Annotated in this window: 43 protein-coding genes and 2 pseudogenes; 25 read left to right on the forward strand and 20 right to left on the reverse strand. The window is 57.8% G+C overall.

The window, feature by feature from the left end; translation table 11 throughout:
* The 6 genes from VG146_05800 to VG146_05825 all read left to right on the forward strand — a co-directional run.
* Positions 1-411, forward strand: a 411-nt coding sequence (locus VG146_05800; protein ID HEV2391862.1) for a UvrB/UvrC motif-containing protein, incomplete at its 5' end; no start/stop codon positions are given.
* 79 nt (positions 412-490) lie between these two features.
* Positions 491-655: a hypothetical protein gene (locus VG146_05805; protein HEV2391863.1), complete on the forward strand. Its 165-nt coding sequence runs from the start codon at positions 491-493 to the stop codon at positions 653-655.
* Between the two features lie 276 nt (positions 656-931).
* Positions 932-2,155: an MFS transporter gene (locus VG146_05810; protein ID HEV2391864.1), complete on the forward strand. Its 1,224-nt coding sequence runs from the start codon at positions 932-934 to the stop codon at positions 2,153-2,155.
* A 218-nt stretch (positions 2,156-2,373) separates the two neighbouring features.
* The gene (locus VG146_05815; protein ID HEV2391865.1) at positions 2,374-2,574 is read left to right on the forward strand and encodes a hypothetical protein; all 201 of its coding nucleotides are present in this window, start codon (positions 2,374-2,376) and stop codon (positions 2,572-2,574) included.
* A 57-nt stretch (positions 2,575-2,631) separates the two neighbouring features.
* The gene (locus tag VG146_05820; GenBank protein HEV2391866.1) at positions 2,632-2,814 is read left to right on the forward strand and encodes a hypothetical protein; all 183 of its coding nucleotides are present in this window, start codon (positions 2,632-2,634) and stop codon (positions 2,812-2,814) included.
* Between the two features lie 488 nt (positions 2,815-3,302).
* Entirely contained in the window at positions 3,303-5,900 is a 2,598-nt protein-coding gene (locus VG146_05825) for an Ig domain-containing protein (protein ID HEV2391867.1), read from the forward strand.
* 58 nt (positions 5,901-5,958) lie between these two features.
* Here the strand turns inward: VG146_05825 and VG146_05830 are convergent, their stop codons facing one another.
* Complete coding sequence (locus tag VG146_05830) at positions 5,959-7,164, reverse strand: 3-phosphoglycerate dehydrogenase (protein HEV2391868.1); 1,206 nt, start codon at positions 7,162-7,164, stop codon at positions 5,959-5,961.
* A gap of 4 nt (positions 7,165-7,168) precedes the next feature.
* Positions 7,169-8,269: a sugar kinase gene (locus tag VG146_05835; protein HEV2391869.1), complete on the reverse strand. Its 1,101-nt coding sequence runs from the start codon at positions 8,267-8,269 to the stop codon at positions 7,169-7,171.
* A 130-nt stretch (positions 8,270-8,399) separates the two neighbouring features.
* On the opposite strand from VG146_05835, the gene VG146_05840 reads away from it, so the two are divergent.
* Entirely contained in the window at positions 8,400-8,780 is a 381-nt protein-coding gene (locus VG146_05840) for a hypothetical protein (protein HEV2391870.1), read from the forward strand.
* A 107-nt stretch (positions 8,781-8,887) separates the two neighbouring features.
* Complete coding sequence (locus tag VG146_05845) at positions 8,888-9,814, forward strand: hypothetical protein (protein ID HEV2391871.1); 927 nt, start codon at positions 8,888-8,890, stop codon at positions 9,812-9,814.
* A 338-nt stretch (positions 9,815-10,152) separates the two neighbouring features.
* Here VG146_05845 and VG146_05850 read toward each other — a convergent pair whose 3' ends face one another.
* The 6 genes from VG146_05850 to VG146_05875 form a co-directional block, all read right to left on the reverse strand.
* Entirely contained in the window at positions 10,153-11,043 is an 891-nt protein-coding gene (locus VG146_05850; GenBank protein ID HEV2391872.1) for a tetratricopeptide repeat protein, read from the reverse strand.
* Positions 11,044-11,053: 10 nt separating this feature from the next.
* Complete coding sequence (locus tag VG146_05855) at positions 11,054-11,830, reverse strand: ABC transporter permease subunit (GenBank protein HEV2391873.1); 777 nt, start codon at positions 11,828-11,830, stop codon at positions 11,054-11,056.
* 7 nt (positions 11,831-11,837) lie between these two features.
* On the reverse strand, positions 11,838-12,656 hold the full coding sequence (locus tag VG146_05860; GenBank protein ID HEV2391874.1) for an ABC transporter ATP-binding protein: 819 nt from the start codon (positions 12,654-12,656) through the stop codon (positions 11,838-11,840).
* 419 nt (positions 12,657-13,075) lie between these two features.
* The gene (locus VG146_05865) at positions 13,076-13,639 is read right to left on the reverse strand and encodes a pseudouridine synthase (GenBank protein HEV2391875.1); all 564 of its coding nucleotides are present in this window, start codon (positions 13,637-13,639) and stop codon (positions 13,076-13,078) included.
* A gap of 44 nt (positions 13,640-13,683) precedes the next feature.
* Positions 13,684-15,339, reverse strand: coding sequence for a hypothetical protein (locus VG146_05870; GenBank protein HEV2391876.1), 1,656 nt, complete (start codon positions 15,337-15,339; stop codon positions 13,684-13,686).
* Positions 15,340-15,598: 259 nt separating this feature from the next.
* Positions 15,599-16,051, reverse strand: a complete 453-nt coding sequence (locus tag VG146_05875; protein HEV2391877.1) for a hypothetical protein — start codon at positions 16,049-16,051, stop codon at positions 15,599-15,601.
* Between the two features lie 117 nt (positions 16,052-16,168).
* Between VG146_05875 and VG146_05880 the strand changes: the two genes are divergently transcribed.
* From VG146_05880 to secG, 3 genes are read left to right on the forward strand one after another with little or no spacing between them, the layout of a single operon-like run.
* Positions 16,169-17,425, forward strand: coding sequence for a phosphoglycerate kinase (locus VG146_05880; protein ID HEV2391878.1), 1,257 nt, complete (start codon positions 16,169-16,171; stop codon positions 17,423-17,425).
* A gap of 8 nt (positions 17,426-17,433) precedes the next feature.
* Positions 17,434-18,198 carry a triose-phosphate isomerase gene (gene tpiA, locus VG146_05885; GenBank protein HEV2391879.1) on the forward strand — a complete coding sequence of 255 codons (765 nt, stop codon included), beginning with the start codon at positions 17,434-17,436 and terminating at the stop codon, positions 18,196-18,198.
* A 10-nt stretch (positions 18,199-18,208) separates the two neighbouring features.
* Positions 18,209-18,661 carry a preprotein translocase subunit SecG gene (gene secG / locus VG146_05890; protein HEV2391880.1) on the forward strand — a complete coding sequence of 151 codons (453 nt, stop codon included), beginning with the start codon at positions 18,209-18,211 and terminating at the stop codon, positions 18,659-18,661.
* A 111-nt stretch (positions 18,662-18,772) separates the two neighbouring features.
* Here secG and VG146_05895 read toward each other — a convergent pair whose 3' ends face one another.
* The 3 genes from VG146_05895 to VG146_05905 all read right to left on the reverse strand — a co-directional run bounded on the left by VG146_05895 (position 18,773) and on the right by VG146_05905 (position 23,653).
* A complete protein-coding gene (locus VG146_05895) occupies positions 18,773-19,690 on the reverse strand; it encodes a prepilin-type N-terminal cleavage/methylation domain-containing protein (protein ID HEV2391881.1) in 918 nt (305 codons plus the stop codon).
* Between the two features lie 536 nt (positions 19,691-20,226).
* Positions 20,227-22,002: a hypothetical protein gene (locus tag VG146_05900; protein ID HEV2391882.1), complete on the reverse strand. Its 1,776-nt coding sequence runs from the start codon at positions 22,000-22,002 to the stop codon at positions 20,227-20,229.
* Positions 22,003-22,519: 517 nt separating this feature from the next.
* The gene (locus VG146_05905; GenBank protein ID HEV2391883.1) at positions 22,520-23,653 is read right to left on the reverse strand and encodes an NPCBM/NEW2 domain-containing protein; all 1,134 of its coding nucleotides are present in this window, start codon (positions 23,651-23,653) and stop codon (positions 22,520-22,522) included.
* A gap of 956 nt (positions 23,654-24,609) precedes the next feature.
* Between VG146_05905 and VG146_05910 the strand changes: the two are divergent.
* A pseudogene (locus VG146_05910) lies at positions 24,610-26,421 on the forward strand (glycoside hydrolase family 44 protein).
* A 48-nt stretch (positions 26,422-26,469) separates the two neighbouring features.
* Here the strand turns inward: VG146_05910 and VG146_05915 are convergent.
* Positions 26,470-26,835, reverse strand: a pseudogene (locus tag VG146_05915) (ISAzo13 family transposase).
* A gap of 109 nt (positions 26,836-26,944) precedes the next feature.
* Here VG146_05915 and VG146_05920 point away from each other — a divergent pair.
* Positions 26,945-27,667 (forward strand): DUF72 domain-containing protein, encoded by a 723-nt coding sequence (locus VG146_05920; GenBank protein HEV2391884.1) that lies wholly within the window; start codon positions 26,945-26,947, stop codon positions 27,665-27,667.
* On the opposite strand, the gene ligA is transcribed toward VG146_05920, so the two are convergent.
* Positions 27,668-29,758: an NAD-dependent DNA ligase LigA gene (ligA, locus tag VG146_05925; GenBank protein HEV2391885.1), complete on the reverse strand. Its 2,091-nt coding sequence runs from the start codon at positions 29,756-29,758 to the stop codon at positions 27,668-27,670.
* A 502-nt stretch (positions 29,759-30,260) separates the two neighbouring features.
* On the opposite strand from ligA, the gene VG146_05930 reads away from it, so the two are divergent.
* On the forward strand, positions 30,261-31,349 hold the full coding sequence (locus VG146_05930; protein ID HEV2391886.1) for an NAD-dependent epimerase/dehydratase family protein: 1,089 nt from the start codon (positions 30,261-30,263) through the stop codon (positions 31,347-31,349).
* A 32-nt stretch (positions 31,350-31,381) separates the two neighbouring features.
* Here VG146_05930 and VG146_05935 read toward each other — a convergent pair whose 3' ends face one another.
* Positions 31,382-31,954 carry a hypothetical protein gene (locus VG146_05935; GenBank protein ID HEV2391887.1) on the reverse strand — a complete coding sequence of 191 codons (573 nt, stop codon included), beginning with the start codon at positions 31,952-31,954 and terminating at the stop codon, positions 31,382-31,384.
* Positions 31,955-32,112: 158 nt separating this feature from the next.
* On the opposite strand from VG146_05935, the gene VG146_05940 reads away from it, so the two are divergent.
* Positions 32,113-33,030, forward strand: coding sequence for an MBL fold metallo-hydrolase (locus VG146_05940; GenBank protein ID HEV2391888.1), 918 nt, complete (start codon positions 32,113-32,115; stop codon positions 33,028-33,030).
* Between the two features lie 39 nt (positions 33,031-33,069).
* Positions 33,070-34,731 carry a TIGR03790 family protein gene (locus VG146_05945; GenBank protein HEV2391889.1) on the forward strand — a complete coding sequence of 554 codons (1,662 nt, stop codon included), beginning with the start codon at positions 33,070-33,072 and terminating at the stop codon, positions 34,729-34,731.
* Between the two features lie 60 nt (positions 34,732-34,791).
* Here VG146_05945 and VG146_05950 read toward each other — a convergent pair whose 3' ends face one another.
* The 3 genes from VG146_05950 to VG146_05960 are packed head-to-tail and all read right to left on the reverse strand — an operon-like array spanning position 34,792 to position 39,732.
* Positions 34,792-37,566: a response regulator gene (locus VG146_05950; GenBank protein HEV2391890.1), complete on the reverse strand. Its 2,775-nt coding sequence runs from the start codon at positions 37,564-37,566 to the stop codon at positions 34,792-34,794.
* A 7-nt stretch (positions 37,567-37,573) separates the two neighbouring features.
* Positions 37,574-38,026, reverse strand: a complete 453-nt coding sequence (locus tag VG146_05955) for a response regulator (GenBank protein ID HEV2391891.1) — start codon at positions 38,024-38,026, stop codon at positions 37,574-37,576.
* Positions 38,023-39,732, reverse strand: coding sequence for an ATP-binding protein (locus VG146_05960; protein ID HEV2391892.1), 1,710 nt, complete (start codon positions 39,730-39,732; stop codon positions 38,023-38,025). Before VG146_05960 ends, VG146_05955 begins: the two co-directional genes overlap by 4 nt.
* 306 nt (positions 39,733-40,038) lie before the next feature.
* Here VG146_05960 and lpxI point away from each other — a divergent pair, with 306 nt between their 5' ends.
* From lpxI to VG146_06000, 8 genes are all read left to right on the forward strand, one after another.
* Positions 40,039-40,860 (forward strand): UDP-2,3-diacylglucosamine diphosphatase LpxI, encoded by an 822-nt coding sequence (gene lpxI, locus VG146_05965; protein HEV2391893.1) that lies wholly within the window; start codon positions 40,039-40,041, stop codon positions 40,858-40,860.
* Between the two features lie 34 nt (positions 40,861-40,894).
* Positions 40,895-41,395: a hypothetical protein gene (locus tag VG146_05970; GenBank protein HEV2391894.1), complete on the forward strand. Its 501-nt coding sequence runs from the start codon at positions 40,895-40,897 to the stop codon at positions 41,393-41,395.
* 187 nt (positions 41,396-41,582) lie between these two features.
* Complete coding sequence (locus VG146_05975; protein ID HEV2391895.1) at positions 41,583-43,043, forward strand: trypsin-like peptidase domain-containing protein; 1,461 nt, start codon at positions 41,583-41,585, stop codon at positions 43,041-43,043.
* A gap of 48 nt (positions 43,044-43,091) precedes the next feature.
* Positions 43,092-44,162: a phosphate acyltransferase gene (locus tag VG146_05980; GenBank protein HEV2391896.1), complete on the forward strand. Its 1,071-nt coding sequence runs from the start codon at positions 43,092-43,094 to the stop codon at positions 44,160-44,162.
* A gap of 16 nt (positions 44,163-44,178) precedes the next feature.
* On the forward strand, positions 44,179-45,384 hold the full coding sequence (locus VG146_05985; GenBank protein HEV2391897.1) for an aminotransferase class I/II-fold pyridoxal phosphate-dependent enzyme: 1,206 nt from the start codon (positions 44,179-44,181) through the stop codon (positions 45,382-45,384).
* Positions 45,381-46,685 (forward strand): amino-acid N-acetyltransferase, encoded by a 1,305-nt coding sequence (argA, locus tag VG146_05990; GenBank protein ID HEV2391898.1) that lies wholly within the window; start codon positions 45,381-45,383, stop codon positions 46,683-46,685. The genes VG146_05985 and argA overlap by 4 nt, the downstream gene beginning before the upstream one ends.
* A 636-nt stretch (positions 46,686-47,321) precedes the next feature.
* A complete protein-coding gene (gene glgB, locus VG146_05995; protein ID HEV2391899.1) occupies positions 47,322-49,520 on the forward strand; it encodes a 1,4-alpha-glucan branching protein GlgB in 2,199 nt (732 codons plus the stop codon).
* Positions 49,521-49,532: 12 nt separating this feature from the next.
* Positions 49,533-50,912, forward strand: a complete 1,380-nt coding sequence (locus tag VG146_06000; protein ID HEV2391900.1) for a Gfo/Idh/MocA family oxidoreductase — start codon at positions 49,533-49,535, stop codon at positions 50,910-50,912.
* Here VG146_06000 and VG146_06005 read toward each other — a convergent pair.
* Genes VG146_06005 through VG146_06015 form a run of 3 tightly spaced genes read right to left on the reverse strand, consistent with a single transcriptional unit; the run spans position 50,874 to position 52,289 of the window.
* Positions 50,874-51,362 (reverse strand): hypothetical protein, encoded by a 489-nt coding sequence (locus VG146_06005; GenBank protein ID HEV2391901.1) that lies wholly within the window; start codon positions 51,360-51,362, stop codon positions 50,874-50,876. The genes VG146_06000 and VG146_06005 overlap by 39 nt on opposite strands.
* A 5-nt stretch (positions 51,363-51,367) precedes the next feature.
* The gene (locus VG146_06010) at positions 51,368-51,673 is read right to left on the reverse strand and encodes a hypothetical protein (protein HEV2391902.1); all 306 of its coding nucleotides are present in this window, start codon (positions 51,671-51,673) and stop codon (positions 51,368-51,370) included.
* A gap of 40 nt (positions 51,674-51,713) precedes the next feature.
* Positions 51,714-52,289 carry a sigma-70 family RNA polymerase sigma factor gene (locus VG146_06015; protein HEV2391903.1) on the reverse strand — a complete coding sequence of 192 codons (576 nt, stop codon included), beginning with the start codon at positions 52,287-52,289 and terminating at the stop codon, positions 51,714-51,716.
* A gap of 91 nt (positions 52,290-52,380) precedes the next feature.
* On the opposite strand from VG146_06015, the gene VG146_06020 reads away from it, so the two are divergent.
* Positions 52,381-56,082, forward strand: a complete 3,702-nt coding sequence (locus VG146_06020) for a VCBS repeat-containing protein (GenBank protein ID HEV2391904.1) — start codon at positions 52,381-52,383, stop codon at positions 56,080-56,082.
* Positions 56,083-56,773 lie beyond the last annotated feature (691 nt).

Genomic DNA, 56,773 nt, shown 5'->3' on the forward strand with positions numbered 1-56,773 from the left:
ATTCGCGATGCCGAACGCAATTTGGCGGTGCTGGATTTCGTCGAGAAACACGCCGAACGGAAGGAATTTTCCTGGGGCCTGAGGCAGTTTCAGCCGCAACTGCTCATGATTCTGACCCGTGCGCGCGGAGCCCAGGCGGTGCAAGCCGATGATTACACGCTGGCCCTGCGCTTGATCGAAGAAGGGCTGGACCTAATCCGCGGCTTTTACCGCGAGCACGCCGGGGTCGAAGCGGCTGAAGAGAGCGGCGAGTTATTTTCTCTGGAGACCTGGCTTGAAGAGGTCCGCGCCAAACGCCCGTTGTCGCGCCGGGAACGGCTCGAACATGCCTTGCACGATGCGGTTAAATCGGAAGATTACGAGCGGGCCGCCAAAGTGCGCGATCAATTGCGCAATCTCCCGCCCGAGTAGCTTGGCGTTTTTTGGCCCAAAGGGCTCCGGCAAGCACTCCCAGGGCGAATGCGAACCCGGCTGAGGAATAAGGGTATTGGTGCATGACCTTATCGGCCGCCAAGGCACTGGAAATGGCATGCTGCTGGATTCGGCGGCAGCCATCCTTGAGCTGTTGGAGGCGCGCCGTGATGTCCAGCTTGTGCTTCTCTTGGAGACCGCTCCCAGCGGCTTGGGCGACTTCCTCAGCCCCCTGGACCACTAGCATTAAATTATCCACCAACTTCTCGAGTGAAGTCTCTTGTGAAATTAAATCTTTATAATACAACTCCATAACATTACGGGGGCGCGCCACTGCCCTTGTCGCCTCTTGGTTTCCTTATTGATTCTTAAGGCTAAACCCGCCGAAAAGCAACCTCTGGCCGCAACATCAGCGCGCGAATCAAGCTTGGGGCCAACGCAACTTTCTGCGTATGGGGTCTTGCACCCCGTGACCACGTAATCGAATTTGTGCCGGTCGTTAAGAGCAAGCGATAACTCAATGCGCCCCGCACTCATCAAATCCGCCCAAACGAGTCCGCCAAGCCGCTGGCTTAACCGCACCGTCATCGGCATTGGGCTCGCGTCGCTGTTCAGCGATTGGTCGCACGAGATGGCTACTACGGTGATGCCGGCTTTTCTGGCGACCATGGGCGTGGCGGCGATTTGGCTGGGGCTGATTGAAGGCGTTTCCGATGGGCTTTCCAGTTTCGCCAAAATGGGGTCGGGCTATTACACGGATGGTTTGCGGCGACGCAAACCGATTGCTGTTATCGGCTACGTCATGACTGCTCTAGGCACGGCCGCGTTCGGGCTGGCTACGGCTGCCTGGCATGTTCTGCTCGCCCGCGCGTTTGCGTGGCTTGGCCGAGGCGTTCGCACGCCAGTCCGGAAGGCCTTGCTGGCCTCAGCCATCACCCCGGAAACCTATGGCCGAGCCTTTGGTTTTGAGCGGATGATGGATACGCTCGGGGCAATTGTCGGGCCATTAAGCGCATTTGTTTTGCTGCAAGCCCTCAATCACAGGTACCCGCCTCTTTTCGCTTTGACCCTAATCCCAAGCCTGGTAGCCGCCGGCCTTATCACATTCCTTGTAAAAGAGAAGGACCGAAAGCCGGTTCCTCATATCTCGTTCGGCGCGCGGCTGCGCTCCTTGCCGCCCGCTTATCGGAAATTCGTGTTCGCGGTCGGCCTTTTTGGACTGGGCGCTTTCGCCCATACGCTCTTAATCCTGCTCGCGACCCAGAAGCTGACTCCCTCACTTGGTCCGGCTAAGGCCGCCAGCGCCGCTGTTGGTCTCTACGTTTTGCATAATGTCTTCTACGCGTCGTTCGCCTTTATAGGCGGCTGGCTTGGAGATCGCTTTTCCAAAAGATGGTTGCTTGCCGGCGGCTATCTCCTGGCAGCGGCGATGTCTCTTTGCATCATCATATTGCCGCTAACAATTTGGACGTTCGCCCTCATTTTCGTGCTGGGCGGAACCAACGCCGCCCTTGAAGAAACCCTGGAAGATTCCCTTTGCGCCGAACTGGTGGGCGAAGAACAGCATGGGATGGCGTTCGGGGTCCTGGCCACCGTGAACGGAATTGGCGACTTTTTTTCCAGCCTCGCCGTGGGCGTGTTGTGGACAACGGTCGGCATTTCTGTCGCCTTCGGCTACAGCCTGGTACTATCCCTGCTTGGCGCAATTTTAGTCTCGACCATCCGTTCGAGAAGCAGAGTGTGACCCGCATAATCCGAAACCCACTTTTTTGCGTTCGTGGCCTGGCCGGCGCAATGGGGAAACTCCGGCCTGATGACCTTTATCGTGAACCACAGGGTCGCCGAAAATCCTGAAGGGATTTCGCCCTCCAGCCCCGGGTTGCGACCCCGCCCTTTCAACACGAGCTTATTCATTTGAGTGGGCTGATCGTCGCAACTCAAAACAACGCTGCTCGTATTGCGATGAGTGTCGATAAGGCCGCTCGCGCCTTAATCAAGAAAGGACAGGTCAATGAAGGTTTGTTGAACCTGGTCGAACTGGCCTTTCGCGCATGCGACCCGTGCTTCGGGTGCGCGACCCACGCTTTGCCCGGCCATTTGCCCATTTCGATCAGTATTTACGACTCCCAGCGCGCGCTGGTTCGGCAACTGACACAATCCTGAGCAAATCGGCTTGTGCCCCGCCTCTCGAGCTGCGTGTTCCCTAAATCCAAGTCTGTTTTGAAAACCCTCCCCGCCTCTTTGCTCTCCTTCCCTGAGTCATCCAGGAAAGGCAGTCTGGCCGAAATCCCACAGCCCGGGAAACGAACCCTGCTCCTGGGGTTTGGTAACGACCTGCTCGCCGATGACGCCATTGGCCTGCGCATCGCCGCCACCTTACCTCTTTCTCCCCGCACTTTTTAGGCATCGGAGAAAGTTTTAGCCTTGGGACGCATCCTCGGTTTGTCCGTCCCCAGCGAAGTCAAAATATTCGCGGTAGAAGTGCTGGACCCATTCACGGTGTCACTCAAAATGACTCCGGCAATGGAAGCGGCGGTGCCTGCCATTGTTAAGCGAGTGCTGGCAGCCCTTCCAACAGAATCGTAGGCTGTCCGTCTTTGGCCCGCTGATTGCTCTTCTAGTGATTCACGCAAATGCGAAACTGTGCTCAGCCCTTAAATTGCCAGGCCCCCAAAGTTCGCCGACTCGATGGGGCACTTGCCGCTTCACAGGCGATTTGGCCAGGGGCTCGATTCTGCCTGGAATCCTTGGGCAGAAGTCAACCGTCTCAAGGTGATTTATAAGATTGCTGCTTCCTTGTTGACAATAGACATCCAAAAACCATTTAATCTGAATTGGCAGGCGCATAAATTGACATGAAATTGTCTTACACCCGTTCAATTTGTATCCTCGTGGCAACATGGCTTTGCTTCCAGCCGCTTTGCTCGATGGCAGCCGTTTCCGTTGGCATCACGCCGTCGATCATCAGCAATACCTACAGCGCGCCAATCACGCTGCAAATCAAAGGCTTAACGGCAGGTGACACCGTGGTCGTTCAGAAATTCATCGATGCCAATACCAATGGCGTGTTGGATAGCAGGGACCCTTTGTGGCAGCAATTTAGTCTCACCGATGGACAGGCCACCGTCATTGGCGGCGTCACGAATTTCAATGTGCCTGGCGATACGGACAACGTGTCCGGACAAATCACTGCCCAGTTGTACCTGCAAAATGACTTTTCCCAAACCCTCGTTGGGAAGTACCTTTTTGTCGTTTCCAGTCCGGCTGGTCATTTCACCCCGCTGACTAATTCTTTCAGCATTACCAATTTTGGATTTGCCCAAAAGTTTACTGGCAAGGTCATGAACAACGGGACGAACGTTCCGTATGCCTCTGTATTGCTTTTTCAACCGTCAAGCGGTGGTGGCGGTGGCGGTGGCGGAATGAACCCCCAGGGCGGTGCGGTGGCTGACCTTTCAGGGGATTATACGATTAAGGCGCCGCCAGGAACTTATGCCTTGGTCCCCTTGAGTTTCAATTTCGTTTCGAGCGTTGGCAGCGCGCCCAATTTTACCCTGAGCAGTGGCCAAACCCTCGTCACAAATCTCAGCAATAGCTTTATTACAGCGACGCAAAGCATCTCGGGCAAACTGGTGGATGCGAATAATTCGAGCCTGGGCATACCCGGCGTGTTGATGGCGCTGGAATCATCCAACAGTTTTCTGGCGGTCAGTTCCACGGATACCAATGGGAATTTCAACGTGCCGGTCGTAGCGGATCAGTGGAAGGTTCAGCCATCGGAACAGTCGCTGGACACCCATGGCTATTTGGCCTCGCAAAACAAGTTAAACGTCAGCACAGCATCCGGCAGCGTCTCGGGCCTCAGCATCGCTTTGCCCAAGGCCACCGCCCTGTTTTATGGGACAGTGAAGGACAATTCGGGCAATCCTCTGACACACGTTCAACTCTATTCCTCAGACCAGGTTACCGGCAACTACCAAGATAATGGGGTTTACACTGATCCGAACGGCAATTATGTGGCGCTGGCGCTGGCGGGGACCTGGCGGATAGGCGTTTCCAGCGATAGCAATCCTGCATTTGCCAATTACATTTTCTCCCAGGGCACCCAAACAAACGTAAGCGCGGGACAGGCCATTCAAAACAATTTCACCGCTATCGTGGCCACAAACCAGATTACAGGGAACGTCCAATTTAACGGCAACCCTGTTTCATCTGTTCAGGAGTTTGCGTACGCAACCATCAATGGAACATTCTATCAGGCCCAGGCAGATACGGACAGCAGCGGCAACTATGCGCTGAACGTCCCGAACGGGGCCTGGAGCGTGAATGTGAACTGCCAGGGGGGAAACAACAGCCTGGATAGCATTCTGGGGAGCGGCAATTACCAGTGCCCGAGCACCCAAAGCGTCAATATCACTAACAACAACGGCGTTGCCAATTTCATCGTTCAACCCTGCAACGGCGTTCAAATCAGCACCACGTCATTGCAAAACGGACAGGTGAATACCTATTATAGCGTTTTCCTGAACGGCTCCAGTTGCAGCGGCAACTTGACTTGGTCCGTGAACGACCCGCAGAATTTCCCGCCCGGCCTGACTCTGGGCTCGAACGGCCAGATTTTTGGCACTCCCAGTACGGCAGGGACCTACAATTTTTCGGTGAATGCCAATGATAATAATGGCCATTCCGCCAACCAGGGTCTTTCGTTGATGATCATTGGCACTCCCTTGCAAGTGACCTCCTCATTCCTGCTCAACGCAACCAACGGCATCTCTTATAACCAGACCCTTCAAGCCTCCGGCGGAACGCCTCCTTACAATTGGTCCATCCCAAGCTTTTCCGCCCCGCTACCGCCGAATTTAACCCTGGGAAGCAATGGCGTCCTTTCCGGCACGCCAACCACAAACGGCACATTTTATTTCGACGTGATCGTCACGGACACCGTCAACAATTCAGTCGAAAAAGACGGCCTGGTGCTGAACGTGGTCAATCCGCCGCCGGCGGCATTGGTGATCACAAATAATTCACTGCCCAATGGGAATGTTGGCGCGCTCTATAACGCGCAACTGGCCGTGACTGGCGGGCAACCACCTTACTACTGGTCCCTGGCGATTGGATCGGCCAATCCGCCGCCCGGCCTTGTAATTAATCCCAACGGCTTTATCTCCGGCACGCCGACAAGCAGTGGCCTCTTCTCCTTCAAAGTTCAGGCGACTGATGTCAATTCGTCCTCGACCAACAAAGTCTTTGCCGTTTTGATCAATCCAAGGCCCATTCTGCTGTTCTCGGGCTGGCAGGCAAACCACTTGCAGATGCAGCTTATCGGCGGCTCAAACCAGAACTACACAATCCAGGCAACAACTAACGTGAGCGTTCCGAATTGGGTTTTGCTTGTCGTGACCAACAGCCCCACAGCCAGTTCCTTCATCGTGACCGATCCCAATCCCACGAACTCACAACGCTTTTATCGCGCGCTGATTGGACCGTAGCGGTTCATCTGGAATGGGGAGCGCGCTCCGAGCTTCCCACGCTTCACGCTTCACGGCTCTACGGCCCAAGCTTGAGCACATCCAGCCCGATAATGTCCGGGTTGCCTTTTCCTATCGAAACCAGCAGCTCAGTGGCTGGCTCGTGACTGAGCTGGATGCGGCAACTGGCCGCCGCCGCTCCTTCGAAAATCACGTTCTGCACCTCCTCGATATTGATTCCCGCCCGGCGAACTTGGTCCATCACGAATGCCAGCACGCCAACCCGGTCGTAATGGCGCACCACGAGCTGGCACTTGGCTGGAGTCCGGCTGGCAAGGTTGACGCAATTCAGCACCACACCGCTCCGGACAAACGTCTCGATAATGCGGATGGCTTCCTCAGCGATTGCATCCTGCGCTTGTTCGGTTGAGGCGCCGATGTGATGCGTGCCGTAAAGGTTTGGCAAATCCAGGAGCGGCTCGGCAAACGGTCCGCTGCCCTCGCCCGGCTCGGGATCAAACACATCCAGACCCGCGCGCAACTGGCCGGCCTCGAGCGCTGCCCGCAACGCCTCCTGGTCAACCACTTCGCCTCGTGCGGTATTGATCAATATCGCCCCCGGTTTCATCAGCGCCAGGCGCGCGGCGTTCACCAGCTTGCGAGTCTCCGGTTTGAGCGCGACGTGCAGCGAGACGATGTCCGCCCGGCGGAACACCTCATCCACGTCCGCGCCGCGTTCCACTCCTAATTCCTCAGCCGTCTTATCCGAAAGCGAACGCGACCAGGCGATGACCGGCAATCCAAAGGCATGCGCGCGCTTGATCACCTCGCGCCCAATCTGGCCCACTCCTACCACCCCAAGCGTTTTGCCCAAAAGCCCGTCGGCGCGCGAGAATTCCTTTTTATTCCATTGATGGGCGCGCAGGGCGGCCACGTTTTCTGGAATCCGCCGGTCAATTGCCAGCAGTAGCCCGAAGACCAACTCCGCCACCGCCACGGAATTTTTTCCCGGGCAATTACTGACGAACACGCCCCGAGCGCTGGCGGCTTTCACATCGATGGTATTGACCCCGGCGCCGGCCCGGAGCACCAGGGCCAATTGGTCCGAGGCCTTGAGCGCCTCGGCTGTCACTTGTTTGCCGCGCACGACCAGGATTTTGTAAGAGGCTACAAGGCGGGGCAGGTCCGCTGATTTAACAGAAGGTTCGTAGGTTACCTCGCAACCCAAGCCCTTGAGTCTTTCGACGTGTTTCTGCGAGAATTTATCCGCAATGAGGGTTTTCATGGGTTCAACGTTGTACGCGCGGGGCGGCGCCAGCTACCAGCGCTTCCACTTCTCTGAGTGAGGCCGTCGAGCTATCCCCCGGGGTGGTCATGGCCAGCGCGCCATGGGCCGCCCCGTACTCGATTGCCTTCTGCGGGTCATTAAACTGCATCAGGCCATAAATGAGGCCGCTGGCAAAGCTGTCCCCGCCACCTACCCGGTCCAGAATCTCGATGCCCTTGCGATGGGGCGCCTGGTAGAAGCGGCCATCGGCCCAGCAAATAGCGCCCCAATGATTGCGCGTGGCGGAAATCACAGAGCGCAGCGATGTCGCGAGGACCTTAAAGTTGGGATAGGTCTGAACGGCCTGGCGAATCATCCTCTTGAAGGCATTCAGGTCCAGCCGGGTCAGCCTTTCATTCATCCCTTCGACAGCAAAACCGAGGCAGACGCTAAAATCCTCTTCATTGCCCAGCATGACATCTACATGTTTGGCTATCTCCCGATTGACCTCCTGAGCGCGTTGTTGTCCACCGATGCTTTTCCACAGCGATGGCCGGTAGTTGAGGTCGTAAGAGACAATCGTGCCATGTTTCCGCGCCGCCTGGACGGCTTCAAGAGCCAGCAGGGCGGTGGTGTCGCTAAGCCCTGCGAAGATTCCGCCGGTGTGGAACCAGCGCGCGCCGGGCTGGTGGAAGATGTGGTTCCAATCGAAATCGCCCGGCTTAAGCTGGCTGGCAGCGGTGTGGCCGCGGTCGGGGATGCCCACGGCTCCGCGCACGCCAAAGCCGCGCTCGGTAAAATTCAACCCGTTGCGCGCCGTGCGTCCAACACCGTCATAAGGGGTCCATTGGATAAAATCGGGAGCTACCCCTCCCTGCAGGATGAAGTCCTCGAGCAATCGCCCTACATCATTATCGGCAAAGGCCGTGCATAAAGCGGTTCGCAGCCCGAAACAGCGGCGCAGCCCGCGGGCTACATTGTATTCACCGCCGCCTTCCCAAACCTGGAAGTGGCGGGCGGTGCGCACGCGGCCTTCGCCCGGGTCGAGCCGGAGCATGACTTCTCCCAAGGCAACCAAATCGAATCGGCAGGAATCCGCAGGTTTGATGTTGAAAACGGCCATAGAACCTCGCCGGAATGTTGCGGAAGAAGTCTCAAATTCCAAGTGCCAAGTTTAAACCGCTAATCTGCGCTGATAATCGCTAATGAGAAAGGCCGCTTTGACATCGCGGCGAGCCGCGCTAATTTGCCCCGTGCCTTTACGCCTGCCTCGAATCGCCATGGTTTTGGCTTTGGCCAGTTCCATCGGGCTGCACTGGGCTTTTTTTCAATCGGTAGCGTGGATGGGCATGGTCATTACCTACTCGCAAGAGACCACGGTAAAGGAAGCGTTGGCAAAAACCTTCGACGGCAGGCACCCCTGCCCGCTCTGCAAAGAGATAGCCAAAAGCAAGAAGTCTGAAAAAAAATCGGAGTTCTCGTGCCAGGTCAAAAAGCTGGACTTTCTCACTCAGACGGCGCGGTTCATCTTCAGCCCTCCAACAGCCTTTTGGCGCATGACCGGCGATGACCTGCGTCTAACGCCGGTCTGCCGCACCCCTCCCACGCCCCCGCCGCGCGCGGCATTCGTTTAATCCTGCATTTCGGTGGCCGGCCGCTTATCGCGGCGGCGGCCAATTCTCTTCTTTTGTAACCTGAGACCCGCTGTGTGGCGGAGTTCTCGCATTTGTTGAATTTAATTATGAAGAACATAACGAAATTTGCCGGCGCAACGTTGGTTGCCGCCCTGTTGCCCCAAGCCGGCTGGGCTTGCGCCTGCGGTTGCGGCGTTTTTGATGTCGGAACCAGTTGGATGCTCCCGAGCGGCCAAGGCGGGATGGCTTTCCTGAATTACGATTTTCAGGACCAAAATCGCAATTGGGAGGGCACTGCAACGGCCCCTGACGAAAATAACAGCGACAAGGAAATACGGACAGACTTCTTCTCGTTCGGGCTGCAGTACATGGTCAATTACAACTGGGGCATCGAGGCAGAGCTGCCTTATGATTATCGCACCTTCAAGACAGCAGACCCAGCCGGCAACCTCATCACTCGAAGCTGGAGCCAGGTGGGCGATATTCGCCTCCGGGGGATTTACACGGGGTTTTCCCCCGACCTCTCGGCCGGACTGACTTTCGGTTTGAAGCTGCCGAGCGGCAGTTACACCCATGACCCGGAAGTGGTTGACCGCGACACTCAGCTTGGAACCGGGAGCACCGACATCCTGTTGGGCGGCTTTTATCGCCATAATCTGACCCGGAATGGCAAATTGGATTGGTTTGCCCAGGCGGACCTGGATGCCCCGATTTTGATCCAGGCCGGGTATCGTCCGGGGGTGGAATTGGATGCTGCCACTGGGGTTTACTATAATGGCTGGTCCATCGGCTCGGTGCGAATTGCGCCCGTTGCCCAAGCCATCGTTTCGGACCGCACGCGCGACACCGGGATCAACGCGGCAAGCCCGGCCGCTTCAGGCTACCAGCGTGTCTTGCTTTCTCCGGGAATCGAAGTCGATTTCCACCCGGTGAGACTCTACGCGGACGTGGAATTCCCCATTTACCAGAATTTCACCGGCGATCAGTTGGCGGCGCCGGTGCTATTCAAGTTCAGTTTCAACATTATGTTTTAGGCACGCCATATAAATGACTCTATGAGGCAGGCCGTTGGCCTGCAAACGCAGCCTCGGCTCTTTTCCCAGGGCGCTGGCCCTGGGCTGGTATAAACGAGGCCTTTGGCCTCGGGACTCAACTATGGAGGCTTGGACCGAGTCTTGGCCACTATCACCGCCGTCGCCGCGTCTGCCACTTTGCATAAGGTCAATTGAGAACTGGGCCTGACAGATGTGGGTAAGGATAAGCGCTTCAGCGGAGTGCCGCTTTGCGCGCTTTGCTGCCGCGCTCCATGAGAGGCGGTCCGCCGAGCAGTCCCGTCGCGGAGGGGCGTTTCTCCGGCAAGCGGCGAGCTAACCTATTGCGGCCTGTTTGCAGCCACGGGTTGTTTTAGGGAGTCGATCCACTTCTGGATCGAGTCCGGGGTGGGTGAGAGAGGCTTGAGCCGTTCGAGCAAGGCGATGGCTTTTTGGGGATGATTGGATTGCTCCTCGAGTTTCGCCAGGTACCCGAGAATCTGCTCAGCAATGAACTTGTTGTCCTCCGAGTCTTTATCGGGTGATGCCTCCAGGTTCCTCAGGCCCGCTTCCAAGATATTGCGGGCGCGCTCGGGGTCGTGTTTGAATTCGAAGTAAAGCCGGCCTAAATCGAAGAGCAGTTGGGGGTCGCCCGGATTCTCACGCAGGCCATCCCGCAGAAATGCCTCGGCCTCGTTCAATTTGCCTATTCGCCGCAACCAATACGAGGTGACGGTATAAGTCTCGACCCGTTTGGGGTCCAGTTCGGCAGAGAGCTTCATCCATGGCAGAATCTCCTGGACCTCTCCTTCCTTCTCCTCGCCGTTGGCCCCGCCTTCAGTTAAGTGGGTGTGAGACGAAGGAAAGAACTGCCGGCCGAACCGGTCTATCCAATTGCGAGGGGCTCCCAGGAACGTTGTTTCGTCGCCGGTGTTCTTGCCTTCCATCGCGCCGGAGTCCTCGGCGATGTGGGGCGTTTGATAGGATTGAACGTTGTCATAAACTGTTGGGTAAAAACCGCTGTGGAAATAAGCGTCGGCTTTGACGAAAAAATGATTGGCAAACATGCGCCGGGCGTCGCCCAATGCCACCGCCATCAGGTTAGCCGCCCCGGCCCGGTTGCCGCGCCATGTCCGGAACCACAAACTCAGATTCGTTGCCAGACAGAAGCCCCCCACAAGCAGAAGCAGCAGGCAAAGCCAGCCGGCTCGTTCCTGGTTGGAATTCTTCATGCGGAGGACCTCAGTTGAGCGCTTTGCGCCGGAATAACAGGCACGACGCCAGCAAAAAGAATACGCCGTAAATGGCGGCGTACCCGATGGCCTCCACGCACACAAGCCAATGAACCGAAGGCCAGTTGTGGATGACCAAATCGCGCAAATCAAAAAACTCCAAGTGCGGGATGGTGAAGAACAGCGCCTGCAGCAGGCTCCGGCCAGGTTCGGAAAGCTGCATGGCCACTGTGTCCAGGTGCCGCCCCAGCAGGAGAATAAAGACAATCGCGAAAAGCGAGATGGTCATATTGGATGAAGGAGCGGTGAAGATAAGCGAGCCGAGCAAAGTCATGGCAATGACGACTCCCAGCATAATCCAATGCAGCGTTATGGCTTGGAAGTAATTCGCCAAGGGCCATTCGTGTTCCTTGGACATGGCGACCACGCCGAAAAAGAGGTAAAACGCCAGCAACGCAAAGCCGCAGGCGAGCCAGCAGCCAAGAAATTTGCCCAGCAACACCTGCGTGCGCGTCACGGGTTTGGCCAGCAGGGGAAAGATGGTGCGGCTTTCGCGTTCCATGGGAATCTGCCGGGCGGTGGTCGTAATGGCGATGACCAGCGAGCAAATCCAGATGAGGAGCAGGCAGATTTCCTTTAGATAGCGCACAATATGGCTGTCGTGAAAGAAATTGACCGACCCCATCACCAGGGTGATAAGGGCGGTGAGAAAGAACAGGACATAAAAGTCCTTGCGGCGCACGATTTCTTTGATGACAACTCCGGCGATGGCCAAGACGGTGTTCATAAATAGATTATTGTTGAAAGCCAACGACACGCAGGAACACCTGCTCGAGGTTGCACTGATGTTGCGCCACCAGGTCCCGGACACGGCCTTCCGCCTTGAGTTCGCCCTGGTGCAGGATAGCGACGCGGTCGCAAACGGTCTCGACCTCACCCAGCTCGTGTGAGGAAAAGAAAACCGTTTTGCCTTCGCTTTTGAGCCGTTGAATGATCTCGCGCACCTTCATGCGGCCAATGGGGTCCAGCCCACTGGTCGGCTCGTCCAGAATGAGCAGGTCCGGATTGTTGATGAGTGCCTGGGCCAACCCGGCGCGCTGCTGCATGCCCTTCGAGTAGGTCTTGATCTGCCGTTTGCGGGCATGGTCCAATTCTACCAATTTCAGCACTGCATCAATCCGGCGCTCCGTCTCGGCTTTGGGTATCTTAAAGATGCGCGCATAAAAGCGGAGCAGCTCCTCGGCGCTCAAGAATTTGTAATAATAAGTCAGCTCCGGAAGATAGCCGATGCGCTGGCGGGCGATCGGTTCCCGAACAGTCGTGCCAAATAAATAGGCATCCCCGCTCGTTGCCGGGGTAAAGCCCAATAGCACATTCATCGTCGTGGTCTTCCCCGCCCCGTTTGGGCCAAGGAATCCGAATACCTCGCCGGGCTCGACCGACAGGTTCAGGCCATTGACGGCGCGCTTTATTGGGGAACCGGAGCCTCGATTGCGGTATTCGACGCAAAGGTTCTCAATTCTCAGAATCGGCTCGGGCATCGCTGCCCATGCGGATTCAAGCTTCGGTAACGTGGCACTTTTAAGCGGTTCTATGGTTAAACTGGCGCTCATAAATTAGAAATGAAACGGTCCTGCCGCAGCTTCCGCTCACCCCAAGACCACCACCAGCTCTGGCGTGGGAGCGCCCGCAATCCATGCCCTGGAGACAGCAATATCAGGACCTTAGTCCCGCCGCCCCTGTGGCAGTGCTCGGTGCTCGGAAGCTTCAATTGTGCCTCAAAAACAGCATGAGATATGCCAGCAATTGCAAAAAGTTGTTGAAATCACCTTGCCCCGGAACGCCTTCCAGGGCCAATGACGAGGTCAGCCCCAAACCTTTGTAGGAGACGACGTAGAGAGTCTCCGATCAAGATTGTCAGTCTGGCCGCCTTTGGTTCAGCCGGAAGCTGCTGATCAGAGACTCCTTACGTCGTCTCCTACACTCAGGATGCGGCTCGTTGCTTCGACGCCGTCATCAGCCCTTGGAGCCTTCATCCCATACAGAGGGCACGTTCGGCCAGGTCCAGTTCGCGCCAGCTTCCTGGGGCAAGGTCACCAAGCCAGAACCTCCCGATGCGCACCCGGATCAGACGCAGCGTTGGATGGCCGATGGCGGCAGTCATCCGGCGCACTTGGCGGTTTTTGCCTTCGACAAGCTCCAATCCAATCCAGCAGGTGGGCACTGTCTTACGAAACCTTATCGGCGGCTCGCGCGACGACACAAGCGGCTGCGGCTCCAGTATCCACGCCCTGCATGCCAGGGTCTTGCGCCCTTGCAGACGCAGTCCACCCTCGAGCCGCTTTAATGACTCAGCCAAAGGGGCTCTTTCGACCTGCGCCCAATATTCGCGTTGATGACCTCGGCGCGGCTGAAGAAGCTCTGTGTTCAATCCTGCTTCGTCGCTCAGCAAAAGCAGCCCCTCTGAATCCGCATCCAGCCTTCCTAATGGATAGACCCGCCTGGGAAATCCAAACTCAGCCAAGGTGCGGTTGGGTGAACCGTCCGAGGTGAACTGCGACAGGACACTGTAGGGTTTGTGGAAGGCGAGGAGCATTGGGAGCTGGCGGAACTGGCCCCTCATGGATGCGGGCATGCCGCTCAGAGCTGGTGCAGGCGGAAAAATTGGGCACCGTTGGTCAAAGCCACCTGGACGGAGATCTGTCCATTATTCGTGGTGAAATTGCCCGTGACCGGCATCCAATTATTCGAGGAGCTGAGGTTCGTATTGGATTGGAGTGTGAAGTTGGCGGCTGTAGCGGGCCACGAGATCAGGCCCTGGGCGCCGAATTGGGCTAAGGACACCACCGGATTGTAAGATGAAGATGTCAGCAATTGAGTAATTTGAGTGGACCAGATGCCGAATGTGCCCGATGAATCCTGGCCTGACGGATACATATTAATCATCCAGAAACGGCTCTGGTCGATCGGGTCCACAGAGACGGTGCTGTAATCGCCCCAGCGGCTGTCGGTGACCGGGCCCCCCAGGAGCTGAGAGAACACTTCGTTGTAATCGTGGTAGCTGACCAGGCCGGATTGCAGCAGAAGCGGGCTGCCAAACGTGGTGACCCCATTGACTGTTTGGCCAGCCACTGCGTAACAACTGACATAAACGTTCCCGCTCGAACCGTTGTAAGCGATGATCACCGTGCCATTGGCGTTGGCTGCGATGGATGGAAAAAACAAATCCAATGCCGGGTCCGAAATCGTTCCAGCTTCGAGCACGGCGGCAGTGGCGGCGTTGATGCGATACCAGCGGATGGCGATGCGCCCATTGAGCTCGGTATTGTGGACCGCGTAAAGGACGCCGTTGACGGCATAAACGTGCGCGCTGAGCCGCGCGTCATTGGCTTGCAGCGTGGTCGTTCCATCGGGCTGCATCGGATTAAAGAGCGGCGCGCCCATGTCGGAGTTGTATGGCACCTCATACGGAGGGATGCTGATGCTGACCGGCGCGCTCAGTGTGGCGCTATGGCTGGCGGCGTTCAGCACCGCAAAGCTGACCATGTTGGAATGTGGATCGCTGTCCGTTCCGATGTCGCCCATCGCCAGCACGCTGCCACTGCTGCTGCCATCGAAACAAGCCGCCGGCTGCAGGACCTGCCCGCGAACCGAGTAGTCCATCACACCGAACCAGGTGCGATTAGCCACCGTGGGTGTGGCGCCAACCAGGTCCGCTTTGGGAATGGAAACCAGCCCCGGCCCAACCGCGTTGGACGCGCCATAGAAGTAATCGCCTGCGAGGTAAACCGCATTGCTGTCCAGCCCAAGCGTGGGAAAGTCCGCAAAATAGCCATGGTCCGGGTCAGCGCGAAAACTGAAGGCCTGCCAGGCGCCCCGCGGGTCGGGGGTACTGGAGACCGCGAACAGGAAATCGTTGGCATAAAGCGTCGGATCGCTTGCCGTGGCATTGGCATCCACCTGCGATGCAAACCACCGTTGCGTGGCCGGATCAAAAATCACCCGCGGGTCGCTCACGGCCGGGTACCCCGACACGTTGAGCCCGGCATCAGCCCAGAACTTCACGTCAGTGATTCGCCCCAGGCTCTGGCCATTGGTTTTGCTGTAAACCGTGAATGAACCGTTGATGAACTCCACAAAATGCTGCGGCCCGATTGCCCCGTTGCAATCCGGTGGTGTGATCGGATTATTTCCATCCTCAGTCGTGCCGGTGAAGTTCTGGCCGATTTGGAGTGCTACTTGAGCCTGGCATGGCCAGCCTGCAACCAGCAGCCAACTCGCGGTCAGCCATGCCAAAGGATAGAATCGTAAAGGAGAGGGACTAGTTGTCACTGTATTTAGCGTTGCGATTGATGGCCGGAAGCAGAACGTCCTTTGGCTCCGGCGAGAATGGAATGTGCGCGCCTGTGCCGCCAGGTGCTGGGAGGACTTGATGCCGGCGCGCGAGCTTATAGGGCGTCACATCTAAACCCTAATCGAAAGGACACGTGATGACAAGGCTGGGGAAATTGCGGACATCGCCGATACGGCTGTAAACGTTTCGCCAAACCAGCCCTTAACCCCAGCTCACCACAACCGTAAAGGCGGGGGTATGCCGGTACCGCAGCCAGTCGCCTTTGGGCCTGTATTCATTTAGCCCAGGAAGACCCTTTTGCGCCAGCCGGTGGATGTGGTCGAGTTGTGCCGGAGAGAGTCCTTTCATATAGTCCTCCCACCAGTTGAACCAGCGCCAAAAAAATGGCGAGAACTGTCCATAATCCATCACCGGCAGGAGCACATCAAAGCGTTCGGTGGCGCAAACCATCTCGATCAGTTGGCCCAAAACGGCATCCGAGCGGCTTAAAAAGGTCTTACGGCTGATCCGCCCTCCATCCAAAGCGCACGCCAGACAGCGCATCTCCTGCACCATCCCGCAGCAGGCCATAAACAGCGAGACTTCCGGCTTCTCGCGCAGGAACTCGCGTCTGCTCTCGGCCTGAACCTTCGTTTTGACCTGAACTTTAGGCATCTATAAGGCGATGAACCTGAGACCGCATAGATCGTGCCAGAGCATGTCCAACCGTCATCCTTGACTCTGCCTGCTCCTGGGCTATTCTCGCCCTCCTTATTCAGGGGCTGTGATTTTATGCCAAAACTAACTGTCAAAGATTTGAAGGTGCGCGGCAAACGCGTCTTGGTGCGCGTCGATTATAATGTCCCCCTCGAAGAAAAAGCCGGCCAGATGCTCATCACCGACGCCACCCGCATCGTGGAAACACTCCCCACGCTCCGGCTGCTGATCGAGCGAGGCGCAAAGCTCATCCTGGCCGCCCACCTTGGCCGGCCTAAAGGCAAGCGGGAACCCTCGATGTCCCTACGGCCTGTAGCGGCTCGCCTGGCCGACATGCTGGGCCGGCCCGTTGCCTTTGTCGATGATTGCATTGGTGAGAAGGTCGAAAAGACCGTGGGCGTCATGCAACCCGGAGACGTTGTCCTGCTCGAAAACGTGCGTTATTACAATGAGGAAGAGGCGAATGACAAACCATTCGCTGAAAAGCTGGCCAAGCTCGCCGAGCTCTATGTGAACGACGCCTTCGGGGCCGCCCACCGCGCGCATGCCTCGACAGAAGGAGTGGCCCGCGTGATTGCCCAACGCGGCGGCCAATGCGCTGCCGGCCTGTTAATGGAACGCGAATTGAAATTCCTCGGTGATGAACTCGATAAACCGGCCCGGCCATTCGTCGTCATCCTCGGCGGGGCAAAGGTTTCCGATAAAATTCAGGTCATCGATCGGTTGCTCGAAAAGGCCGACACCCTGCTGATCGGCGGGGCCATGGCCTATACCTTCAGGCTGGCACAAGGTTATCAAACGGGCAAATCGCTCGTCGAAGCCGATAAAGCCCAAATCGCCAAAGCCGCCCTCGCCAAAGCCCAGCAACGAGGCGTCAAATTCCTGCTGCCACTCGATGATGTGGTGGCTGACCCGGTCAAAACGGACAAGCTCGATAAGAAGGGCAAACCGGTTATCGAATACCAGAGCGTCCGCGTGAACGGGGAGCTGGATTGCCCGGCGAATGCTGCAGGCTTGGATATCGGGCCCAAAACAATCCTGGCCTACACAGCCGAGATTGCCCACGCCAAAACCATTTTGTGGAACGGGCCGATGGGGTTGTTCGAGGACAGCCGGTTTGCCGAAGGCACCAACGCCGTCGCCCGCGCCGTGGCCGAGGTCACGCAAAAGCACGGCGCCAAAAGCATTATCGGCGGCGGCGACAGCGTCAAAGCCCTCAACAAAGCCAAACTGGGGGACAAAGTCACTTTCATGAGCACGGGCGGAGGGGCCAGTCTCGAATTTCTTGAAGGCCGCGCCCTTCCGGGTGTTGCGGCCCTTTCCGAAAAGTGAGTTGAACTATGAATAAAGAACGAAAGCTGATCATTGCGGGCAATTGGAAGATGAACAAGACCGTGGCCGAAGGGCTGGACCTGGTGCGCGGCCTGAAGATTGAGCTGGCAAACGTGAAGGAAGTCGATATCGTGGTCTGCCCGCCCTTTACGGCCCTGTGTGAAGTGTCCAAAGCCATTCTCGATTCCAACATCCGGCTGGGCGCCCAGAACATGAGCGAACATAACGTCGGGGCTTTCACTGGCGAGATCGCCGCCGTCATGCTCAAAGAATTCTCCGTCCGATACGTCATTCTCGGTCACTCCGAACGGCGGCAGTACCAGAAAGAAAGCGACGCGCTCATAGCGAAAAAGGCGCAGGCGGTCCACACCGCGGCGCTTAAACCGATCATTTGCGTCGGGGAAACCCTCCAGGAACGGGAAGAGGGCAAAACCGAAGCGGTTCTCGATAGGCAGGTCCGGGGCAGCCTGGCCGGGTTGACCCGCGAGCAGATGGCCGAAAGCATTCTGGCCTATGAACCGGTCTGGGCCATCGGCACGGGCAAAACCGCCACCACGGCCCAAGCCCAGGAAGCCCACGCGTTTATTCGTAGTTTATTGGTCAAAATCTTCCACGAAACAGTTGCCCGGCGCGCCCGAATCCAATATGGTGGCAGTGTCAAACCGTCCAATGCGCGTGAATTGATGAGCCAGCCGGACGTGGATGGCGCCCTGGTAGGCGGAGCTTCCTTGGAAGCGCGCAGCTTTGCGGATATAATCAAAAGCTCGATTTAATGATTCCGATATGGGTTTTATTATAGGTCTTTTAACGTTGGTGATGGTGCTGGATTGCGTGATCCTGGTGCTGTTGGTCCTCATCCAGCTCCCGAAAAAGGAGGCTGGCGCCGGTTTGGCCTTTGGCGGCGCGGCCAGTGACGCCCTCTTTGGCGCAGGCTCGGGCAATGTCCTGACCAAAATTACCAAATACGCGGCGGCTGTCTTTTTCGCCCTGGCAATCGCGCTGGCGCTTATACAGGCCCGGCGCACCACCAGCACTTTCGAGCAGCGGCTCGAGCAACCCGTCGGAGCGGGCGCCCTGCCCCCGGCTTCTCAGCAGGCCCCAAGCGGCGCCACCACGCCAACGCCACCCGGCAAACCGCCTGTCCAGCTCACCGCCACCAATCTCAACTTGCTGACCCCAACCACCGAAAGCTCCAATGCCGCGCCTGCCGCGACAAATGCCCCTGCCGCTAAATAGGAAACCCGGGGTGCCTGCCCCGGGCTGATTTGCCGGCGCGTTTTCAAAGGGGCATTGGCCGCACCGCGCGTTTTTGCCGGTCGGTTCTCCGGCTTGGTCTCCACCCAGGCATTACTGCGCGTACAGCAAAGCCGTGTGCTCGAGGACCAGCCACTGGTAATCGGCTTTGCTGGCGGCATCACTGCCAAAGGGTAACGCGGGTTGTGCCGCCCCTAAAGTAGCTTTGATCGGCGCTTTGGTGGCATACCCGAGCCATTTATGGATTTCCGAATGCCCATCGGCAAACGAGATGCCTCCCGCCCCGTTATGGTAGGAAGCCGGCGTATCACCCCAGTACGACTGCATCCCGCTGGGATTATTCAGAAAGTAGCCGTCATTGATCGAATCCGGGTGTTCGTCAATCGTGACGAAATAATTGGACGGCTTGGAGACCAGGGCGATCTTGAGCCACTGGTGATAAGTGGAGAAGAATTCGTTCTTGCCTTGAACCCAGTTTGCCCCAGCGCCGCCGGTTTGGTTGTAGGGACCAAAGAAAGCGTTCATGCTGATGCTCCGGGCGCGCCTGTTGAAACCGGCAGCAAGCTGCTGGGCGCTGGCATAGGTATCCGCAGGGCATTTGTACACCGCGATACTCCGGTTGACATAGGGGGCTAAGATGCCGTTCTTTACATAGTTAATATTGAAATTGCCGTACTGATCGCTCGCCGTCCAATCCATCACGTTGTTTACCCAATTCAGATACTTGCCCGTCTGGATGGTCTGCTGGGTTTCTGTCACCCCGAAATTATTGACGGTGTGGTCTCCGTTATCGTCGGCATACATCCTCCATCCGATCAGGAGCTGCTTGCCGTTGTTGAGGCACATAATCCCATGCGCCTTCTGCCGCGCCCTGCTCAATGCCGGCAGGAGCATGGCAGCCAGAATGGCGATGATAGCAATCACCACCAGCAACTCGATTAACGTAAAGCCGCCCCGTGCGGTCGCAGAAACTGTCCTGGCTGAGGGATTCTGCTTTATATAGCCTTTCATAGGTTTAAATCTGATGAACCGCATCTTAAGCCCGCAAAAGTTTATTGAGAAGTGTGCGTTCTACCGCATAGCATCCACTAAAGCTCATCTGTTGAGCCCGCGATCCAAACTGATGCAATGTAACCACTAAAACCGTTTGGGTGCAAGTAGTTATTATTAACTACAATGCATGTACAATTATTGTTTTTTAGAAGCCAATTTCCGGTTGCGTTTTGGCTGGCGAGCGCGGAAAGGAGGGCCGAATATTGACTCGGGGAGCCAGGTTGGAGGAGGTCCGAGAGATTTTGAAGTTTGATTCTTGCCGCGGAACTCCCCGGAAGTTTGCGGAAAGCGGCGGCGCGGTGGAAGAAACCAGCACGAACCATGGAACCACTTTGTGCAGCGCCATGGCGGCGACACTCGTTCTTTCAGCTTTATCCGATCAGGCTAACAGCTTCGATTTTCAAAAACAGCGCAAAACAGCCCTTCGCGTTATTCCTAACGGAACGCGCCGGGAAAGCAACGTAAAACGCGACACGTAAAACGCCAATCCGTAGTTATTGCCGCAGCCTGAAAAACTGGCCTGGATTGGTCATGGATGTGGTAAACGAATTGTTGGCTCCCTGAACGTCCTCATAGGGACCTGCAGCGTTCGACGAGGATTGGAGGGTCCAACTCGCTCCCCACGTCAGCGTCAGCGTGCCCCCGGAGATGGAAGAGGTGAGCAGGCCCATCTGCGGCACCAATTCGCCGGTAGGCAGAAGCCGGGCGGGATAGAGTCCTCCCGCGAGGGAGAACTTGATAAGAGCGAGTTGTTGCAAGGTTAATCCGCTCGCGTCGGACCCAAAAAAGAGCTGAGTCTCCCCGTCGCCGGAGACCGAGCCATGCCAGTTGGTGATGTAAAGAATGGCAGTGGAGTCCCAAGGCTGCGCGCTGCTGTTGGCCAGGCGCAAAATCGAAGAGCCGTTGGTAAAACTGATGGACGAGTTGGTGGATGGTCCGCCGGTTAATTGCAGTGGCCCAAGGGACTGAGTACCTGCGGCCGCATTCCATTCGCCCTGGTCCAAAGTCAGCAGGCCGGATTGGACAATATTTCCGCTGGTGTGCTGGAAGAAGGCGCCAGCGCCGACGTAAATGTCCTTCACCGTGAGAGTGCCGCCCTCAAGCGTGTAATAAAATGCATCAGGGGCGGCGCCCTGCACCGTGAGTTTCTCGGTGATTTGATTGGAACCGCCAGTCTGACGAAACCCACCATAAACGGCAGCATTCACGATTTCGTTCCGGGCCGAAAGAAAGCCGCCCGCCAGGTCGTACTGGTCCGTTTGAAGAAAGCCGTTTTGCGGAGGCGGAGCTGCGACCAGGACAATATCCCCGGCGACATAATTCGTGCCGCCGTTCTGGTGAAACGTTGAACTTAGAGTCGTGGTCAGCCCACCGACCGACAGCGTTCCACCATCAAGGTAGTAATCCGCGGGCGCAACCCCAACCTCAATCGCGGCGCCGGACATTACGAGGTTGGATACAATCGTGTACTGCCCGTTTATTTGCGTAAACTGGCCGCCGCCGAACGTGACTGAGGTATCGACGTGGATGACTCCGTTGGAGAGCGTGTAATAAGCTCCGCCGCCAAATTCACTGGCATGGCCCAACTCCATCGAAGCGGCGGAGTTGGTTCCCCCAGTTTGCGTCACATGAGCGTCCGATCTCTCGTTCAAAGCCATGGTAAAATGGCTGCCCCTGAGCATGCCGCCGTAGAGGTAATAATTGCCACCGACGCTCATATCGGCATTTACGGTGCCGCCGTATTGGTAAAAGTAGGCGCCGTCGGCGTAATCACCGGCACCGGCCACGATGCCATTGGTGGCAGTAAGCTGCCCGTCGTAGATATCGAATTCGGCCTCCGTATCAAATTCGATGCTGCCTCCGCCTCCGTATATGGTGCTGTGACCGCCGACATTGTGGTTGCCGCCGTACTGGACGAATTGGCCGGGCCCTCGCATGCCTCCGATGCCTTCGCCGTTATTGACGGTCAATGTGCCATTAGTCAGATAATAGGCGGCAGGAGGCACAACGTCGCTGGCATATTGTATGGGATGCCATACCTGCAGCGAGCCCTGCACTTTCACCTCAGCAAATTCGCCCTGGTCAACCGTGCCGCCGAGTTGGATACCGCCATTGCCGTTTGTGTCGATATTGACTTCCAGCATGGAGGATAGCGCCACGACGGAACTATTCGTTCCGATACTCAGCGACGTCATTTGCAGGGGCACCTGGAACCCGGCATAATTCAGCAGGAGCACATTGGAGGAGTTGGTCGGGGATGCAATTTGCATTCCTTGAATCTGCATTGACTGAGGAAAGTCCTGCGCGGTGTTGGGGTCCACGGCAAGCGCCTTCCAACCCGCGTTCGTGAGCGCGACGGACTGCCTTGCGTTCGGAAGAACACCAAGCGACCAGGAGGCTTGGTTTTCCCAGTTGCCGCTCGTTGGACTTATCCAGGAATTCACCTGGGCCAAAACGGAGTTTGAACAGAATGCCATCGCCAACGCGACGAGGCAAAGCGCCCGTCCCATTCCTGCGCTCCGACATTTTGGAATTCGCATAGTCAACCCACCGCTTAGCGTTTGCCCCGCACTCTGGAACTCTCGGGTCACGGGCGATAGGGAGTAGTGCGCCTACTTTAGACACATTTTCGCCCTACTACGGACGCCCCAACTGATTGGCTCGCCATTTTTGCAGGGTTGACCGCGGCAGGCGGGTAACCCGTCAAAGAGGCTCGGATTTCAAGTCGTCTAAGCGCAGATCAGAGCCCTCCTGGCGTCGGCTGCTACATCTTCAAAACCCGTTCGTTCAACGGAAAAGGGTGGGATCGAGCCAGAGGGCCCAATTGCAGCCGTTGCTGGCCCCGGAGTTTTCAACCAGGAGTTGCAGTTTTCTGACGCCCGTGAGGTCTATGTCGTAGCGGGGGTGTTGTGAACCGCGTATAGCGGGGGACCGGAATACCTCCTTGCCGTCGGTTTTGATGACGAAAACGACTCCCCAGGCCTCGCCTTGGAAGGCTGTGTGGAGTCCGGCTTCGCCGCGCAAGCTCTTCCATTTACCTGCGAGGTTATAAACATAACGGGATGGGGAATGAGCGAACAGGCCCGTGGCATAGACTTTCCCAGAGTCCAACAAGGGCGATTCAACCTGGTCGCACAGGGGGATGCGATTGGCAGCCGGTTGGAGCCAGCCTACCTCGGCCAGTCGCGGCCGGGCATCACCCAAGGGCAGTTGGGCAACTTCAGGCGGGACATCCGCCGGAGTCGGTTTGGGTTCGTTTTCCAAGGTCGCCACCAGATTTCGGGCGACGGTTTTTTCCAAGGAGGTGGCGTTGCTTTGCTCGAGGTTAGCGATGGCTTTGCGCGCGGCGCCGAGATCTTCCTGGAGCACGGTCAGGAGCAGGGGTGCCAGAGCCGGCGTCTTTGCGAGCCTCGGGTCGGGGAGCGGGCCGGTAGATTGGCGCAGGAGATACACCGCGTTCTTTGGGAAATCCAGGGTGACCAGGTGGCGGGCAAGGAAGCGGAGACCAATGCCGTCTGACTCCACGTCGATCCTTGGCAACGAAACGAGGGGGTACTTTTCACCGGCGAACAGGCCGTTGGGGAAGCGCGCTGTACCGGTGACCGGCGCAACAGTCCTATTGGTCCATTGATCAAAGTATTTTGGCATGAGCCATCCGTCACTCAGGAACCCGCTGTCGATGAGCGAATGCGGACCTTGCTCGCCGAAGAGATTTTGCGCCACTGCCGGACGAGGGTCGCGGGAGTTAAGGGGAACGATCGGGAAGGCCTTGCCCCACTTTTGTTTGCCGGTCAGTGCGTCGTCCAGAAAGTGGATTTTGCCGGCGTTGAAATCGAGTTGGATGCAGTACTGGCGCAGGCAATCAATGCCGAGCATGCCCATGGTGGCGCCCGGCGAGCGAGCCCCACTGCTGGCAATCATCCGTTAAGATGCCAGGTGAGGACAATCTTAACGGAACGCCTCCTAAGTAGAGTTTTGGCGCGGCATAAACGTTGACCTTTTTTTTGTGGCCCCAGGATTGAAAGGTCGCCGTGTCGATGGGGTTTCCCAGTTTTGGCTCCAAGGATTTGTCCAGGAAGGTTGACGACGTTCCGGTATCCACGAAAAATGGCAACTCCTCTCCGCTCTCCAAGCGGACTGACACGACCAGAGGGCCTCCGCGACCGGCTTCCGGATTGATAGGCACATCAGCAGGGAGAGGGGAAGCGACAACGCTCTGAGATGTTCGAGCACATAGAACAACCAGGCACAACAACACGCCAAGGGCGCTCGTTTTGAACATCAGGCACATGGTTCGACTTTTTCCGTGCAGAGCAAGAGCTTAATGAGCCCGCGGGATTTGGCTCGAAAATGGCACGGGTCTTGCCATAATGGCGGGCATGTTAAGTGTTGTTCGCGGCGTTTGGATCGCACCGCTCCTGTTTCTCAGTTTAGCTTTTGACGTTTCTGGCGAGAGCGATCAACCCATTTATACCGATTCACTGCAAAACGGATGGCAGAATTGGGGTTGGACCAGCATCAATTACGGCAACACGACCGTGGTCCATTCCGGCGCCTTATCGATCAGCGTCACCATCACCAATGGGTGGCAGGCCATTTACATAGCCCATGCGGCGTTTGATTCCAGCCCCTACGCGAGCCTGAAATTCTGGATGAACGGCGGGGCTGCCGGCGGACAACAACTCCAAATCCAGGGACACGCGGGCGGCGTATCGCAAACGGCTGTTGCCCTCACTCCGCCTGTGGCCAATACCTGGACGCTCTACACGGTTTCTCTGGCATCCATCGGAGTGGCCAACCGGCCAGATATGGACGGTTTTTGGATTCAAGGCGTGAACACAAGCCAACCGACTTTTTACCTGGACGACATCACGCTGATGGCGGGGTCCAATGCCCCGCCGGCCACCAACACACCCGTAGCCATTTTCGTGGATGCGCGGCTGAACCGCCACCCCATCAGCCTATTGATTTACGGCGTGGCTTTTGCAGGCTCAGCCAGCCAATTGAGCGACCTGAATTGCCCCGTGCACCGCTCCGGTGGGAACAGCGAGACGCGCTACAATTGGGCGCTCAATGCGCATAACCATGCGGCGGACTGGTATTTCGAAAGCATCGACGACGGGAGCGCCACGCCGGCGGCGACGGCCGACAGCTTCGTGGCGACAAGCAAGAGCGGCGGGGCCGAACCGATGCTGACCATCCCGATGATCGGCTGGGCGCCCAAGCTCGGGCCGAATCGAGGCAAGCTGGCCAGCTACTCGATTGCCAAATACGGGCCGCAGACAGGCAACGATGGGCAATGGATGCCCGATGCCGGCAATGGCATCAGCTCAACCAACGGCAACAAACCCATAACCTGGAACGATCCGAATGACGCGAATTTCGCGACTAATTCCGCCTTTCAACGGGCCTTTGTCGAGCATCTGACCAATCGCTTGGGCTTTTCTACCAATGGTGGCGTGCGCTATTACCTCATGGACAACGAGCACAGCCTGTGACAATCGACCCACCAGGATATTCACGCGGTCGGGGCCACGATGCAGGAGATACGCGACAAGTTTTTCGACTACGCGGGCATGGTCAAGGCCCTCGATCCCAACGCGCTGGTTTGCGCGCCTGAAGAGTGGGGCTGGTCCGGTTATTTGTACAGCGGCTACGACCAGCAATATGGCGGCCAACATGGCTGGGGCTACCTGCCGGACCGCGCGGACAACGGCGGCTGGGATTATTGTCCGTGGCTGCTCAACCAGTTTTATCAGCGGGCAACCAATACAAACCAGCGGCTCCTGGACTTTTTCACGCTCCATTGCTACCCGCAAGGCGGGGAGTCAGGCGATGACATCTCGACCTCGACGCAATTGCTGCGCAACCGCTCGACGCGCCAACTCTGGGATACCAACTATATCGATGCGAGTTGGATCAACAACGTGGTCATGCTGATTCCGCGCATGAAAAACTGGGTCGCTACTTATTACCCGGGCACAAAGATCGGCATTACCGAATACAACTGGGGCGCCGAGGCCAACATCAACGGCGCGACCGTGCAGGCCGATATCCTGGGCATATTCGGGCGCGAAGGCCTGGACCTAGCCACGCGCTGGACAACCCCGGATCCGAGCACGCCTACTTACAAAGCGATGAAGCTGTTTCGCAACTACGACGGCGCCGACTCAGGTTTTGGGGATGCCAGTGTCAATGCCACCGGACCCAACCCGGACAACGTCTCGACCTTTGCGGCGTTGCGTTCTTCGGATGGCGCCCTGACCGTGATGGTCATCAACAAGCAACTGACCGCCGCCGCCACAGCCGCTGTCGGTGTCACCAATTACCCGCTGGCCGGCAGCGGGCAGGTGTGGCAGTTGACTGCCGCCAACACCATCGCCCGGCTGAGCGACTTGAGCTTTGGCGGCTCGACCTTTACCAGCACTGTCCCGCCACAGAGCGTCACTCTTTTTGTTTTGCCGCCCGGCACAACGCCCCCGCCCCGGCTGCGCGCGGGCACCCTCAGCCAGACCAACACGTTCGACCTCTGGCTGGACGGAACCGCCGGGCAGCGGTACATCCTGCTTTCCTCGACCGACCTCAGGACATGGCTGCCTGTGCTGACCAATTTGCTGGCAGACAGTTCCTGGCACATCGTGTTGCCCGCAATCAACCGGAGTTTCTATCGAGCCCAGTGGGCCCCCTGAGGAGCCGGGCGTGGAGCCTAAGGGAGTGTCAATAAATAACGTTTACAACTAGTGTGGGCGGATAACATAGTTCCATTCGCCATGGAAACGCGACGTCGTGATGTTAATGGTAGCCATCTCTTCCTCAGTTATTTTTCGTCCGGCGGTATAACTACGGCGGTTCAGGCGGCAAGCGACCTTCAAACCTTTGGCGGTAGTGGTGCTCGCTATTGAGCGCACGATCGTTTCATAGTCCCGCAACGGTTCGCCGCGCCAGTTGGAACTGATGAACGAGAATAATCGATGTTCCACTTTGTTCCACTTGCTGGTGCCTGGAGGAAAGTGGCATACCGCAACCGAAAGACCTGTCTGATCGGCAAAGCGCTGGAGCTCCCATTTCCACAGCCGTAGACGATAACCATTACTGCCGCCGCCAGATTCGCAGTAGCTTGGGCTATCGTGCAAGGGGCGGGCCTTTTCCCCATACCATAGGTTTAAGCCCGCGCTATGTTCGCTCAGGCAACAGCGCTTGTCGCCATTTCTCATGGAACACATCTTTATCGGGACCAGCGGCTGGTCGTATAAGAGCTGGGAAAAACATTTCTATCCGGCAGATGTTCCCAAGGCCCGCCATTTCGAGTTCTACACCACCCAGTTCCGGACCGTTGAAATCAATCTGACCTTCTACCGCCTGCCCACGCTGAACATGGCGCGAGGCTGGCGCGACAAGGCGCCGCCCGGCTTCGTGTATGCCATCAAAGGCAGCCGGTTCATTACCCATATGAAAAAACTCATGAACCTTGGACTCGGGTTGGGCAGATTTTTCAGCCGCCTTCGCCCGCTCGAAAAGCGTATCGGGGTCATTTTGTGGCAGTTGCCCCCTGTGCTGCGCAAGGATGGGCCGCGGCTTGGGAGATTCCTCAAGCGCCTGCCTGAGCGCTATGAGCACGCGGTCGAGTTTCGTCATCCCTCGTGGCTGGATGACGAAATCTTTTCGTTGCTCGAGCAGCGCCGGGTCGCGCATGTCTCGGTCAGTTCTCTGGGTATGCCGCCCAATTTCACTGTCACCTCGGGTGTGGTGTATATCCGGTTTCACGGGCTCGAAGGCGGCGCCGCCCACGATTACACTCGCGATGAATTAAAACCATGGGCCGGCCATATCCGGCAACAGGCGCGCCGCGGAAAAAAGGTGTTCGTCTATTTCAATAACGACGCGAATGTCCGCGCTCCCGGTAACGCGAAATTGCTGATAGAAATGACCGCCTGATTACTGCTCCAGCAGTTTCAGCAAGCCCGCTTCGTCGATAATCGTCAACCCCAGCTTTTGCGCCTTGTCCAGTTTGGACCCAGCCTCTGCGCCGGCTACCACGTAATCGGTCTTCTTGCTCACGCTGCTGCTGACCCTTCCGCCCGCTGTTTCGATCTTCACCGCCGCCTCTTCGCGTTTGAGTTTGGGCAACGTCCCGGTCAGCACGAAGGTTTTGCCGGCCAATGCCCCGCCCTTGGCTTTGGGGCGGAAGAGTTCGGATTTCAAGTTGACTCCTGCCGACTTGAGGCGTTCGAGCAGCTTGCGATTGCGCGCGTCTCCGTTCCATTGAACGATGCTTTGGGCAATCACATCACCGACCTCTTCACAGGCTGTGAGTTGCTCGACGCCCGAGGCAAAGAGGTCCTCTAATGTGGGGAAACAACGGCCCAAGGCCTTGGCGACGCCGGCCCCGACGTGCAGGATACCCAAGCCATAGAGCACTCGCCACATGTCACGGCCTTTGCTCTCACCTATTCCGCCGAGGAAAGTTTGCGCGGATTTTTCTCCCATTCGTTCCAAACCGGCCACGTCTGAAAGTTTTAACGAATAGAGGTCGGCCACGTCGCGCACCAGGCCGCTGCTGATAAGCTGGCGCGCCAGCGCTTCACCGCCGCCTTCGATGTCCATGGCCCCGCGAGCACACCAATGCTCGATGCGGCCCCGGATTTGCGCCGGGCAATCCGGGTTGAGGCATCGCCAAACCACCCCTTCATCGCCCTCGGCGATTCCCGCCGCTCGCGACACCTTCGAACCGCATTCCGGGCAGGATTGCGGAAAGCGGAATGGGATTTCCTTGCCGGTCCTGCGGGTCAGGACGACATCGACCACAGCCGGGATAACCTCTCCGGCCTTTTGGATCGTCACGGTATCGCCAATCCGGATGTCTTTTTGCCGGATATAATCTTCATTGTGCAGCGTGGCGCGGCTGATGGTGCTTCCGGCCAGGAAGACCGGATCGAGTTCCGCCACGGGGGTCAGCGCCCCCGTGCGGCCTACTTGGACGGTGATGGCCCGCAGCAATGTCTCCGCCTGCTCCGCAGCGTACTTATAGGCAATCGCCCAGCGCGGCGCTTTCGAGGTGAATCCGACTTGTTCCCGCTGGGCAAAGGAGTTGAGTTTGATCACCGCCCCGTCTGTTTCATACGGAAACTTGCGCCGGATTCTGTCGAGTTCCGCGATTGCCGCGACCAATTGCTCCGCGGAACGGCAATGCCAGGTATTGCCGGGGGTTTTAAATCCAAGCCTCTTAATTAATTCGAGCATCTCGGCCTGGCTTTCGGGCGGACGCGCCGCTCCCTCGATATGGCCAAGGCCGTAGACCAGGATGTCCAGCGGACGTTTGGCCACGATGCGCGGGTCCAATTGCTTGAGCGACCCGGCAGCGGCATTGCGCGGATTGGCAAAAGGCTCTTCCCCGGCAGCTTTGCGTTCCGCGTTGAGCTTTTCGAATCCGGCCTTGGTGAGGTACACTTCCCCGCGGACCTCGAGCAAGGAAGGAATCTCCTCATGCCCGGCCTGTCCTGCATCTGTGTGTTTGCCGCAGCCGCCTGCCGCTCCCGGCTGAGACCGCAGGCGGGCGGGGATGCTGCGGACCGTGCGCAAGTTGGCGGTGATGTCATCACCGATGGCGCCATCCCCCCGGGTAGCGCCGCAAGTGAAGTTGCCGTTTTGATACCGCAGGTTCACCGCCACCCCATCGATCTTCGGCTCGACAATCCAATCGAGGGCTTCTCCGGGTAAAAATCGTTGGACGCGGTGGACGAATTCAAGCAAGTCTTCCTGTGAATAGGTGTTGTCCAGACTGGTCATGGGAACCAAGTGACGGACCGGTTTGAACTCTTTCAGCGGCTGGCCGCCAACCCTTTGTGTGGGCGAGTCGCTGCTGATCAACTCGGGGAATTTTGATTCCAGAGCAATCAACTCGTGGTAAAGCCGGTCGTATTCCTGATCACTAATGGCCGGCTGAGCCAAAACGTAATAAGCGTAATCGTGGCGCCGGATTTCCTCGACGAGCTGAGCGTGACGTTGCCTGCCCTCATTGAGCGTCATGAACCAATAAGTAACCGGCCTGCCCGAAAATGCACGTCCAAAAGCCGGGAGGATTTGAACGCCCCGTACAAAAAGGCGAACCGGCCTTTAGGCCGGATCGCCGTGCCTCCACCTATGAAAAACGGGGCGGGGCCTTATCATTTAGCGCCGCCTCCGTAACCACAACGTGCGGGAGGAGGAGCCCTGCACAGGAGAACTAATGGCATGAATCATGCCAAAAATGTCACCCAACAAGCCAGGGCCGGTGGCACGGGTCGCCGACTGCCAGCCGGCGGTTCAGCCGGTTGCCAATCAGCGCTACCATGGTAACGCGGACTAACCCGCCGCCGAAGATGCCGGCGCCACTTTGACATACGCTGTAAAGCTGTAAAGCCAAGCGGCTTGTCAAAACCCACTTGCCTCACTACTCTCCTGCCGCATTATGGCTGATGTTTCACACTCGGAGAATGAGGCAACTCGTAAAAGGACCTCCCGCCGCTCACCAAAGCAGAAGACGCTTTTAGTGACTGGCTCCAGCGGTCTGATTGGCAGCGAGGTGGTCGCCTTTTTTAGCAAGCATGGATGGCGTGTCTGCGGTGTGGACAATAATATGCGGGCCGATTTTTTTGGACCTCAGGGAGATACCCGCTGGAACCGGGCGCGTCTCGAAGAGCAGTTCCCCAGTTACACACATTATGAGTTGGATATCCGTGATCGGCCAGCGGTGCTGAGGTTGCTGAGCGAGTTGAAACCGCACGCGACGATTCACACCGCGGCCCAGCCCAGCCACGATTTGGCCGCCAGCCGGCCTTGGGACGACTTTGATGTGAACGCCGTGGGCACGCTCAACCTGCTGGAATCAAACCGCCGCATTTGTCCGGAATCGCCATTCGTTCACATGTCCACCAACAAAGTGTATGGGGACGCGCCCAACGAGCTGGCGCTCCAGGAGACCGCGACGCGCTGGGACTACGCCGATGCAGCCTTTGCCGAGGGCATCCCGGAAAGCTTCCGCATCGATCAATCGCTCCACTCAGTTTTTGGCGCTTCAAAAGTTGCCGCTGATGTCATGGTTCAGGAATATGGCCGCTATTTTCAAATGCCCACTTGCTGTTTGCGGGGCGGCTGCTTGACCGGCCCGAATCACAGCGGGGTCGAACTCCATGGATTCCTGAGCTACCTGATCAAGTGCAATTTGGAGGGCAAGCAGTACAAGGTCTTTGGTTATAAAGGAAAACAAGTCCGCGACAATATTCATTCGCTGGATGTCGCGCGGTTGATGGCCGAGTTTATCCAGCGGCCACGCTGTGGCGAGGTCTACAACCTGGGGGGCGGCCGCGCCAATTCCATCTCGATTCTGGAGGCCTTGAAGCTGGCTGAAGACATCAGCGGCAAACCCATGCGCTACGAGTATTCCGACCAAAGCCGCAAAGGCGACCACATCTGTTACATTTCGAATCTGGGGAAAATCAGAAGCCATTATCCAAACTGGCAAATCACCCGCAGCCTCCAGAACATCTTTGAGGAAATCCACTCGTCCTGGCGCAATCGCAGCCGGAAAGAGGCGCCCCCCAAGACGACGGCCCACGCGGCATCAGTCCCTGGGGCCTGATGCCCGATGAGCCCATTGAGGATGTCCAGCCCTCACTGGATCATTTTGCCGGAGAAAATGCTTCCGTTATAGACCTGCATAGGCTGGGTGCCATCCGGCACAACAATCCACGTGATGGCGCCCATAATAACGGCACTGGTTAGCGTCCCATTCCCGTCCTTATAGAGGTGTTCATTGAGCAGGCAACTGCCCATGGAATGAGAATTCTGCGAGGTATAGACGTATTCAATCTTCCTGATTTGTGTCGCGACGGAATTGGTCAGGCCCATCCGCCCGAGGGTTGTATCGTCTGCAAAATACAGGAGCAACGGCACTCCCAGGACTGCGCCGTTGGTCCTGTTGATGACCTCGATGGAGTCGCCGCGTGGATCGCTGTTGAGGTGATACACCAATGCCACGCCATCGGGAGGGAGAAAATTTGCCTGGGCGTATGGTTGGACAAACATCTGGTTATTGACTCTGCGCGCGGCGAAAGAGCCGGAGGGCGCGTTGGAGACGCAGGCGCCGGTGAAAGTGAGCAGAAATTTGTGGTCTTCGGCCCGAGCGGTTGAGGCCGAAATTGCAGCAATGGCCAGCAGGCCTGCCAGGAGCTTGATCATATTCATGGGGTAGAATAAATCCCACGCGACGTTGGGAAATGGGGTCTGTTGCTTACTTACGCCGGGTAGAAACTCCAAGAACAAGCCCGCCGCATTCAATGCAATGCCAGGCCATGCCACTCCTGGATAGCCAATCGCCGCTGGGCCTGATAGATTAAGCGGACATGTCGTTTTCGTTCATTTTTCTGGGCTCAGGGACTTCGCAGGGCGTCCCCATCATCGGCAAAGATTATCCGGCCGAATTCCTCGCCAACCCCAAGAACCACAGAACCCGCCCGTCGATTTACGTCGAGACGACCCAGACGAGATTGGTCGTGGACACCACGCCGGAGTTTCGAATCCAGATGTTGCGCGAAGGGCTGGGTTTCCTGGACGCGGTGCTTTTCACCCATTCGCATGCCGACCACATCATGGGTTTGGACGATTGCCGCCGGGTGTGTGATCTGCGCGGGGGCACGGCCCTGCCCATCTATGCCGATGAACGGACCATGGCAGACCTGCGGCGGGTTTTTGCTTATGCGTTCCATAATGGTCCATGGCCCAAGGGTTACTTTATCCCTGAGCCGCGCCTTATCGACGGGCCGTTTGCCGTGGGCGACCTGGAGATTATCCCACTCCGGCTTCCGCATGGGCGCGCGGAGACGTTGGGATTCCTCTTTACTCAGGAAGACCGCAGCCTTCTGGCCTATTTGAGCGATTGCAAAGAGGTCCCCCCCGCTGTGATTGAAAAAATCCGGGGCGTGAGCGTGGTGGTCCTGGACGCACTGCGCCGATTGCCGCATCCGACGCATATGTCGTTGGATGAGGCCCTAACGGCAGCCCGGCGGATTGGCGCAGAACGGACTTATTTTACGCATTTAACTCACGACTATGACCATGACTCCGCGCAATCTGAGTTGCCAGAGGGAGTGGAATTGGCCTATGACGGCCTGAAGGTAAGAATCGAAGGTAAGAGAGTCATGCAAGTTGCCGTGCTTGAGGATGTTGCGAACAGCCCCCGGGCGGGTTGCGCACCTCAGGAAAGGGATGGGACCGGCCATTTTGCCGGCTCCCCTGCGCAAGAAAAAGAACTGCATGGTTGAACCGGAAGAGCAACCGGAATGTCGATGGTTTGTCTTTGAATGAAGTGGTTCCTGATAATGGGGGTGTTTGGTTACGCAGGGGTCTTTGCGCTGCAAGGGGCGGCTCCCGGAGACCAAGTCGTGGTGGTGTATAATTCACGCGTGCCGGAGTCCAAGGCAGTCGCTGAATATTACGCCCAAAAACGGCAGGTGCCGGTTCACCAGATTTTTGGTTTCGATCTTTCCACAAACCAGGAGATTTCTCGCGCCGAGTTTCGGGATTCATTCCAGCAACCGTTGGCCCAGAGAATTGCCGATGCAAAGCTATGGCGCATCGGTTCGCATATCACCCGAGCGACGGCAACACAACCTGGCCGTGTGGATTGGCTGCCGTTGGGGTCAAAGATACGCTATGCGGTGCTTTGCTATGGGGTGCCGATCAAAATTGCAAGCGACCCCAATCTCAAAGAAGAGGGCATGGAGAAACTACGTCCTGAAATGCGCCGCAACGAGGCCGCCGTCGATAGCGAGCTAAGCTTGTTGCCCTTGTTGGAGGAGCACCTGCCCTTGTCCGGGCCGCTGCGCAACCCTCTCTATGCGGCGACCAATAGCGCGCAGTTTCATCCCACCAACGGGGTGTTAATGGTGTCGCGCCTGGACGGTCCGAGCGCCGCCATCGCGCGCGGGTTGGTCGATAAGGCGATCCAAGCGGAGACAGATGGCCTCTGGGGACGGGCTTATTTCGATCTACGCAACACAACCGAGCCCGGCTACAAAATGGGCGATGATTGGATTCACGACGCGGCGGAAATCTGCAAGCACCTTGGATTTGAGACGGTTGTGGATGACAACCCCGGCACGTTCCAGGCCGGCTTTCCCATGAGCAACATCGCCATTTACATGGGCTGGTATGATGAGAACGTCTCCGGGCCTTTCACCGAACCGACAGTGGAATTTATGCCCGGGGCTTTTGCCTATCACCTGCACTCCTTCAGCGCAGCGGACTTGCGCAATCCCGAGCGATTTTGGACGGGCCCTTTGCTGGCCAAAGGGGCAACTATCACGATGGGCTGCGTGAATGAACCCTATCTGGCGGGCACACCGGAGCTGGCGGTGTTTGCGGCGCGGTTTTTCTTCAATGGCATGACCTTCGGCGAAGCGGCCTATGCCTCCCAGCCGGTGCTCTCCTGGCAAACCACCGTCGTGGGCGACCCGCTCTACCGGCCATTCGGCAAAAACCCGGACTTGGTCCAGGATGAACTTCAACAACGCCACAGCAAGCTGCTGGAATGGGCCTACCTGCGGCTCATCAACGTCAATCTTGCCATGGGAAAGAAAACTCTCGCCGATGCGGTCACGCTGTTGCAGGAACTTCCTACCACCAGCCAGAGCCCCGTGTTATCGGAAAAGCTTGGCGACCTCTACCTGGCTCAGGGCAAGCCCTCTTCGGCAGTTCACACCTATGCTCAGGCCCTCAAGCTCGGACCTTCCCCCCAAGCCCGCATCCGGCTGCTCCTAACGTTAGGCGAGAGGCTCGCCGCGTTGGACCGACCTGGCGAGGCCTGCGAGCAATATCAAATGCTGCTGCGGGATTTTCCCAATTACCCCCAAAAATCCAGCATCTATCAAAAGCTCCTGGCTCTTGCCCAAAAACTCCACAACACGGCCGAGATTGCGAAGTACCAGGCCGCCCTCGGCCAGGACCCGCAAGCCAAAAAGTGAGGGAGCACATGGTCCGCTCCACGACGGTTCGTGCGGACAGGTACGAGAGGAACAATGCTTCTATCCCCTGGCAATCGGGGTTCCCTGCTGCTTGCGGCCATCGAGGCATTGGCGCACCGCGCGGGCAAGCTGTGGCGGCACATACGGTTTGGAGAGGAAGACCGTGTCGCTCTGGCCGAAATCGCGGCCCATGATTTCCGGGCTGTAGCCGCTGCTGTAAATAACCTTCAAATCGGGTTTGCGCTTTTTAAGTTGCGCGGCCAGTTCCTTGCCGGTCATTCCTTCGGGCATCACCATGTCAGTCAGCAGCAGTTGAATCTCGCCGTTGAACTCATCCCAAATGCGCAAGGCCTCGACCCCGGACGCCGCCTGAATGACCTGATAGTCATATTGCTGCAAGACTTCGCAAACCAATTCCCGCAGGACTGGCTCGTCTTCCACCACCAGGATGGTTTCTTTTCCACCCCGGATGGGTTCGGCCGGGACGGATAATTCGGCCGGCGCTTCATCCGTGCGCGAGGTGATGGGAAAATAAATTTTGAATGTGGTCCCGGCTTCCACGCGGCTGGCGACCTCGATCCAACCCAGGTGCTGCTTCACGATTCCATAGACAGTCGCCAGGCCCAAACCGGTGCCTTTGCCGACCTCTTTTGTTGAAAAGAAAGGCTCGAAAATGCGGTCCAGGGTTTTTCGGTCCATGCCCAAGCCCGTATCTTGAACCAGGAGACAGACAAACTGTCCCGCGCGGGCATCCGGATGCTGGGCGGCGTAGGTTTCATCAATCTCAACGGTGGAGGTTCCGATGAGCAGTTTGCCTCCTTTGGGCATTGCATCGCGGGAATTGACCGCCAGATTCATCACGATTTGTTCGAGCATGCCGGCATCGGCTTCGACGCGCGGCAGGTTGGGCGCGTACTTGGCATCCAGTGTGATGTCCTCCCCCAGCAATCGCAAAAGCATGTTGGCCAGGTTCTGCAAAACCGCATTGAGGTCCAGGACCCTGGTCTGAAGAACCTGTTTGCGGCTGAACAGGAGCAATTGGCGGGTGAGCGTAGCGGCGCGTTTGGCAGCATCGGAAATCTGCTTGAGGGCGGTGGCTGAATGAGGATCCGCCTGGCACCGAGACAGCAGCGATTCAGTATAGCCCTGGATGACGGTCAAAACGTTGTTAAAGTCGTGAGCAACCCCTGCCGCCAATTGCCCCACTGACTCGAGCTTCTGCGCATGGCGGAATTGGGCCTCCAGATTCAGAACATCGGTAATATCGGTCCCGTAACAATGGACCACATGGTTGGCTACCACCGGGAAAAAAGACCAGGTAATGGTGCGCCCTGCGAGGCACACCTCTTCGCGCAGCCGTTTCTCGCCGCTGGCCAGGCATTCGCACGCAATCCCCGCAGCACTCGGTGGAAGAATCTCCAGCAGATTCTCCTTGCCCAGAGATCTGGCCATATCATGCGCCGCATCGTTCGAGTAAGTCACGCTGCCGTCGGCGGCGAACTCGAAAATAGGATTGGGATTTACCTGAGGAAAGGCAGCTAGTTTTTGAATGGCCTTCTCGGCCTGCTTGTGTTCGGTTATATCCGTCAAACTGCCGGACAGGCCCAGCACCGTTCCATCCGGATTGAAGGTGCGTTGGGCATAAACCTCCACCCAGCGGACGGTGCCGTTTTTGGTCAGAAATCGCGTTTCGTATCGGCAGTAATCGACTTTGCCCTCGATAAGCTGAAGAAAGATGTGCCGATTATGCTCCCGATCTTCCTCATGGAGGTACTCAACAAAAAATGAGCCAAGGGTCGGCTTGACTTCAAAACCGGTTACCACCGTCCAGGCGGGGTTGAGGAAAGTCCAATGCCCGAACTCGTCCATTTGGAAGATGACTTCCTTTATATTCTCGACCACCGAGCGGTATTTGACTTCGCTGGCGTCCAGGGCCTCCTCGGAGCGCTTGCGCTCGATACACAGGGAGATGCCGTTGGCCACTGAGCCCATCTCCTGGCTGATGGCGTCGCTGAGTGGCTGTTGCGAAAAGATGGACATCAACCCCACCAGCTTGTCTTCCAATACCAGCGGATAAGCCGCATAGGAGGCGAGGCCTTCCTTTTTGATCCACCCCTGGTCCACGATGCGCTCGTCATGGGCCAGTTGTTTGATTACAAGCGGCTTTCCTTGGCTGAGGGAATCGAGGTCCAGGCAGACCTCGGGCCAGGGATGCGCTGGTTGGTTGGGTCTGATGATCTGCCCGGCGGCGGCACGTGTGTCGAAGCAACCTTTGCGCGGATCGAAGGTGGCAATTTGCGCGAGGGCCGCGTTGAGGAACTGAGCCATAGCCTTGGCGCAGCGATCGAGAATGACTTCGAGCGAATCGCGGCGCGTCAAGGCCAGCCCTACCTCAGCCCCAAAGGCGGCCAGGCGCGCCTGCTCGAATGCAGCGACAGCCGCCGCCCGTTTGCGCTGAATGGCATAGCGGATACTCCGTTCCAGCGATTTAGCATGGAGGTCGGCCTTGACCAGATAATCGGCGGCGCCGGCCTGCATGGCTTCCAGATCGACCTGATGCTGGCCGGAGCCCGTCAGCAAAATGACGGGAGCCGAGCAGCCCCGCTCGATGGCAGCTCGCAGGAGTTCCACACCGTTTTGTGCCCCCAGCCGGTAATCTAACAGCGCCACGTCGTGCTGGTTGCGGCTCAGGTTTTCCAGCCCGGTGTCGAATGTCTTTACCCAATCCAAGACGAAACGCTGTCCCGGGATTTCAGAAAACAACTCACGCGCCAGGATGTAATCATCTTCATCGTCTTCGACCAACAAGACTCGGATTGTCTCCCCCGGGTTCATGCTCGCTTCATTTGGCTGCAGGCAATTCCACCGTTTTGAACCAATACTGTCCGAGGACTTTCATAACCTCAACCAGCGCCTCGAATTGGAATGGCTTTGATATAAAAGAATTGGCGCCCAGCTCATAAATGGCCCCCACATCCGTGTCGGCCTTCGAAGTCGTCAGCACGACAATAGGAATGCGTTTGAGGTCCGGGTTGGCCTTTATCTCGCGCAGGGCTTCGCGCCCATCCTTGCGCGGCATATTCAAATCCAGAAGGATGAGCGCCGGACGCGGAGAACCCTCAACCTGCTCGTACTTGCCTCGATGCCAGAGGTAATCCAACAACTCTTCCCCGTTCTCGACGAAGTGCAGGTCGCCCGGCACCTTCGATTCGGCCAGGGCATCGTGGGCCAACAAGCGATCGTCGTCGTCGTCATCGGCCATGAGAATAACGCAGGTTTTGGTTTGAGCTGTCATAAGGGTGTTTCTGCTTTGGCCTGCCGTACAGGCAATGTGATGATGAAAGTGGCCCCTTGGCCTGGTTTGCTGTGCGCCAGGATATTGCCGTGGTGACGGTCCACGATTCTTCGGCAAACCGCCAGCCCCACGCCCGTCCCCTCATATTCCCCACGGCCATGCAGCCGTTGAAATACCGCAAAGATGCGGTCCAGGTACTTTTCGTCAAAGCCGATGCCGTTGTCCTTGAAGCTGAGTTCGCACCATGGCTCTCCGGAGGGAGTGGTATAGGCGCGGCTGGTGATCTGGACTACAGGGACGGCGCCGGGGGGCTGGAACTTCAAAGCGTTGCTGATCAGGTTGAGCAGGAGTTGGCGCATCTGCATCGGGTCGGCCTCGATGGTCGGCAGAGGGCCCGCTTCGATTTTGGCGCCGGTCTTTTCTATTCGCACTTCCAGATCGCTGAGCACCTCATTGGCTACCCCCGTCAGGTCCACCTCCACGAACGGCTCGGAGCTTCGAATGACCCTCGAGAAAGCCAGCAGGTCATTGATCAGCGTGCGCATGCGTGTAGCCGCGCTCTGCATGCGGTCCAGGTAATCCCGGATTTCGGGAGATTGGATGGATTCGCATTTGACTTTCAAGCGGTCGCCAAAGGCCTGGATTTTGCGCAGTGGCTCCTGCAAATCATGCGAGGCCACAAAGGCGAACTGTTCCAATTCCGCGTTGGAGCGCGTCAATTCCGCGGCCTTTTGGGCAAGGGTTTCTTCCACGCGCTTGCGCTCGGTGATGTCCTTGAAGACCAGCACCGAGCCAACCATCCGCCCGTCCTGCGTGATGGGGGTCTTGACGTATTCAACCGTGAAGCAGCTCCCATCTTTGCGATGAAATACCTGCTCGCCCGGGCTTTGGCTGCCCAACTCCGCATGGCTTTTGCCGTTTTCGCCATTGGCGAAAAAAATCTCCTGCTCACTTTTTCCGATGAGTTCGGTCACCGGCCAGCCGGTGAGTTTGGCCACCGTCGGATTGACGAAGGTGGTCTTGCCTTCCTCATCCAGGCCGCAGATGCCTTCACCGGCTGCGTTGAGGATCATCTCATAGCGGCGCTGCAGGCTGTGCAATTCTTGCGTTCGAGCCTGAACGTGCAATTCCAGCACGCTCTTGGAACTTTCCAGTTCCTGGCGTCTTTGGGCCAGGGCTCTCTCGGCCCGGTTGCGTTTGTCCAGTTCTTCCTGCAACCCCGTGTTGTTAGCCGCCAGAGTTTTGAGGCGCGACTCTAACTCGGCCTGACGCACCAGCAGCCCATCTTTGACCCGCCGCGTCTCGTTGAGTTGGCTCTGTAGTCCGGACGCGTTGGCCTGCAATTCGTCCGCCCTCTGGTGGAGCCGGCCGGCAAAGCGGCGGCGCCAGGCGGCGGCGGCGTAAAATAGCGGCGCCAGAGAGCCGACTCCTCCCAGCCCAGCAACCGTCGTAACACTCACCGCTATTTGGTCCATCCGGCGCAACAGGGCAAAATTCTCCTCTGCTGCCCCAAGCCCGCCTCGCAACTCAACCTCAACGGCCTTGTCGTGAAGCGTGCTTTTGCCGTAGGAGTAAATCAGAATGCTCAAACCCACTGTCGCGGCCAGGACAAGCCCCGCAAAAAAAATAGAGCGCCGGATGGCCGCGCCGCCTTCTTCGGCTGCACTCGAAACCATCTCGTCGTTCCATGCTACCGCGTTACTCATTTTTGTCTGGCGGGATCACTAGCGGTCCGGCGGCTTTGGGTTCTGCACCGCGACTGGTTAGGACCGAAGGAATCTGCAATTGAGATAGCAAGCTATACGCCAAAGCCTTGCAGTGACGAGCCGTTGGAATTCGGGGGCCTGCGCGACCTGGACGGTTTACAAATATTCTCAATTGTCTTTTAATGAGACAGAAATGTGCCATAAGAAGACGGCTCCAAACGGATTTGCAGCGCTTGCCCCCAGGCTTCGGGTTCCCGAGGCTTTATTATTCAAGCCTGAATGGTCAGTTCTGAGACTCCTGCGGTTATGAATGAAGGCATTGAGAGCCTCGGCATTATCGCCGGTAATCGGTCGTTGCCTCTGGTCTTTGCCCGGCAGGCCCGCGCGCTGGGTGTCAAACGCCTCGTGGCCGCCGCTTTCGAAGGGGAGACCGACCCCGCTCTTGCTCCGCTGGTCGATGAAATCGTCTGGCTTAAGGTTGGCCAACTCTCGAAAATGATCGCCGCTTTCACCAAACGCGGCATCACCCGTTGCGTTATGGCCGGTCAAATCGCCCCGAGAAACCTTTACGACATCCGTCCCGACCTCCGCGCGATGGCCCTCCTGCTTCGGCTCAAGGAGAAGAATGCCCATACCATCTTCCCCGCAATTGCTGGCGAACTCAAAAAGGATGGCATCGAGCTCATCGAAGCCACCCCTTGGCTCAAGTCATTGATGCCCGCCACCGGGTTCCGGCTCGGCCCCAAATTGTCCGGCGCGCAGCAGGCTGGCCTCGTCCTTGGTTTCCGCATAGCCAAAGAGATTTCGAGATTGGACATTGGCCAGACCGTTGTCGTCAAAGAAGGCGCCGTGCTGGCCGTCGAGGGATTTGAAGGCACCGATGCGTGCCTCGAGCGCGGAGGCCAACTGTCCGGACGCCAGGGCGGGGCCCTGGCAGTCAAGGTAGCCAAGCAAAACCATGACCTGCGCTTCGATATCCCCTGCCTTGGGCCCGAGACAATCCAGACCTGCGCCGCAGCGCGGATTTCAGCGCTGGGTTTCGAGGCCGGCAAGGCCTTGCTGCTGGAACTGGAAACTTGCCAAGGGCTGGCCGAACGCCATAAGATTACGATCACTGCGATCAACTGATCGGGACCCAGTAAATCCATCAACTCTTATCCGGATGTTAACCTCTCACGAAATCCTCGGTTTCATGTCGCAATCTCTGGCCCTCGAAATCCTCACCTTTGCCTATGAGGAGGACAAGCCGCTCTACCGCGCCACGCTCGGAGCGGTGGCCGAATCGCGCAAGCTGCGGCCCGTTTTTATGGAACGCCAGCCCCGCGCCCAACGCCACACCGCCATGCTCGCCACCCTGGCCAAGCCCGCCCTTGAACCGGTTACCGGCAACCTCATCCGCACCTGGCTGCTCAAAAAATACAAGCCCATGCTGGCCGATTTCCTCGATGCCCTGGCCATTCCCCACAAAGACGGCGTGGTTGACGACCTGCCCAACACCATGGACGATGCCAAACTCCATGCGGCAATTGATGCGTTGGTGGCCAAATACCCGCCCGAGGTTGTCGCGGTCTATCTCAATGCGTTCAATGAAATGAATGATGTCGAATGGGCCAACCTCAAGCAGATGCTTGAAACCGACAAACGCCTCCAACTGGGCGGCTAGGCCTCCATCTAAAAACCAGCCCCGTGTTCGGGGCCTTCAAAAGAGGAATTGTATGGGTTATCAAAGGTCCTCCACGAGTTGGCAAGCGGCTGGAATGGGCTTATGTTCGGCCAAAAGATGACTGCTGGCCGCTAAGATTAATTCAATGTATGACTCGTGCGCTGCAAGCCATAAGCCCTGTTGAGCTATGAGGAAACAATTATATTCAGCCGTCGCGGCGGTATCACTGGTTGCCGCGTGGGGCCCGGGCGCTTGCGCAAAGGACCCTCCCGCCGGCCTGGACCTGGTCCGGCAGCTTAATCGCGCCTTTGAAGATGTTGCCGAGAGGGTGTCACCGGCGGTGGTGGTGATTAACGTCGTCCAGAAAACTACCAGCCCTTCCTCGGAAGGCGAAGAGGACGATTCGTTTCAGGGGCTGCCGCCGGGTTTCTGGCGCAAGTTCCACGAACAATTCAAACGGCAAATGCCTGACGAAAGCCGCGCGGAGGGTTCAGGTATTATCGTTCGCGACAACGGCTATATCCTGACCAACGGCCATGTAATCCAGGACGCCGAAAGCATCCAAGTCCGTCTGCAGGACGGGCGTGTCTTTAAAGGGGTCCTTCGCGGGATCGATTCCCAATCGGATGTGGCCGTCATCAAGATCGAGGCCGGCGGGTTGCCTGTCGCCAAGCTGGGAGATTCCAATAAGACACGCGTGGGGGAATTCGCCATTGCCATCGGGGCGCCATTCAGCCTCGATTACAGCGTCACGTTCGGCCACATCAGCGCCAAAAGCCGCTCCGTTATCGAGGGCTACGAAGGCGCAGGGATGGACCAGGATTTCCTCCAGACCGATGCGTTGATCAACCCGGGCAACAGCGGCGGCCCGCTGCTCAATATTGAAGGACAAGTCATCGGCATCAACACCCTTATCCGCGGATTGCACACCGGCATTGCCTTCGCCATCCCCAGCAATCTGGCCCGCGAGGTGGCCGACCAAATCATTGCCTATGGCAGATTTAGCCGGCCCTGGCTCGGCATTTACATCCAATCGCTGCGCGAGAATGCGGATCTGCGCCAGCAATTCCGCGACATTAACGACGGTGTCGTTATTTCACGGATTCTGCCTAAAGGCCCCGCTGGCAAATCCAACTTGAAACCAACGGATGTCATCCTGGCCATTGACGGCCAGCACGTGAGCACCGCCGAGCAACTCCGGGCCGCGATTCGTGAAAAGAAGATCGGCAGGCCAGTTCGGCTGGATGTGTTCCGCGACGGCAAGACCATTGAGGTCTCCGTGAGCCCTGGTGAATATGTCGATCCGACGCCCGTTGCCGTGGAAACCAAGGCGCCCACAAAAGGGCCTGCCGGCGCTATGGCGGACCTGGGCATCACGGTCAAGCCTCTGACCCCTGAGCTGGCCAGCCAGTTCGGCGTGGACACCGCCCGGGGAGTGGTCATCGCTGCGGTGGAACGAGATTCGCCTGCCGGGCGCAAAGGCCTCAAGCCGGGCGAGATCATCACCTCGATAAACCGGCGGCAGATCAGCTCGCCCAAGGAGTTCCGCGAGGCCCTCAAAACGTTGGATTTGGACAAGGGTGTTCTGGTTGACCTGCTGAGCAGCGAAGCAGCCCGTTTTGAGATTCTCAAACGCACCGAGCCCTAGAGCCTGTTTGAGTTGCAGTTTTTTCTGCGCTGGGCTACTTAGAGCCCCATGCGATTCATCGGCAGCGTCATCGAGAAATTGCAGCGACATCCCAAGCGCATCGTATTTCCGGAAGGAACCGACCCGCGCGTGCTCCAGGCTGCTCGCCAATATTTCTCGCTCCAACTGGGCGCCCCGATTCTTCTGGGGGATCGCTCCAAGATTAAGGAGATGGCCCGGACCCTGAACATCCCTTTGGAGGGAATTCGGGTTATTAATCCCGCCGAAAGCGAAGACATCGAGAGCTTTGCCCGCCGCTTCGAGGTGCTGCGCCGCTACAAAGGCCTCAAGAGCAACGAAGCCCGTGACGCCATTCTCCAGCCCAATTTTTTCGGGGCGATGATGACCGCCATGCACCAGGCCGACGGCCTGGTCTCGGGCGCCGCCCAGACTTTCGGGAGTGTCCTGCGCCCGCTTTTGCAGATCATCAAGGTCGCTCCGCAAACCACCACCGCCTCCAGTTGCCTGATCATGGAAGTGGAGGATTCCCGCTACGGCGAGAATGGAGTTCTCTTTATGGCCGATTGCGGGGTAATCCCCCAACCCACCGTCGAGCAGTTGGCCGACATCGCCGTTTCGACCGCCCGGCTTGCGCGCCACCTCATGGGTGTGCGGCCTCGGGTTGCGTTGCTCTCATTTTCGACCAAAGGCAGTTCGCGAGACCCATCCATCGGGCGCATTCAGGCCGCCGCTGCCCTGGCTCAAAAGCAGGCCCTGGAAAAGCAGGTCGATGCCCTGTTCGAGGGCGAGCTGCAGGCCGATACCGCCATTGTGCCGGAGATTGCCCAGCGAAAATCACCAGAGGGCAAGATCATGGGCAACGCGAACGTGCTTATTTTTCCAGATCTCAACTCAGGCAACATCGCCAGCAGGCTGGTCCGCCATATTGCGCGGGCGAATGCTTATGGCCAAATCCTTCTGGGCCTGGACCGGCCTGCTGCGGATGTTTCACGCGGCTCGACCGCGCATGATATCCTTGGTGTGGCTGCCATTGTCGGAGTTCAGGCCATCGGTTATCACCTGCTTTATCCGGGCGCGGGCCAGAAATTGCCCGGTGAAGAAGAACCGGTTCCGGCCTAGCGCAACGGGATGCTTTATGGCCCTGCCCTTTTCCATAAATCCAGCGCTCAAGGACCTGCCGGTCTATCAACCTGGCCGCCCTATCGAAGAAGTGGCGCGCGAACTGGGGTTGCCCGCCCATGATATCATCAAGCTCGCCTCCAATGAGAATCCACTGGGACCCTCGCGCCTCGCTCTCGATGCGATGCGCAAGGCCTTGCGCCAGGTCAATCTCTATCCCGACGGCAGCGCTTTCGAGTTGAAAGCAAAGCTGGCAGCCCGGCTCGGCCTGGCTCCGTCCCATCTGATATTCGGGAACGGCTCCAATGAAATCATCGAATTCCTTGGTCATGCCCTCCTGCCACGGCGCGCCCAGGACAAGCCGGAGACGCCCAGTGATTTTGCTCATGCGGCCACTCCGGCGCCCACTGCCCGCGAAGAACGCGCCGAGATTCACACGCCTGTCTCAGCCGATGCAGAGGTCATCGTGTCGCAATATTGTTTTGCGGTCTATCCCATCGTCACGGCGCTCTTTGGGGCGCGGTTGATAGTCGTGCCCGCCAGAGATTACGGGCATAACCTGGATGCGATGCTCGAAGCAATCACACCCCGAACGCGGCTCATTTTTGTTGCCAACCCCAATAACCCCACCGGCACAGTCGTCACACCTGCCGAGCTGGAACGATTCATCAACGGCGTTCCCGAACAGGTGGTCATTGCCCTGGACGAAGCTTATATCGAGTTTCTCGAGCAACCGCTCGATCTCCTGCCCGAAATCCGCGCTGGACGAAAACCCAATTTGCTCCTCATGCGGACTTTTTCCAAGATATACGGCCTGGCGGGGGTGCGTCTGGGGTATGGGATAGGGCATCCGGCGCTGATCGCTGAGCTGGAAAAAATCCGGCAGCCATTCAATATCAATTCCGTGGCACAGGCAGGAGCGCTGGGTGCGTTGGACGATTCGGCTCATGTCGAAAAGACGGTCCGAAATAACAAGCGCGGGCTGCGGTTTTATAGCAGCGCCTTTCGCAAGCTCGGTCTCCAATTCGTTCCTTCAGCCGCCAATTTCATCCTGGTGCGCGTCGGCGAGGGCGAGCGCGTTTTCTGTGAGCTCCAAAAGACCGGCGTCATTGTTCGGCCAATGAGCGGTTACCAGCTCCCGGAATGGATACGCATTTCCATCGGCACACCCAAACAAAACCGGCGCTGCATCGAGGCGCTTAAGAACAGCCTGGCAAAGTGAAACTGACCGATCTTCGCGGCATCCTGCAGTACATCCCGCAATTCCGGGAGAGGACGTTTGTCATCAGTATCGACGGGGCTATCATCACTGATGAGAACTTCGGCAATATACTGATGGATATTGCCGTCCTGCGCTCGCTCAACATCCGCCTGGTGCTGGTTCATGGCGCCTCAGCCCAGATTAAGATTCTGGCCCAGGAACAAGGCATCACGCCCTCCAATCTCGATGGCACCGGGATAACCGATGAACCGACCCTGAGGCTGGCATTGCTGGCCGCAAACCGCCTCAGCCATGAGGTCCTCGAAGGCCTCTCTGCCAATGATCTCCGCGGGGCCTGCACCAACGCCATCATCGCCCATCCCCTGGGCATCCTCCACGGCGAAGACCAGTTGCTCACCGGCAAGGTCGAGCGCATCGATGTCGAGTTGTGCCAAAAACTCCTCGATAACGGCATCATCCCGGTGCTGCCCCCTCTGGGCTTCGATGGCGACGGCAAGACTTACCGCGTGAACTCGGACAGCATTGCTGTGGCGGCAGCCGAAGCGCTCAAAGCCACCAAGCTGATGTTTATTACCACCCAGGACGGCATCCTGGTAGGCGAGCGCGTCATCCGCCAGATGCCCGTGACCGATCTCGAGTCCGTTTTAGCATTGCAGAAAAATGACATCCACCCGGCCATGGTCTCCAAAGCCGTTCATGCCGCCGCCGCCTGCAAGGCAGGCATTCCCCGGGTCCATGTCATCAACGGTTCGCTCGAAGAAGGGTTGCTGGCGGAGGTGTTCACCAACGAAGGCGTCGGCACCCTCATTTACGGCAATGAATTCCAGCAAATCCGCCGGGCCATGAAAAAGGACGTGCGCAGCATCCTGAACCTGACGAAGCCTTCGGTGGCCACCGAAGAACTCGTGAAACGCACCCGATCGAGCATCGAGAAGCAGCTTGGGGATTATTTCATTTTCGAGATCGACAAGAATCCCGTCGCTTGCGTTGCGCTGCACGCCTTTCCTGAGCAAGGCAAGGGGGAATTGGCATGCCTCTACGTCAGCCCCGCCCATGCCAACCAGGGCATCGGACGCAAGTTGATCCAGTTTGCCGAAAATAAAGCACGCGAGGCCGGCTTCACCGAACTCATCAGCCTCTCGACCCAAGCCTTTACCTATTTCCAATCCAAGGGCGGCTTTTCCGAAGGCTCGCCTGATGACCTGCCGCCGGCGCGCCGTGAGAAGTACGAACAAAGCGGGCGCAACTCGAAGGTGCTTATCAAGAAATTAAAGCAGCCGGCTCCCGCCTCAGCCGCCTGAGTGTGGCATGAAATCACGGAGCCGCCTCCATTTTTCAGGGCTTTCGACCACGAGGGACGAGGACGAATAGCGGCAGTTCTATTTTAAAAAAGGCTCTTATAAAACAGAAAGACCGGGCTTTTGACCCGGCCTCTCCGACACACTCACAATGAGAACTTTAAATCTTCACCGATGCGGCCACACAAACCAGCATCGAACACACCCTTATCCTACTCCATGCCCTGTCCCCTGCCAGTCACCAGTTCTGGGGACAAGGCTCAAAATGGCCTGCAATGCTTCCCATTGATCGGAGTGGAAAAACGGAGAGGTCCCTTCTCATTCCGTCTGTATCTGTTTAGCGTTGCGCAGACTTTCAGTTTGCCGCATCGCGGATTTCCAAGTGGCGCACAGATGAATTCATGCGTTCAACGCAGGAAGTGCCAAAGCCGCCCACCCCAGGCGAGCCAATCTGAGCCTCGCGGGTGGCTTCAGGTGCTGCAATCACCAACGGCCCTGCTTGCCCCTTAGCGCCGGCTGGCAGCCGGCTGTATCGCCAATTGTCAATTGGCCGTACGCTCTCAACCAATACCTGTCGCCCCCGCAGGATTTCCTCAAACTCCTGTGCAAAGCCAGCCTGTTCTGCTAGATTGTCCCACCATGGTCCTGACCCAAGAAGAATTGCTGAGTTTGGTTGAGCTAAAAAGCCGCTCCCCGCACCAACTGTTGGGCTTGCACCGGCTCGGGGATGGCGCGGGCTTGGTTGCCCGCGCAATGGCCCCTGGAGCCGCTAAAATTGAAATCCAACCCGTTCACGAGAAAGACAAGCCGGTCATCAAGCTCAAGCGAATTCCCAAGACCGACCTGTTCGAGGGCGCCACCAAGGAAGCGGACCGAATCTATGCCTACGACGTCGTCATTACCGACCGGTCCGGCGCCGTCCACCGCGCGCGCGACCCCTATTCTTTCCTGCCCACCCTGGGCGAGGGCGACCTCTACCTGTTCGGCAAAGGGGACGAACGCCGCATTTACGATAAACTCGGCGCGCAATTGCGCGCCCTGGACGGTGTCGCAGGGACCAGCTTCGCTTTGTGGGCGCCCAATGCTCAGCGCATCAGCGTCGTGGGCGATTTCAACCAGTGGGACGGGCGCCTTCACCAGATGCGCTCCCTGGGGCCGTCCGGTGTGTGGGAAATCTTTGTGCCGGGCGTCGGCGAAGGGGCCCTCTACAAATTCGAGATTCTCGACGCCCACAGCCGAATCCGGCTCAAGACCGATCCCTACGGCTTTTTCTATGAAACGCCTCCCAAAAATGCCTCCATCGTTTGGAATAATCGCAAGTTCACCTGGACCGACGAGGCCTGGCTGATGCAGCGGCCGCAGCGGGACCCCTTGCGCGCCCCGGCAAGCATTTACGAAATGCACCTGGGCTCCTGGCGCAAAAAATCCCTGGGCGAATCCCTCAGCTACCGTGAGTTGGCCGAGCCGCTTGTCCAATATCTCAAGGAGATGGGATTCACCCATGTCGAATTCATGCCCGTGGCCGAGCATGCCTTTTATCCGTCGTGGGGTTACCAAGTCACCGGCTTTTACGCCCCAACCAGCCGTTACGGAACGCCTGAGGACTTCCAGTTCCTGGTTAACGCCCTCCATCAGGCCGGTATCGGCGTCATTGTCGATTGGGTCCCAGCTCACTTCCCCCGCGATGATTGGGCCCTGGCCTATTTCGACGGAACCGCCCTTTACGAACATGAAGACCCGCGCCGGGGCGCCCACCAGGACTGGGGAACGCTCATCTTCAATTATGGCCGCCACGAGGTCAGCAATTTCCTCACCGCCAACGCCCTGTTCTGGTGCGAGCGTTTCCACATCGACGGCCTTCGCGTCGATGCCGTCGCCTCGATGCTCTACTTGGATTACTCGCGCAAGGAAGGCGAATGGCTCCCCAACCAATATGGCGGGCGCGAGAACCTCGAAGCCATCGATTTCATCCGTAAGTTCAACCATATCACCCACACTCAATTCCCCGGCGTCATGACCATCGCCGAGGAATCCACCGCCTGGCCCCTGGTCACACGCCCCCCTTATTTGGGTGGCCTTGGGTTTTCATTCAAATGGAATATGGGCTGGATGCATGATACGCTGGACTATTTCAGCCATGAACCGGTGCATCGGAAATATCATCAGAACGACCTCACCTTCGCCATGCTCTACCATCATAATGAGAATTTCATCCTCCCGCTCTCTCATGACGAAGTCGTGCATGGAAAAGGCTCGTTGCTGGGCCGGATGCCCGGAGATGATTGGCGCCGATTCGCCAACCTCCGCACGTTGCTGGGATACGAATGGTGTTTTCCAGGCAAGATGCTCCTGTTCATGGGAGGCGAATTCGGCCAAAGCGCCGAGTGGAATGCCAACGGCGAGCTGGACTGGTGGCTGCTTGAAGCCGGCCCATACCACGCCGGTTTGCGCCGGTTCGTTCAGGATTTGAACCGGTTTTATCTCGCCCAACCTGCCCTGTGGAAGTCCGATTATGATCCAAGCGGCTTTTTTTGGCTCGATTGCTCCGATAACGAGAACAGCGTCCTCTCGTTCGTCCGCCAGGATGTCTCGACCACTAGTCCCTTGGCCGTCATCCTCAACCTCACCCCCGTGCCCCGCTACCGCTATCGCCTCGGCTTGCCTCGCGCCGGCAAGTGGCTTGAGGCAGTCAACAGCGATGCCTCAATTTACGGGGGCAGCAACGTCGGCAACCTCGGCGGCGTCGTCGCGGCACAAGGCAAATCCCACAATCAACCCTGCTCGGCTGAACTGACCCTGCCCCCCTTGAGCATCCTCGTCTTTAAACCAGAGGCCTGAATCTGATTCTCTATGAAAACTACCACTACCCCTTCGGCTGTTTCCCGCCGCCAATTCCTCGCCTCAACGGGCGCCGCTCTGGCTGTCCCGCTCATCGTTCCCTCCAGCGTATTGGGGGCGGATGGTCACACCCCGCCCTCCGAGCGCGTCGTCATGGGCGCAGTCGGCTATGGCGGCCAAGGCCCATGGGACACCGACGAGCTGATGAAGGACCCGGTCTGCCAGATGATCGCCGCCTGCGACCTGGATAAAGGCCACCTGCGCCACGCCGTCACTATCATCAACGCACACTACGACAACCAGGACTGCCGGGGCTATCACGATTACCGCGAACTGATGGCCCGCGACGACATCGACGCGGTCATGCTCGCGGTTCCGGACCACTGGCACGCGCTGATCGCGACCGAGGCCGCCTCTCGCCACAAGGACATCTACGGCGAGAAACCACTGGCGCGCACTATTGCCGAACAGCAGGCCATCGTCCGCGCCGTCCAGCAAAACAACCGCATTTGGCAGACCGGCTCGTGGCAGCGGTCCGTCGATAACTTCTGGTACGCTTGCGAAATCGTTCGCAATGGACTTATCGGCAACGTGACGCGCGTCGAAGTCGGTTTGCCCGGGGGACAAAACAGCGGCCATCCCGGCTTTGACGGCCTTCCGGACCAAAACGGCTGCACCTCACCCCCGCAGGAGCTGGACTATAACTTCTGGGTCGGCCCTTCCGAGATGGTGCCCTATGTCCAGTGCCGCGTGCATGGGAACTGGCGCTGGAACTACAACACCGGCGGTGGCCAGCTCATGGACTGGATCGGGCATCATTGCGACATCGCCCACTGGGGACTGGGCTTCGACCATACCGGACCCAGCGAAGTCGAGGTCGAGCACGCCGAGTTTCCGCCTCCTCGTGCTATTTGGAACACCTCGCCCAAATACCGCATCTCGGCCAAGTATCTAAGCTCTGTGACCGGCTACCCCAATGATGTCCAAATGACCATCGCCGGCGCCGGACCAGAGAGTTACCCCGACATTAAGATGGGCTGCAAATGGACCGGCTCCGAAGGCTGGATTTGGGTGGACCGGGGTGGGTTTGAGTCCTCGGACCCGCGTTGGAAGAACCAGAAGATGGAATTGCCCGATAACCTGCGCAAGGTCCAGCTTTACCGTTCCACCAACCACTGGCGCAACTTCCTGGAGTGCGTCAAATCGCGCAAGCCGGCCATTACGCCCGTCGAAACGGCGCACCACTCGACAATTCCCGGTCACCTGGGCCTCATCTCCATGTTGACCGGCCGCAAGCTCAAATGGAACGTGGCGACCGAGCAGATACTCGATGACCCAGATGCCGCCCTGCTCCTAACTCGGCCCTACCGCGCGCCCTGGCGCCTGGGCTGAAGGCGCGTTGGTTTGTGCCGCAGGTTGGTTGGTGTGGCCCCAGCCCAGCGGAGGCTGGCGGTGCTGCGGATGCTTGAGCAGTTCATCAAACCGAGCCTGCTGTTCAGCCGTCAACACCTCGCGGAACTGCACCCGAGTGAGTTGAAACTCGGCTCGTACTTGGGGAAGGATCGGCTCCATGATCTGCCGGGTGCGTTCCTGGCTTTGTTTGAGGATTTTGTCGATGCGTTCCCGCTGCTCGGGCGTCAGGTTCAGGTCGCGTTGTATCCGGCGCAGGAACTCCAACCGCATGACTCCCGGCGAGAGCGGTTGCCCTGGACGGCCGTTATTCTGCCCCCGAACGGGGCGCCAAGGAAAAACTGTGGCTGAATGCCACACTAACAGCGAGCCCGTCACCAGGCCGCTGACAAAGATCACCAAGGTGGCGAGGATGACCTTCCAGGTGTTCACCGGAGTTAATTCGCAGCCGGTTCCTGATTGGCCCCAGCCATCACAGTATTTTCCAGGTCCTGAGACAAATCGCCCGAGGCCGGTCTGCTGGACGAGCTAAACAGGGACCAGGCGCCCAGGAGCAGCATCAGGGCCACACACGGGGCTGCTGCCCGCCACAGAGCGCGCGCCCAGAGTTCCCATACATCGGCAAGCGGCTCGGACCGCAGCCGCGCCATGACGCGCTGGCTGAAGGTGTAGGGCACAGCCGGGCTGGGCGCGGCCGCCCGGCCAGCAGCGATTAGCTTGCGTTGGAGTTCATCCAAATTCATACGGTCTATAGTAGTTCAGACGGGCCATCCTGCGACCCGGTTACAGATACTTTTCCTTTGCGATTTTTGCCAGCACCTTTCGCATCTCCGCCCGCGCCCGGAAGGCCCGCACTTTCACCAACGGCACCGACCACCCCGTCAGGTTCGCTATCTCCTTGATCGAGTGCTCTTCCAGCTCCTGCAGCGTAATGACCAGCCGGGCAGAGGGGGAAAGGTGCTCGAGCACCCGTTGTATCAACTGGCGCGCCGCATCGGCCTCTTCGCTGGCCGAATCCGGCTGCCGGGCAAAATGTTCCAGCCAATCGCTTTCCGGCTGGCTCAACTCGGAAAAGCTCATCTCGCGATTGCGTTGATGACCGCGCAGAAAATCGTAGCAAGTGCGCACCGCCAGGCGCATCAGCCAGTGTTCGAAGGGCGCTTCACCCCGAAACCCGCTGAGCTTCTGGAAGGCCTTAAGCCACACCTCTTGGACAATGTCCTCGACTTCGCTTTCCCGGCGCGCATAGCGCCGGGCGGTGGCAAAGACGCGCGGCGAATACTTCTCGACCAGCGGCTCGAAACTCGCCGCGTCTCCTCGCAACACGGCGGCTATCAGTTCCGGTTCGCTTTGTTCCATCGGCGGCAGTATGCCCGGGGACAAATAAATGTCAAAAATGCCAGTAGTTGCCAAGCCCTGCCGCCGGCCTGTAAACTGGGATTCTGACTCAATGCAGCGTGTATTACTGACCCTCTGCCTGGTTCTGGCAGGGACCTCGGGAACCCTTAACGGGGCCGCGCAACTCTCCTGGCATCAAGACAGCGGATTCCGATGGGCCGAGCTGCCCGTGCATCCCACTGGAAAAACAGGGTTCAAACTCCTCTCCCCCGATGAGACCGGCATCACCTTTACCAATACACTCGATACACTCGAGGGTGAGGCCAACCGTGTCCTGTTCAACGGCTCAGGGGTCGCGGTCGGCGATTTCGATAACGACGGTCTGCCGGACATTTTCTTTTGCAGTTTGAATGGGCATAATGCCCTCTACAAGAACCTTGGCGGGATGAAGTTTAAAGATGTCACCGCCGGGTCCGGAATCGTCTGCTCGAACCAGTTCTGCAGGGGGGCTGTTTTTGCCGACATTAATGGTGATGGCTTCCTCGACCTGCTGGTCGCCACGACCGGCAGCGGAGTCTTATGTTTCCTGAACGATGGACACGGAAAGTTCTCGGACATTACAAGCTCGGCCGGCACTGCCACCCGGTTTGGCAGCATCACCATGGCCTTGGCCGATGTCGATGGCAACGGCGCCTTGGACCTTTATGTGGCTAATAATCGGACCGACGACATCCGCGATCACGGACAGGTCGATCTGCAGATGGTCAATGGCAAACTCGCCATTCCCCCTGCGCTCCAAAACCGCCTGGTCCTCATCAACGGAAAACTCTTCGAGTACGGCGAACCCGATATTCTGTATCTAAACGACGGACACGGCCATTTCAGCCCAGTTTCGTGGACGGGCGGCTCCTTCCTCGATGCAGCAGGCAATCCATTAACCGGCCCGCCTCTCGACTGGGGGTTGACAGCAACTTTCCGCGATATTAACGGCGACGGCTTTCCCGACCTGTACGTTTGCAACGATTACTGGACCCCCGACCGCATCTGGCTCAACGATGGGCAGGGGCATTTTCGAGCGGCTGATAACCTTGCCATTCGCCATACCAGCGCCAGCTCGATGGGCGTCGATTTTGCTGACCTGACCCGTTCGGGCCATCTCGACTTGTTCGTTGTGGATATGTTGAGCCGCGATCTGCGCCTGAGAAAACGCCAAATGTTTGCTCAAACCCCCACCGTCTCACCGGTTGGTCTCATTGATAACCGGCCCCAAATCATGCGGAATACCCTCCTTGCAAATCGGGGCGACGGGACCTTTGCGGAAATTGCTGATTACGCAGGCCTGTTGGCCTCCGATTGGTCCTGGTCCCCCATCTTTTTGGACGTGGACCTCGACGGCTACGAAGACATTTTAATCGGGGCCGGCCACACCCGGGACGTGCAAGACCTCGATGCGCAAGCCCAGATTCGCGCCAATTCACGCGCTCGCGGCCAAATTGCCAATATCCCGGACCCTCAAGCTCGCCGCGAGGCCTTTATCCAGTTAAAGCTGCAAAACGCCCGGTTTTATCCCGCCTTGGACATGCCGATTGTGGCATTTCATAACCTGGGTCATTATCGGTTTCAGGAAAGCACCGACGCGTGGGGCACAGGCGACCTCGGGGTGCATCATGCCATGGCGCTGGCCGACCTGGATGGAGACGGCGCCCTGGATTTAATCGTTAATAACCTCGGCAGCGCAGCGGGCATTTACCGCAATGAAACCTCGGCCCCACGGGTCGCTGTGCGTCTTCGGGGCTTGCCGCCCAATACTCAGGCCATAGGCGCCCAAATCAGGTTCCTGGGTGGTACCGTCCAAATGCAAAGCCAGGAAGTCATTTGCGGCGGCCGTTACATGGCCGGCTCGGATACCTTGGCCGTTTTTGCTCCCGGCAATGTGACGCATGGAATGACTATCGAGGTCCGCTGGCGCGATGGCAAGCAGAGCGTCGTCCACGAGGTTAAAGCAAACCGGATTTACGAAATCGACGAGCGCTCCATCGATGCACGACAAGCACCAATCGCCCGCAAACCCGCCGAAACACCCATGTTTGAAGATGTCAGCGGGGTGCTCAACCACTCTCATCACGAGGACGATTTCAATGATTTCGAGCGCCAGCCCCTCTTGCCGCGAAAACTCAGCCAGCTAGGCCCCGGCGTCGCCTGGGCGGACCTTGACGGCGACGGATTCGACGACCTTGTCGTTGGAAGCGGCAAGGGCGGTCAAATGGCTGTTTTTCACAACAATCGCCACGGCGGTTTCGAGAGAATGACCGGACCTGCCTTCGAGAAGCAGTCCTCTCGCGACCAAACCGGCATCGTCGTCTGGCAAGAAACAGGCCGAGCGCCCACCGTTCTGGCCGGGTCAGCCAATTATGAGGAGGACCCACCTGGACCTAGTGGTGTGCAAGAGTTTGACACGCGGACCGGATTGATTTCCGAGGTCCTCACCAATCAGGATTCCAGCGCCGGACCGCTCGCCCTCGGAGAGCTGCGGGGAGACGGTCATCTCGAGTTATTCGTCGGCGGTCGAGTCATCCCTGCCCGCTATCCCGAGGCGGCTTCATCCCGCCTGTACCGGCGCCGCGGAGCTGATTGGGAAGCTGATGAGGAGAATACGCGCGCGGTGGAGAAGGTGGGCCTCGTCAGCGGCGCCGTGTGGAGTGATTTGGATGGAGACGGCTTTCCGGAGCTGGTTCTGGCCTGTGAGTGGGGGCCAATCCGTGTCTTTAAAAATAATGCGGGAAAGCTAATCGAAGAAACCCACGCGCTCGGGCTGGACAAGTACATCGGCTGGTGGAACGGCGTGACCACAGGCGATCTGCGTGGGAATGGCCGGATGGACATTGTTGCCAGCAACTGGGGGCTCAATTCACCATACCACCCTACCCCTGAACACCCCGTTTCATTGTATTATGGTGATTTGGCCGCCCGCGGCACGGTCGATCTCATCGAAGCCGAATACGACCCTGCGTTGAATGCGGATGCCCCCCGCCGCATGCGCAACCTGGTCGCTGCCGCTTTGCCCGATTTGCCTCTGCGGTTCCCCACTCAAAAAGCTTTCAGCCTGGCGACAATTCAGGACGTTTTGGGCCAAAGCCAATCCCTGGCCCGCAAACTCGAGGCCAATACCCTCGCATCCACCGTCTTTTTAAATCAAGGCCCCCGGTTTGAACCTGTCCCATTGCCTGCCGAGGCCCAGTACTCACCCGCCTTTAGCGCCGTGGTCGCCGATTTTGATGGCGACGGCCACGAAGACCTCTTCCTAAGCCAAAACTTCTTCCCAAATGAAGTCGAGGTCCCACGATACGATGCCGGTCGAGGTCTCCTCCTGCTGGGCGATGGAACCGGAACCCTCAGGCCCATTGCAGGCCAGGTTTCAGGAATCAAGGTCTATGGCGAACAACGCGGAGCCGCGGTGGCTGATTTCGACCAGGATGGCCGAGCCGATCTCGTGGTCACGCAGAACGGAGCCGTTACCCGGCTTTTTCACAATCGCGCGGCAAAACCCGGACTGCGCGTGCGGTTGGCCGGGCCGCCCGGAAATCCCACCGGCATCGGGGCGCAGGTCCGCCTGCTGTTTGGAGATGAACTGGGACCAATCCGCGAAATCCATGCCGGCAGTGGCTATTGGTCTCAGGACAGCCCGGTCATCGTTCTGGCTACGCCCAAAGTCCCCTCAAAAGTCTGGACCCGCTGGCCTGGAGGCCGTGTAACGGCTGTTCAAATCCCGCCTTCCGCGCATGAAATCACCGTTCCTTTGCCAGAAAGCCGTTGAGCTTGCGCTCTCAAACCTTTGTAGGAGATGACGTAAGGAGTCTATGATCAAGATTGTCAGGGCGCCTTTGGTTCAGCCGGAAGTTGCTGATCAGAGACTCCTTACGTCGTCTCCTACACTCGGGATTGGCGGCTCGTTTGCTTCGATTTTGTCATTAGCCCCGAGCAATCAGTCCCGGGTTGACCAAACCACTCGACAAAGTTTCCGACAAAGGGAGGCAAAAGGCGCCTGCTAAAAGTCCAAAATCCAGTGCGGTAGTCCTCTACCGCTTTTGGGATGTCCTCCCGTTCTGACCTCGCCCTCCCAATTCCTGCCACTGGGCGTGAGAAGGAAACTCAAGCCCAACGAAGCGCCTAAAAAGGGATAAATCAGCCCATTTTTGGGATGAACGGCCCTCAAAAAAGGCTGAATGTAACTTTTTGCATTTTTTTCTTGCATCTTTTCCGCCTCTGTGTTCTTTTATTAACAATTCCATGTCACTGGTTGCAACAGTCCGTTGCGTTCCGACCTCCCGGCCGGACCAGCGATCAATTCGTCGGTGCCACAAATCCACAAAGATTGACCGGCGCAAAGCCGTGCAGTTCAGTCCGAGCATCCTATGAAAACCCAGTATATCGTTAGTCTATTGGCGGCGGTTTCGTTTCTTGCGGTGCATGAGGTCAATGCGGGGACCTCAATTGCGGTTCAGTTC

The sequence above is a fragment of the Verrucomicrobiia bacterium genome (genome assembly GCA_035946615.1).
GTDB lineage: Bacteria > Verrucomicrobiota > Verrucomicrobiia > Limisphaerales > UBA8199 > DASYZB01.

Excerpts from the sequence above, each read along its gene's own strand:
- VG146_06020 (HEV2391904.1), top strand. The coding sequence starts at position 52,381 with ATGCAGCGTGTATTACTGACCCTCTGCCTGGTTCTGGCAGGGACCTCG.
- VG146_05875 (HEV2391877.1), bottom strand. The coding sequence starts at position 16,051 with ATGCCTAAAGTTCAGGTCAAAACGAAGGTTCAGGCCGAGAGCAGACGC.
- VG146_05830 (HEV2391868.1), bottom strand. The coding sequence starts at position 7,164 with ATGAAAACCCTCATTGCGGATAAATTCTCGCAGAAACACGTCGAAAGA.
- VG146_05815 (HEV2391865.1), top strand. The coding sequence starts at position 2,374 with ATGAGTGTCGATAAGGCCGCTCGCGCCTTAATCAAGAAAGGACAGGTC.
- glgB (HEV2391899.1), top strand. The coding sequence starts at position 47,322 with ATGGTCCTGACCCAAGAAGAATTGCTGAGTTTGGTTGAGCTAAAAAGC.
- VG146_05970 (HEV2391894.1), top strand. The coding sequence starts at position 40,895 with ATGTTAACCTCTCACGAAATCCTCGGTTTCATGTCGCAATCTCTGGCC.
- VG146_05975 (HEV2391895.1), top strand. The coding sequence starts at position 41,583 with ATGAGGAAACAATTATATTCAGCCGTCGCGGCGGTATCACTGGTTGCC.
- secG (HEV2391880.1), top strand. The coding sequence starts at position 18,209 with ATGGGTTTTATTATAGGTCTTTTAACGTTGGTGATGGTGCTGGATTGC.
- VG146_05940 (HEV2391888.1), top strand. The coding sequence starts at position 32,113 with ATGTCGTTTTCGTTCATTTTTCTGGGCTCAGGGACTTCGCAGGGCGTC.
- VG146_05905 (HEV2391883.1), bottom strand. The coding sequence starts at position 23,653 with ATGATTGCCAGCAGTGGGGCTCGCTCGCCGGGCGCCACCATGGGCATG.
- ligA (HEV2391885.1), bottom strand. The coding sequence starts at position 29,758 with ATGACGCTCAATGAGGGCAGGCAACGTCACGCTCAGCTCGTCGAGGAA.
- VG146_05895 (HEV2391881.1), bottom strand. The coding sequence starts at position 19,690 with ATGAAAGGCTATATAAAGCAGAATCCCTCAGCCAGGACAGTTTCTGCG.
- VG146_05835 (HEV2391869.1), bottom strand. The coding sequence starts at position 8,269 with ATGGCCGTTTTCAACATCAAACCTGCGGATTCCTGCCGATTCGATTTG.
- VG146_05900 (HEV2391882.1), bottom strand. The coding sequence starts at position 22,002 with ATGCAAATTGCATCCCCGACCAACTCCTCCAATGTGCTCCTGCTGAAT.
- VG146_05855 (HEV2391873.1), bottom strand. The coding sequence starts at position 11,830 with ATGAACACCGTCTTGGCCATCGCCGGAGTTGTCATCAAAGAAATCGTG.
- VG146_05935 (HEV2391887.1), bottom strand. The coding sequence starts at position 31,954 with ATGAATATGATCAAGCTCCTGGCAGGCCTGCTGGCCATTGCTGCAATT.
- VG146_05850 (HEV2391872.1), bottom strand. The coding sequence starts at position 11,043 with ATGAAGAATTCCAACCAGGAACGAGCCGGCTGGCTTTGCCTGCTGCTT.
- VG146_06000 (HEV2391900.1), top strand. The coding sequence starts at position 49,533 with ATGAAAACTACCACTACCCCTTCGGCTGTTTCCCGCCGCCAATTCCTC.
- VG146_05860 (HEV2391874.1), bottom strand. The coding sequence starts at position 12,656 with ATGAGCGCCAGTTTAACCATAGAACCGCTTAAAAGTGCCACGTTACCG.
- VG146_05985 (HEV2391897.1), top strand. The coding sequence starts at position 44,179 with ATGGCCCTGCCCTTTTCCATAAATCCAGCGCTCAAGGACCTGCCGGTC.
- VG146_05865 (HEV2391875.1), bottom strand. The coding sequence starts at position 13,639 with ATGCTCCTCGCCTTCCACAAACCCTACAGTGTCCTGTCGCAGTTCACC.
- tpiA (HEV2391879.1), top strand. The coding sequence starts at position 17,434 with ATGAATAAAGAACGAAAGCTGATCATTGCGGGCAATTGGAAGATGAAC.
- VG146_05960 (HEV2391892.1), bottom strand. The coding sequence starts at position 39,732 with ATGAGTAACGCGGTAGCATGGAACGACGAGATGGTTTCGAGTGCAGCC.
- VG146_05845 (HEV2391871.1), top strand. The coding sequence starts at position 8,888 with ATGAAGAACATAACGAAATTTGCCGGCGCAACGTTGGTTGCCGCCCTG.
- VG146_05950 (HEV2391890.1), bottom strand. The coding sequence starts at position 37,566 with ATGAACCCGGGGGAGACAATCCGAGTCTTGTTGGTCGAAGACGATGAA.
- VG146_05810 (HEV2391864.1), top strand. The coding sequence starts at position 932 with ATGCGCCCCGCACTCATCAAATCCGCCCAAACGAGTCCGCCAAGCCGC.
- VG146_05955 (HEV2391891.1), bottom strand. The coding sequence starts at position 38,026 with ATGACAGCTCAAACCAAAACCTGCGTTATTCTCATGGCCGATGACGAC.
- VG146_06010 (HEV2391902.1), bottom strand. The coding sequence starts at position 51,673 with ATGAATTTGGATGAACTCCAACGCAAGCTAATCGCTGCTGGCCGGGCG.
- VG146_05980 (HEV2391896.1), top strand. The coding sequence starts at position 43,092 with ATGCGATTCATCGGCAGCGTCATCGAGAAATTGCAGCGACATCCCAAG.
- lpxI (HEV2391893.1), top strand. The coding sequence starts at position 40,039 with ATGAATGAAGGCATTGAGAGCCTCGGCATTATCGCCGGTAATCGGTCG.
- VG146_05920 (HEV2391884.1), top strand. The coding sequence starts at position 26,945 with ATGGAACACATCTTTATCGGGACCAGCGGCTGGTCGTATAAGAGCTGG.
- VG146_05880 (HEV2391878.1), top strand. The coding sequence starts at position 16,169 with ATGCCAAAACTAACTGTCAAAGATTTGAAGGTGCGCGGCAAACGCGTC.
- VG146_06015 (HEV2391903.1), bottom strand. The coding sequence starts at position 52,289 with ATGGAACAAAGCGAACCGGAACTGATAGCCGCCGTGTTGCGAGGAGAC.
- VG146_05945 (HEV2391889.1), top strand. The coding sequence starts at position 33,070 with ATGAAGTGGTTCCTGATAATGGGGGTGTTTGGTTACGCAGGGGTCTTT.